General features: G+C 70.4%; 47 protein-coding genes, 2 tRNA genes and 2 pseudogenes (1 of these 51 running past the window's edge). 10 read left to right on the top strand and 41 right to left on the bottom strand.

The features are described 5' to 3' along the window. The 10 genes from J7E89_RS34755 to hrcA all read right to left on the bottom strand — a co-directional run. Nucleotides 1–1,964 carry the 5' portion of a PhoH family protein gene (locus J7E89_RS34755; RefSeq protein ID WP_214979508.1) on the bottom strand. The gene continues 118 nt to the left of window position 1, outside the view, so the window shows 1,964 of its 2,082 coding nt (coding positions 1–1,964); it begins with the start codon at nt 1,962–1,964; its stop codon lies beyond the left edge, outside the window. Between the two features lie 216 nt (nt 1,965–2,180). After that, on the bottom strand, nt 2,181–3,317 hold the full coding sequence (locus tag J7E89_RS34750; protein WP_308315703.1) for a PfkB family carbohydrate kinase: 1,137 nt from the start codon (nt 3,315–3,317) through the stop codon (nt 2,181–2,183). Between the two features lie 107 nt (nt 3,318–3,424). After that, entirely contained in the window at nt 3,425–4,726 is a 1,302-nt protein-coding gene (locus J7E89_RS34745; RefSeq protein ID WP_214979506.1) for a glucarate dehydratase family protein, read from the bottom strand. Between the two features lie 93 nt (nt 4,727–4,819). After that, nucleotides 4,820–5,809, bottom strand: a complete 990-nt coding sequence (locus tag J7E89_RS34740) for an adenosine deaminase (protein ID WP_214979504.1) — start codon at nt 5,807–5,809, stop codon at nt 4,820–4,822. A gap of 28 nt (nt 5,810–5,837) precedes the next feature. Continuing rightward, nucleotides 5,838–6,743, bottom strand: a complete 906-nt coding sequence (locus J7E89_RS34735; RefSeq protein ID WP_214979502.1) for a ribonuclease Z — start codon at nt 6,741–6,743, stop codon at nt 5,838–5,840. Nucleotides 6,744–6,753: 10 nt separating this feature from the next. Further along, nucleotides 6,754–7,113 (bottom strand): histidine triad nucleotide-binding protein, encoded by a 360-nt coding sequence (locus J7E89_RS34730; RefSeq protein ID WP_214979500.1) that lies wholly within the window; start codon nt 7,111–7,113, stop codon nt 6,754–6,756. Between the two features lie 234 nt (nt 7,114–7,347). Continuing rightward, complete coding sequence (locus tag J7E89_RS34725; protein ID WP_214979499.1) at nt 7,348–8,094, bottom strand: 16S rRNA (uracil(1498)-N(3))-methyltransferase; 747 nt, start codon at nt 8,092–8,094, stop codon at nt 7,348–7,350. Beyond that, nucleotides 8,091–9,173, bottom strand: coding sequence for a nitronate monooxygenase (locus J7E89_RS34720; protein ID WP_214979497.1), 1,083 nt, complete (start codon nt 9,171–9,173; stop codon nt 8,091–8,093). Before J7E89_RS34720 ends, J7E89_RS34725 begins: the two co-directional genes overlap by 4 nt. Before the next feature lie 174 nt (nt 9,174–9,347). Further along, the gene (gene dnaJ / locus J7E89_RS34715; protein ID WP_214979495.1) at nt 9,348–10,481 is read right to left on the bottom strand and encodes a molecular chaperone DnaJ; all 1,134 of its coding nucleotides are present in this window, start codon (nt 10,479–10,481) and stop codon (nt 9,348–9,350) included. Then, nucleotides 10,482–11,498, bottom strand: a complete 1,017-nt coding sequence (gene hrcA, locus J7E89_RS34710; protein ID WP_214979493.1) for a heat-inducible transcriptional repressor HrcA — start codon at nt 11,496–11,498, stop codon at nt 10,482–10,484. A gap of 215 nt (nt 11,499–11,713) precedes the next feature. On the opposite strand from hrcA, the gene J7E89_RS34705 reads away from it, so the two are divergent. Both J7E89_RS34705 and J7E89_RS34700 read left to right on the top strand, forming a co-directional pair. Beyond that, entirely contained in the window at nt 11,714–12,442 is a 729-nt protein-coding gene (locus tag J7E89_RS34705) for an MBL fold metallo-hydrolase (RefSeq protein WP_214979491.1), read from the top strand. 93 nt (nt 12,443–12,535) lie between these two features. Further along, nucleotides 12,536–13,363 (top strand): DUF3097 domain-containing protein, encoded by an 828-nt coding sequence (locus tag J7E89_RS34700; RefSeq protein WP_214979489.1) that lies wholly within the window; start codon nt 12,536–12,538, stop codon nt 13,361–13,363. 209 nt (nt 13,364–13,572) lie between these two features. On the opposite strand, the gene hemW is transcribed toward J7E89_RS34700, so the two are convergent. From hemW to lepA, 4 genes are all read right to left on the bottom strand, one after another. Beyond that, complete coding sequence (gene hemW / locus J7E89_RS34695; protein ID WP_214979487.1) at nt 13,573–14,805, bottom strand: radical SAM family heme chaperone HemW; 1,233 nt, start codon at nt 14,803–14,805, stop codon at nt 13,573–13,575. Between the two features lie 36 nt (nt 14,806–14,841). Next, nucleotides 14,842–16,842 carry a SpoIIE family protein phosphatase gene (locus tag J7E89_RS34690; RefSeq protein ID WP_374196956.1) on the bottom strand — a complete coding sequence of 667 codons (2,001 nt, stop codon included), beginning with the start codon at nt 16,840–16,842 and terminating at the stop codon, nt 14,842–14,844. Between the two features lie 189 nt (nt 16,843–17,031). Then, the gene (locus J7E89_RS34685; RefSeq protein ID WP_214979485.1) at nt 17,032–18,921 is read right to left on the bottom strand and encodes a long-chain fatty acid--CoA ligase; all 1,890 of its coding nucleotides are present in this window, start codon (nt 18,919–18,921) and stop codon (nt 17,032–17,034) included. A 223-nt stretch (nt 18,922–19,144) separates the two neighbouring features. Continuing rightward, nucleotides 19,145–21,010, bottom strand: coding sequence for a translation elongation factor 4 (lepA, locus tag J7E89_RS34680; protein WP_214979482.1), 1,866 nt, complete (start codon nt 21,008–21,010; stop codon nt 19,145–19,147). A gap of 182 nt (nt 21,011–21,192) precedes the next feature. Between lepA and rpsT the strand changes: the two genes are divergently transcribed. Then, entirely contained in the window at nt 21,193–21,459 is a 267-nt protein-coding gene (gene rpsT, locus J7E89_RS34675; RefSeq protein WP_214979475.1) for a 30S ribosomal protein S20, read from the top strand. Between the two features lie 233 nt (nt 21,460–21,692). On the opposite strand, the gene holA is transcribed toward rpsT, so the two are convergent. After that, entirely contained in the window at nt 21,693–22,676 is a 984-nt protein-coding gene (gene holA / locus J7E89_RS34670; RefSeq protein ID WP_214979473.1) for a DNA polymerase III subunit delta, read from the bottom strand. Nucleotides 22,677–22,733: 57 nt separating this feature from the next. On the opposite strand from holA, the gene J7E89_RS34665 reads away from it, so the two are divergent. Both J7E89_RS34665 and J7E89_RS34660 read left to right on the top strand, forming a co-directional pair. Next, nucleotides 22,734–22,979: a hypothetical protein gene (locus tag J7E89_RS34665; protein WP_214979471.1), complete on the top strand. Its 246-nt coding sequence runs from the start codon at nt 22,734–22,736 to the stop codon at nt 22,977–22,979. A 73-nt stretch (nt 22,980–23,052) separates the two neighbouring features. After that, the gene (locus tag J7E89_RS34660) at nt 23,053–23,511 is read left to right on the top strand and encodes a pyridoxamine 5'-phosphate oxidase family protein (RefSeq protein ID WP_214979469.1); all 459 of its coding nucleotides are present in this window, start codon (nt 23,053–23,055) and stop codon (nt 23,509–23,511) included. Here the strand turns inward: J7E89_RS34660 and J7E89_RS34655 are convergent. From J7E89_RS34655 to leuS, 5 genes are all read right to left on the bottom strand, one after another. Then, the gene (locus J7E89_RS34655) at nt 23,508–26,012 is read right to left on the bottom strand and encodes a ComEC/Rec2 family competence protein (protein ID WP_214979467.1); all 2,505 of its coding nucleotides are present in this window, start codon (nt 26,010–26,012) and stop codon (nt 23,508–23,510) included. The two genes, J7E89_RS34660 and J7E89_RS34655, sit on opposite strands and share 4 nt — an antisense overlap. Then, a complete protein-coding gene (locus J7E89_RS34650; RefSeq protein WP_374196955.1) occupies nt 26,009–26,779 on the bottom strand; it encodes a helix-hairpin-helix domain-containing protein in 771 nt (256 codons plus the stop codon). Before J7E89_RS34650 ends, J7E89_RS34655 begins: the two co-directional genes overlap by 4 nt. A 693-nt stretch (nt 26,780–27,472) precedes the next feature. Then, nucleotides 27,473–28,318 (bottom strand): DegV family protein, encoded by an 846-nt coding sequence (locus tag J7E89_RS34645; RefSeq protein ID WP_214979465.1) that lies wholly within the window; start codon nt 28,316–28,318, stop codon nt 27,473–27,475. A 78-nt stretch (nt 28,319–28,396) separates the two neighbouring features. Further along, nucleotides 28,397–29,122: a hypothetical protein gene (locus tag J7E89_RS34640; protein WP_214979463.1), complete on the bottom strand. Its 726-nt coding sequence runs from the start codon at nt 29,120–29,122 to the stop codon at nt 28,397–28,399. Between the two features lie 127 nt (nt 29,123–29,249). Then, nucleotides 29,250–32,114: a leucine--tRNA ligase gene (gene leuS, locus J7E89_RS34635; RefSeq protein ID WP_214979461.1), complete on the bottom strand. Its 2,865-nt coding sequence runs from the start codon at nt 32,112–32,114 to the stop codon at nt 29,250–29,252. A gap of 532 nt (nt 32,115–32,646) precedes the next feature. Here leuS and J7E89_RS34630 point away from each other — a divergent pair. Continuing rightward, nucleotides 32,647–33,990, top strand: coding sequence for a hypothetical protein (locus tag J7E89_RS34630; protein ID WP_308315701.1), 1,344 nt, complete (start codon nt 32,647–32,649; stop codon nt 33,988–33,990). Further along, nucleotides 33,987–35,564, top strand: a complete 1,578-nt coding sequence (locus J7E89_RS34625; RefSeq protein ID WP_214979457.1) for an NADH-quinone oxidoreductase subunit NuoF family protein — start codon at nt 33,987–33,989, stop codon at nt 35,562–35,564. The genes J7E89_RS34630 and J7E89_RS34625 overlap by 4 nt, the downstream gene beginning before the upstream one ends. A gap of 57 nt (nt 35,565–35,621) precedes the next feature. Here J7E89_RS34625 and J7E89_RS34620 read toward each other — a convergent pair. Beyond that, nucleotides 35,622–35,694 (bottom strand) — tRNA-Ala (locus J7E89_RS34620). Nucleotides 35,695–35,821: 127 nt separating this feature from the next. Between J7E89_RS34620 and J7E89_RS34615 the strand changes: the two genes are divergently transcribed. Beyond that, a complete protein-coding gene (locus tag J7E89_RS34615; RefSeq protein ID WP_308315700.1) occupies nt 35,822–37,030 on the top strand; it encodes a glycosyltransferase 87 family protein in 1,209 nt (402 codons plus the stop codon). On the opposite strand, the gene J7E89_RS34610 is transcribed toward J7E89_RS34615, so the two are convergent. Next, nucleotides 36,999–37,232 (bottom strand): hypothetical protein, encoded by a 234-nt coding sequence (locus J7E89_RS34610; protein ID WP_028813478.1) that lies wholly within the window; start codon nt 37,230–37,232, stop codon nt 36,999–37,001. The two genes, J7E89_RS34615 and J7E89_RS34610, sit on opposite strands and share 32 nt — an antisense overlap. A gap of 173 nt (nt 37,233–37,405) precedes the next feature. Next, nucleotides 37,406–38,481, bottom strand: a pseudogene (locus J7E89_RS34605) (MFS transporter); the annotation flags it as partial. On the opposite strand from J7E89_RS34605, the pseudogene J7E89_RS34600 reads away from it, so the two are divergent. Further along, a pseudogene (locus tag J7E89_RS34600) lies at nt 38,468–38,823 on the top strand (transcriptional regulator); the annotation flags it as partial. The pseudogenes J7E89_RS34605 and J7E89_RS34600 overlap by 14 nt on opposite strands. 80 nt (nt 38,824–38,903) lie before the next feature. Here the strand turns inward: J7E89_RS34600 and J7E89_RS34595 are convergent. The 6 genes from J7E89_RS34595 to J7E89_RS34570 all read right to left on the bottom strand — a co-directional run bounded on the left by J7E89_RS34595 (nt 38,904) and on the right by J7E89_RS34570 (nt 42,758). Continuing rightward, nucleotides 38,904–38,976 (bottom strand) — tRNA-Ala (locus tag J7E89_RS34595). Between the two features lie 69 nt (nt 38,977–39,045). Continuing rightward, nucleotides 39,046–39,720 (bottom strand): histidine phosphatase family protein, encoded by a 675-nt coding sequence (locus J7E89_RS34590; protein WP_214979637.1) that lies wholly within the window; start codon nt 39,718–39,720, stop codon nt 39,046–39,048. Next, nucleotides 39,717–40,154, bottom strand: a complete 438-nt coding sequence (gene rsfS, locus J7E89_RS34585; protein ID WP_308315699.1) for a ribosome silencing factor — start codon at nt 40,152–40,154, stop codon at nt 39,717–39,719. Before rsfS ends, J7E89_RS34590 begins: the two co-directional genes overlap by 4 nt. 68 nt (nt 40,155–40,222) lie before the next feature. Next, a complete protein-coding gene (locus tag J7E89_RS34580) occupies nt 40,223–41,884 on the bottom strand; it encodes an LCP family protein (protein ID WP_214979455.1) in 1,662 nt (553 codons plus the stop codon). Between the two features lie 53 nt (nt 41,885–41,937). Beyond that, entirely contained in the window at nt 41,938–42,552 is a 615-nt protein-coding gene (gene nadD / locus J7E89_RS34575) for a nicotinate-nucleotide adenylyltransferase (protein WP_214979453.1), read from the bottom strand. A gap of 38 nt (nt 42,553–42,590) precedes the next feature. Next, nucleotides 42,591–42,758: a hypothetical protein gene (locus tag J7E89_RS34570; protein WP_214979451.1), complete on the bottom strand. Its 168-nt coding sequence runs from the start codon at nt 42,756–42,758 to the stop codon at nt 42,591–42,593. Between the two features lie 219 nt (nt 42,759–42,977). Here J7E89_RS34570 and J7E89_RS34565 point away from each other — a divergent pair, with 219 nt between their 5' ends. Then, nucleotides 42,978–44,048 (top strand): M48 family metallopeptidase, encoded by a 1,071-nt coding sequence (locus J7E89_RS34565; protein WP_214979449.1) that lies wholly within the window; start codon nt 42,978–42,980, stop codon nt 44,046–44,048. Between the two features lie 54 nt (nt 44,049–44,102). On the opposite strand, the gene J7E89_RS34560 is transcribed toward J7E89_RS34565, so the two are convergent. The 12 genes from J7E89_RS34560 to J7E89_RS34505 all read right to left on the bottom strand — a co-directional run. Then, nucleotides 44,103–45,230 (bottom strand): hypothetical protein, encoded by a 1,128-nt coding sequence (locus J7E89_RS34560; protein ID WP_214979447.1) that lies wholly within the window; start codon nt 45,228–45,230, stop codon nt 44,103–44,105. 225 nt (nt 45,231–45,455) lie between these two features. Beyond that, the gene (locus J7E89_RS34555) at nt 45,456–46,082 is read right to left on the bottom strand and encodes a hypothetical protein (RefSeq protein WP_214979445.1); all 627 of its coding nucleotides are present in this window, start codon (nt 46,080–46,082) and stop codon (nt 45,456–45,458) included. 68 nt (nt 46,083–46,150) lie between these two features. After that, nucleotides 46,151–47,461 carry a glutamate-5-semialdehyde dehydrogenase gene (locus J7E89_RS34550; RefSeq protein WP_214979443.1) on the bottom strand — a complete coding sequence of 437 codons (1,311 nt, stop codon included), beginning with the start codon at nt 47,459–47,461 and terminating at the stop codon, nt 46,151–46,153. Between the two features lie 131 nt (nt 47,462–47,592). Continuing rightward, a complete protein-coding gene (locus J7E89_RS34545; protein ID WP_214979441.1) occupies nt 47,593–48,078 on the bottom strand; it encodes a hypothetical protein in 486 nt (161 codons plus the stop codon). A 136-nt stretch (nt 48,079–48,214) separates the two neighbouring features. After that, nucleotides 48,215–49,342 (bottom strand): glutamate 5-kinase, encoded by a 1,128-nt coding sequence (gene proB, locus J7E89_RS34540; protein ID WP_214979439.1) that lies wholly within the window; start codon nt 49,340–49,342, stop codon nt 48,215–48,217. A gap of 188 nt (nt 49,343–49,530) precedes the next feature. Beyond that, the gene (locus J7E89_RS34535) at nt 49,531–50,781 is read right to left on the bottom strand and encodes a glycosyltransferase family 2 protein (RefSeq protein ID WP_214979430.1); all 1,251 of its coding nucleotides are present in this window, start codon (nt 50,779–50,781) and stop codon (nt 49,531–49,533) included. Between the two features lie 163 nt (nt 50,782–50,944). Further along, nucleotides 50,945–53,068, bottom strand: coding sequence for a hypothetical protein (locus J7E89_RS34530; RefSeq protein ID WP_308315698.1), 2,124 nt, complete (start codon nt 53,066–53,068; stop codon nt 50,945–50,947). 141 nt (nt 53,069–53,209) lie between these two features. Beyond that, nucleotides 53,210–54,709: a bifunctional cytidylyltransferase/SDR family oxidoreductase gene (locus tag J7E89_RS34525; RefSeq protein ID WP_214979428.1), complete on the bottom strand. Its 1,500-nt coding sequence runs from the start codon at nt 54,707–54,709 to the stop codon at nt 53,210–53,212. 338 nt (nt 54,710–55,047) lie between these two features. Then, nucleotides 55,048–56,481 carry a GTPase ObgE gene (gene obgE / locus J7E89_RS34520; protein ID WP_214979427.1) on the bottom strand — a complete coding sequence of 478 codons (1,434 nt, stop codon included), beginning with the start codon at nt 56,479–56,481 and terminating at the stop codon, nt 55,048–55,050. Between the two features lie 132 nt (nt 56,482–56,613). Beyond that, nucleotides 56,614–56,871 (bottom strand): 50S ribosomal protein L27, encoded by a 258-nt coding sequence (gene rpmA / locus J7E89_RS34515; protein ID WP_069928781.1) that lies wholly within the window; start codon nt 56,869–56,871, stop codon nt 56,614–56,616. 12 nt (nt 56,872–56,883) lie between these two features. Next, nucleotides 56,884–57,204 carry a 50S ribosomal protein L21 gene (rplU, locus tag J7E89_RS34510; protein ID WP_028813461.1) on the bottom strand — a complete coding sequence of 107 codons (321 nt, stop codon included), beginning with the start codon at nt 57,202–57,204 and terminating at the stop codon, nt 56,884–56,886. A 246-nt stretch (nt 57,205–57,450) separates the two neighbouring features. Then, a partial coding sequence (locus J7E89_RS34505; protein ID WP_214979425.1) for a CDP-glycerol glycerophosphotransferase family protein occupies nt 57,451–57,671 on the bottom strand: 221 nt, incomplete at its 5' end.

Here is a 57,671-nt window from a genome sequence, read left to right as displayed (position 1 = left end):
TCCAGGATGTGCTGGACCTGCCGCAGACCGCTCTTGGTCCCGCCCGGCAGGTCGACCTGCGTGACGTCACCCGTGACGACGATCTTCGAGTCGAAGCCGAGCCTCGTCAGGAACATCTTCATCTGCTCGGCGCTGGTGTTCTGCGCCTCGTCCAGGATGATGAACGCGTCGTTCAGGGTGTTGTGGGTCAGCAGGTAGTCCTGGGTGACGTACAGCGAGTCCTCGGCCGCGACCTGGATGCATACCGCCTCCTCACGGCCTGCGGGTTCGATGCTGTCGATGAAGCGCATGGGGCGGCCTCCGCCGCCGGCGGCGTGGTACTTCTCGCGTTTGCGGGTGAGGCGGAAGGGCTCGATGCCCTCGGGAAGACGGATGTCCACGACGTGTGAGTCGTACTTGTGGCCGCCCAGGGCGCTGCCCTGCTTCCGGTCCTCGGCCCGGCGGCGCCTGGTGTAGGCGACACCGCCCAGGGACTGGACAAGCGCGATCACGTCGTCCCGCAGGACGATCGACACGGTCGAGTACTGGATGCGGCAAGTGCGGTCGTTCTGGGCGATCGGTCCGCCGTCGGAGTCGAGGAGCCCTTGGAGCACGGCGAGGCGGACCTCTGCCGTGTTGAACAGGTAGTCATCCGGCACGAACTTCGAGTAGGACTTACTGCCGAGCAGGTCCAAGACGCGCAGAGCCTGCTTCAGCGGATGCGTCAGGACGCTGCCCTTGACGTCGCTCGGTGTCGACACACGGTTGATGAGGTAGTCGTAACCTCCTCTCGACCGTACTTTGATGCCGGGAAGCGCTGTGTCTAGCGCGGAGATGAGCTCCGGGTCGGCTGTGGTGAACGAAGGCGTATTTTTTCGTGAAATGCAACCGTCACCGAGCAGAAGTCCCAAGGCATAGGGATCAATAGGGACCTCGCGCTCAGGAAAGGCCACGGGTGCCGTGAGCATCGGCAGCTCATAGCGACGGGCGTGCGCGGCCCGCAGGTTGCCGATCATGTCCTTCGTCTCCAGGACCCGCCACGGTTTGTCCCGGCGCTTGTCCGAGGCCGTCCGCACCGTCCACAGGTGCTCACCACAGCACAGTGTCCATGAGCCGTCCTGGGCCGAGACGCGGTAGATGTCCTTCTCGCCCTGCGGATACACACCCAGGACCGGAGTCGGCTCGCCGTTCGACCCGATGACCAGGTCGCCCACCTGAAGGTCACCGATGGGGCGCCAGCCATCCGGCGTCAGCACATTAGTGAAGATCGGTTGGCTCCTGCCCCTCATGTATGCCAGCGGGGCCACCTCGATCGTGCCCGCAGCCATCAGGCGCGGGATCGAGTCCGGGTCGAGCATGTCGTGCAGAGCGTCGTAGAGCGGCCGCAGGTACGGGTCGATCTTCTCGTAGAGCGTGCCCGGGAGGAAGCCGAGGCGCTCGCCCGCCTCCACCGCCGGCCTGGTCAGGATGATCCGGGTGACCTGCTTGGACTGCAGGGCCTGGACCGCCTTGGCCATGGCGAGGTAGGTCTTGCCCGTACCGGCGGGGCCGATGCCGAAAACGATGGTGTGCTTGTCGATGGCGTCGACGTACCGCTTCTGGTTGAGCGTCTTGGGACGAATGGTGCGACCGCGCGAGGAAAGGATGTTCTGGGTGAGAACTTCCGCCGGGGTCTCGTCCAGGACATCCCCGTTCTCACTTGCTCTGAGCATGGCGATCGAGCGTTCCACTGCGTCCTCCGTCATCGGCAGTCCGGTGCGGAGCACCAGCATCATCTCGGCCAGCAGGCGCTGGACCAGTGCGACCTCCGTCGGGTCGCCGACCGTGCTGACCTCATTCCCCCTGACGTGGATGTCCACATCGGGGAAGGCGTTCTCGATCACGCGCAACAGGGAATCGCTGGAACCCAGAACCATCACCATGGGGTGCGTGTCCGGCACGGTGAACTGGGCGCGGGCCTGCGGCTGTGTGGGTGTCTGAGTCATGGGCCGGCACTGTGGCCTGCACATACCTCCCGTTGCAGGGTTCTCGCTGCTCGACAACCTCTGGAACACCAAGCCTACGTCGGTGCACTGACAAGACCGAAGGCTTTTCGGGCGCAGTCCGGCAGTCGGTTACTGAGCGGTTACGCGCCGCCTGCGTGGGCCTTGCGCGGGCACTGCGCAGGCCTCAAGGGGGGCTCATGGGGGCCCCACACGGCCTCACGCCGGCCTGCGGAAGCCGATCGTCGGCACCGCCCGGCGCAGCGGCCACACGCGGGCGCCCGCCGTGGGCAGCAGTCCGTCGAGGAAGGCGTACCGGCGCAGTGCCTGCGGGTCCTGCCCGTCGACGGCCTGCACCTGCTGCCACCAGGCCGCGATCTCCGACCAGCCGGGCGCCGACAGCGATCCGCCGAACTCCTGCACCGACAGGGCGGCGGTCAGCCCGGCGAAGGCGAGGCGGTCGGCGAGGGGCCAGCCCGCGAGCGTACCGGTGACGAATCCGGCGACGAAGACATCGCCGGCACCGGTCGGGTCGAGTGCCTCGACGGCGATGGCGGGGACCTCAGCGGTCTCCCCGGTCGAGCCGTCCACGGCGTACGCCCCCTCCGCGCCCAGCGTGACGACCGCGACCGGCACCTTCTCGGCCAGGGCGTGGGCGGCGGCGCGCGGGCAGTCGGTGCGGGTGTAGCGCATCGCCTCTTCGGCGTTGGGCAGGAACGCCTCGCAGTGCTGCAGGTCGGTGAGGCCCGCGAGGTCCCAGCGGCCCGTCTCGTCCCAGCCCACGTCGGCGAAGATCTTGGCGCCGCGGCCTGCGGCGGACGCGATCCACTCCTCCGTCCGGCCGGGAGTGAGGGCGGCGATGGCGGCCCGCGCGCGGGGCGGGCAGTCGGGGAAGGGGCCGGGTTCGGCGGGCGGCGGGGCCTCGTGGCCGTGGGAGACCATGGTCCGCTCGCCCTCGTACGCCATGGAGACGGTGACCGGTGAGTGCCAGCCGGGGACCGTCCGTGACATGCGCAGGTCGATGCCTTCGCCGTCGGCCAGCGCGTCCCAGCAGTACTCGCCGTAGTGATCGTCGCCGAAGGCGGCGGCCAGCGACGTACGCAGTCCGAGGCGGGCCAGCGCGGTGGCCATGTTGGCCACGCCGCCGGGGCTGGAGCCCATGCCGCGTGCCCAGGACTCGGTGCCGCGGACGGGGGCGCTGTCGAGGCCGGTGAAGATGATGTCGAGGAAGACCGTTCCGGTGAGGAACACATCGCAGCAGGGGCCGTCGGGCGCGCGGAGCCCGTCCAGGGGGTCGAGGTGCGTGGCCTGGTCCTGCTGCCGACTGATGTCTGTGGCCGCTGCGTGCTTTCTCACCGTGCTCACCCTGCGCTCCTGTGATGTGGTGCGGATTCAGGCCAGTGTGCCCGATACGCGCCCATGGGAGCTCGCGGCAATACGACGGAGACTTGCCGGCCGGTGGTCTACCAGCGGGGCAGGGCGGGCGCCTGCCATGCCCCGTGCCCCTCCGCCCTGCGCATCGCGGCGGCGTCGTCGCGCTCACGCATCGCGCCGTACGACGCCTCGTCGAGCCAGCGTCGGTGCAGCCGGTCCAGGGCGTCGCGGTCGAGCTCGACACCGAGCCCGGGGGCGTCGGAGACGGGCAGCCGGCCGCCGGTGAAGATGTGGCGGCGGGTGATGACGTCCTCGGTCTGCCAGGGGTAGTGGCTGTCGCAGGAGTGGTCGAGGTTGGGGACGGTGGCGGCGACGTGGGTCATCGCGGCGAGGCTGATCCCCATGTGGGTGTTCGAGTGCATGGACAGGCCGACGCCGAAGGCCCGGCAGATCGCGGCCAGTTCGCGGGTGGCCCGCAGACCGCCCCAGTAATGGTGGTCGGAGAGAACCACCTGCACGGCGTCGGTGAGGAACGCCTCGCGGATCTCGGGAACGGTCGTTACGCACATATTGGTGGCGAGCGGAACGTCCGTCCCGGCGGACACCTCCGCCATGGCGGCTGTCCCGAGTGCCGGGTCCTCCAGGTATTCGAGGACCCCTGCCAGCTCGCCCGCGACCTTCAGGGAGGTTTCCGGCGTCCAGGCGCCGTTGGGGTCCAGCCGCAGTGGCTGTCCCGGGAACGCTTCGGCGAGCGCCCGTACGGCGGCGATCTCCTGCTCGGGCTCAAAGACACCGCCCTTGAGCTTGAACGAACGAAAGCCGTGCTCGCGAACGAACCGCCGCGCCTGCGCGACGATCCCCGCCGGGTCGAGCGCGGCGCCCCAGTCGTCGCTCTCGCCCGCCCCGCCGGGGTGCGCGGCCCAGCGATAGAAGAGATACGCGCTGTACTCGACCTGATCGCGCACCTTGCCGCCCAGGAGTGCGTGCACAGGCTGCCCGTACGCCTTCCCGAGCGCGTCCAGGCACGCCACCTCGAAGGCGGACACGACGGACAGCCGCAGCTTGTCCGCCGTCTGTACGCCGCGCAACCCGCCGACGTCGATGGCGTGCTCCACGCGCGCGTGGTCGACGCCGACCCGCTGCGCGAGCGTGAACAGTCCGTTCAGATCCGCGACCGAGTAGCCGGGCAGCAGATTGGCGTACGGGCGGGCCAGTTCGAGGTACTTGGTGTCGCCGTACGTCTCGCCGACGCCGGTGATCCCGTCCGCCGTGACCACCTCGACGACCAGGCGTGGCGTGTACGGCTGGTGTACGCCCTGGACGTTGAGGAGGGGTGGGTCGCAGATGAGGACGGGGGTCAGCCGGACGTCGGCAATGGTCAGGTCCGCCACAACAGCTCATCTCCACATGTAGACGACGTCCACGTATGAGAATGCAGCGTAGGGAGGCGCCCCAAGGGCGTCAACGTTCGTCACCAAGTCCGCTCAGAAGACGTACGCGTCGACCTCCGCGAGATACGCCTCCCTGCGCTTCTCGTCGTGGTCCAGGAAGGCCGCCAGGAAGGAGTTACGGGCAAGCTCGCGCAGCTGCTCCTGCCCGAGACCGAGCGCCTCGTGCACCGCGTGGAACGTGTCGCCGACGTAGCCCCCGAAATAGGCGGGGTCGTCGGAGTTCACAGTGACCAGCAGCCCGGCCTCCATCATCTCGCGCAAGGGGTGCTGCTCCAGGATGTCGATGGCCCGCAGCCGTACGTTCGACAGCGGACACAGCGTCAGCGGCACCCGGTCGCGCACCAGTCGCTCCACGAGCGCCGGGTCCTCCATGGAACGCAGCCCGTGGTCGACGCGCTCGACGCCGAGGATGTCCAGCGCCTCCCAGATGTACGCCGGCGGGCCCTCCTCCCCCGCGTGCGCGACCTTCCGCAGCCCCAGGGCCCCGGCAGCCTCGTACACCTCCCGGAACTTCGACGGCGGGTGCCCGACCTCCGCCGAGTCCAGGCCGACGGCCGAGATCCGGTGCAGGTACGGCCTGGCGGCCTCCAGCGTCTGAAGCGCGGACTCGGCGGACTGATCGCGCAGGAAGCACATGATCAGCTGCGTGGAGATCCCGTGCCGCTCCTCGCTGCGGTCCAGGGCGCGGGAGAGCCCCTCGATGACCGTACCGATGTCCACCCCTCGCGCGGTGTGCGCCTGCGGGTCGAAGAAGATCTCGGCGTGCCGTACGCCCTGTGCGGCGGCCCGCGCCAGGTAGGCGTCGGCGAGCCGGTCGAAGTCGTCCTCGGTGCACAGGACCGCCATCAGTGCGTAGTACAGGTCGAGGAAGGACTGGAGGTCGTCAAAGAGGTAGGCGCGGCGCAGCTCTTCGGTGGTGGAGTAGGGCAGCACCACGGCGTTGCGCGCGGCGAGCTCGAAGGCCAGCTCGGGTTCGAGAGTGCCTTCGATGTGGAGGTGGAGTTCAGCCTTGGGGAGGTGCATGGGGGGACGTCTTCTCGTTCAGTGGCGCTCAGTGACGCTTGGGGAGAGGGACCCGCAGCAGGTCGGCGGCGACGGTCAGTTCGCCGTCGAAACCGGCCGCGCGGGCCTGCCGTTCGAAGGCTTCGGGATCGTTGTAGCGCTGCGAGAAGTGGGTGAGGACGAGGTGGCGTACGCCGGCTTCATGCGCGATGCGGGCGGCTTGACCAGCCGTCAGGTGGCCGTGCTCAGCCGCCAGCAGCACCTCCTCGTCAAGGAACGTCGACTCGATGACGAGCATGTCGCAGCCCTCCGCGAGGGCGTACACGCCGTCGCAGAGCCTGGTGTCCATGACGAACGCGAAACGCTGCCCGCGCCGCTCCTCGCTGACCTGGTCGAGCGAGACACCCCCGAGCTGCCCGTCGCGCTGGATGCGGCCGACGTCGGGCCCCTTGATGCCGTGCTCGGCGAGCCGCGAGGGCAGCATGCGGCGCCCGTCGGGCTCGGTGAGCCGGTAGCCGTACGACTCGACGGGGTGCGACAGCTTGACCGCGTCGAGGACGTACGAGGGCCCGTTGGCCACCGGCCCGTCGGCGGCGACCGGCGATTCGTTCAGCAGGACCGTCTCGCGGTAGGCCGTGGCGTACCGCAGCCGGTCGAAGAAGCGCTGGCCGCTGGCCGGGTAGTGCGCGGTGACGGGGTGCGGGACGCGGTCGAGGTTTATCCGCTGGATCACTCCGGCGAGGCCGAGGGAGTGGTCACCGTGGAAGTGGGTGACGCAGATCCGGTTGATGTCGTGCGCGGCCACGCCGGCGCGCAGCATCTGGCGCTGGGTGCCCTCGCCGGGATCGAAGAGGATGCCCTCGCCGTCCCAGCGCAGGAGGTAGCCGTTGTGGTTGCGGTGGCGGGTGGGGACCTGACTGGCGGTGCCGAGGACGACCAGTTCTCGTGCGGACACAGGGGCTGCCTTATCCGGGGGGCCAGTTGAGGCCGCGTCCGCCGAGGACGTGGGCGTGCGCGTGGAAGACGGTCTGGCCCGCTCCGGAGCCCGTGTTGAAGATGACGCGGTAGCCGGTGCGGTCGACCTTCTCGTCGGCGGCGACGTTGCCCGCCTCGGTGAGCAGGTCAGCGAGGACCTGCGGCTCGGCGGCGGCCAGCGAGGCGGCGTCCGGGTGGTGCACCCTGGGGATGACCAGGACGTGCGTCGGCGCCTGGGGGTTGATGTCGCGGAACGCGACGGTGGTGGCGGTCTCACGGACGACGTCCGCGGGCACCTCGCCCGAAGCGATCTTGCAGAACAGGCAGTCTGCCTGCGGTTGTCCCGCCATGGTCCTGGCCTCCTCGAATGCGGCTGGATCAGGATGTACCGATACCGATCAAGTATGGCCGCATGCTATCCGCCCAATGGCACGGGCACTTGAGCAAACTGGGGCTCCGCCCCAGCCCCCGGACCACACAGACGCCTTGCGGGCGTGTCCTCACGCGGCGGAGCCGCAATGTGTCACAGCGGGAAGGGGCGGGTAGGGGAAAAGCCCCGCAGGGCGCCTGCCCCAGCCTCCGCCTCAGGACCAGCGCCCCGTGCGCCCCAGCAGCAGCGCCGCCGCCGCAGTACCCGCAGTCGACGTACGCAGCACACTGCTCCCCAGCCGGTACGGCTTCGCCCCCGCCTCGGCGAACAACGCCAACTCCTCCGGCGACACGCCCCCTTCCGGCCCCACCACCAGCACGATGGAACCCGCCTCGGGGAGCCCGGCGGTGGCCAGCGCCTCACTGCCTCCCGCCGACGCATCCTCGTGCAGGACGGCCGCGAAGTCCGCCGCAGCCAGCAGCGCACCGACCTGCTTCGTCGTCAGCGCCTCCCCGACCTCCGGGAAGCGCAGCCTGCGCGACTGCTTGCCGGCCTCCCGCGCCGTGGCCCGCCACTTCGCGAGGGACTTCGCGCCCCGGTCACCGCGCCACTGCGTGATGCACCGGGACGCCTGCCACGGCACGATCGCGTCGACGCCGGTCTCGGTCATCGTCTCGACGGCGACCTCACCCCGGTCGCCCTTGGGCAGCGCCTGTACGACGGTGATGCGCGGCTCCGGCTCCGGCTCCGCCGTCACGTCCGTCACCTCGACGACGAGCCGGTCCTTGCCTGCGGCCGCCAGCACCACGGCCGCCGCGCCCGTACCGAGCCCGTCCGTCAGTACGACGTGCTCCCCCGCGTGCAGCCGCCGCACCGAGACGGCATGCCGCCCCTCCGGACCGTCGAGTACGAACTGACCCTTCGCCGGTACTGCGTCCACGACGAACACCGGCGCCGTCATGCCGCACCGCCCGCGCCCCGCAGCGCCAGCGCCGCCCGCGCCGCGTCGGTCTCGGCGGCCAGGACCTCGACCAGCTGCCCGGCCGGCATCTCGCGCGCCATCCGGTGCCCCTGCCCCGCCCACAGCGCCATGCCCTGGGCGTCGCCCGCCTTGGCCGCGGCCTTGCGCAGGCCGGAGGTGATGTGGTGCACCTGCGGATAGGCGGCGGGGGCGTACGGCCCGTGCTCGCGCATGAAGCGGTTGACGAGGCCACGTGCGGGGCGTCCCGAGAACGCCCGGGTGAGTTCCGTGCGTACGAACAGCGGATTGGTCATGGCCTGCTTGTGCAGGACGTTCGCACCGGACTCCGGGCACACCAGGAACGCCGTGCCGAGCTGCGCCGCGTCTGCGCCCAGCGCGAGGACCGCGGCGATCTGCGCACCGCGCATCACGCCGCCCGCCGCGATGATCGGCAGCTGCACGGTCTCGCGTACCTGCGCGACCAGGGACAGCAGACCGATGCCGGTGCCGTCGTTCTTGGGATCGTCGCGGTGCGTTCCCTGGTGGCCACCGGCCTCTATGCCCTGTACGCACACGGCGTCGGCGCCGGTCCACTGCGCGATCTGGGCCTCTTCGGGCGTGGTGACGGTCACGACGGTGAGCGTGCCGGCCTTCGCGAAGGCGTCGAGGACGGGGCGGGTGGGGCAGCCGAAGGTGAAGGAGACGACGGGGACGGGGTCGTCGATGAGGATGGCCAGCTTGGCTTCGTAGCCGTCGTCGGCGCAGTTGTCGGGTTCCCCGAGGGGGGTGTCGTACCAGTCGGCCTCGCCGGCGAGCTGGTGACGATAGACCTCGACGGAGGCCGGGTCGGCATGGCTCGGCTGCGGCATGAAGAGATTGACGCCGAAGGGACGGCCGGTCAGCCCCCGCAGCTGCTTGATCTCCTCGTACATGCCGTCCGCGGTCTTGTACCCGGCGGCAAGAAACCCGAGACCGCCGGCCTCGCAGACGGCGGCGACGAGCTGAGGACTGGAGGCGCCGCCCGCCATGGGGGCCTGCACGATCGGATAACGGCAAAGATCGGTCAGTGCGGAGGACATGAACGCATAGTTTCATGCCCTCCGCACTGCACCGAATCGAGGCTTCGGCCGTCTCGGAAGCGAGCGTCTACCGCCCGTTGAACGCGTCCTTCAGCCGCGAGAACAACCCCTGCTGCCCCGGCTGACTGCATCCCCCGGGGACAACCCCCGGACCCCGGCCAGACCGCCAAGCGCCTACCGCCCGTTGAACGCGTCCTTCAAGCGCGAGAACAACCCCTGCTGCCCCGGCTGGAACTGACCCGTGGGACGCTCCTCGCCGCGCAGCTTCGCGAGCTGGCGCATCAGGTCCTCCTGCTGCGGGTCCAGCTTCGACGGAGTCAGCACCTCCACGTGCACGATCAGGTCGCCGCGGCCACCGCCCCGCAGGTGCGTGATGCCGCGCCCGTGCAGCGGGATCGACTGCCCCGACTGCGTGCCCGGACGTACGTCGATCTCCTCCACCCCGTCGAGCGTCTCCAGCGGGCACTTCGTGCCCAGCGCGGCCGCCGTCATCGGGATGGTGACCGTGCAGTGCAGGTCGTCGCCGCGCCGCTGGAACACCGCGTGCGGGAGCTCGTGGATCTCGACGTACAGGTCGCCGGCGGGGCCGCCACCGGGGCCGACCTCGCCTTCACCCGCGAGCTGGATCCGCGTGCCGTTGTCGACACCGGCCGGGATCTTGACCGTCAGCGTCCGGCGCGAGCGCACGCGCCCGTCACCGGCGCACTCCGGACACGGAGTCGGTACGACCGTGCCGAAGCCCTGACACTGCGGGCAGGGCCGCGAAGTCATGACCTGGCCCAGGAAGGACCGGGTGACCTGCGAGACCTCGCCGCGACCGCGGCACATGTCACAGGTCTGGGCGGAGGTGCCGGGCGCGGCGCCCTCGCCCGAACACGTCGTACACACCACAGCCGTGTCGACCTGGATGTCCTTCGTCGTACCGAAGGCCGCCTCGTTGAGGTCGATCTCCAGCCGGATCATCGCGTCCTGGCCGCGCCGCGTACGCGACCTCGGCCCACGCTGCGACGCCGTACCGAAGAACGCGTCCATGATGTCCGAGAAGTTCCCGAAGCCACCCTGGCCGAAGCCGCCGGCTCCGGCGCCCGCCTGCGAAAGCGGGTCGCCGCCGAGGTCGTAGACCTGCTTCTTCTGCGGGTCCGACAACACCTCGTACGCGGCGTTGATCTCCTTGAAGCGCTCTTGCGTCTTGGGATCGGGATTCACGTCCGGGTGGAGCTCGCGCGCCAGCCGCCGGAATGCCTTCTTGATCTCATCCTGGGAAGCGTCGCGGCGTACGCCTAGTACGGCGTAATAGTCGGTGGCCACTTACGACTCCGCCAGGATCTGTCCGACGTAACGTGCCACTGCGCGTACCGCTCCCATCGTTCCGGGGTAGTCCATGCGGGTCGGTCCGACCACGCCGAGTTTCGCGACTGCTTCGTCGCCCGAACCGTAGCCGACTGCGACGACGGACGTGGAGCTGAGCCCTTCATGGGCGTTCTCGTGACCGATTCGTACAGTCATGCCCGAGTCCGTTGCCTCACCAAGCAGCTTGAGGAGCACGACCTGCTCCTCCAGCGCCTCCAGCACCGGCCGGATGGTGAGGGGGAAATCATGTCCGAAGCGCGTGAGATTGGCGGTGCCGCCGATCATCAGACGCTCCTCGGTCTCCTCGACCAGAGTCTCCAGGAGGGTGGAAAGGACCGTCGAAACGGTGCCTCGGTCCTCCTTGTCGAAAGAGTCGGGAAGGTCCTGCACCAGCTGCGGTACGTCCGCGAAGCGGCGCCCGACGACCCGGCTGTTGAGCCGGGCGCGCAGGTCCGCCAGGGACGTCTCGCCGAAGGGTGCCGGACAGTCGATCATGCGCTGCTCGACCCGGCCGGTGTCCGTGATGAGCACGAGCATCAGGCGGGCGGGAGCCAGCGCGAGCAGTTCCACGTGCCGCACCGTCGAGCGGGTCAGCGACGGGTACTGCACGACGGCGACCTGCCGGGTCAGCTGCGCGAGCAGCCGGACCGTACGGGCCACGACGTCGTCGAGGTCGACCGCTCCGTCCATGAAGTTCTGGATGGCGCGGCGCTCGGGCGACGACAGGGGCTTGACGCCCGCGAGCTTGTCGACGAACAGGCGGTAGCCCTTGTCCGTCGGGATGCGCCCGGCGCTCGTATGAGGCTGGGCGATGAAACCCTCGTCCTCCAGGGCGGCCATGTCGTTGCGGACGGTGGCCGGTGAGACACCGAGCTTGTGCCGCTCGGTGAGCGCCTTGGAGCCGACGGGCTCCTCGGTGCCCACGTAGTCCTGGACGATGGCGCGCAGCACCTCAAGTCTGCGTTCGCTGAGCATCTCGCACCACCTCCAGCTGGTCGGTCGTTCGGTTCGTTCGGTGTCTTCGTCGTCTGCCTGGCACTCACCGCAGGGGAGTGCCAGCAGTCCCCGCCCAGTGTACGGCTGGCGGGTACGCCCCTAGCAAGGGCGGCCGGTCACGTTACCGCGCCAGTCACCGCGCGACGGCCCTGTTCAGCGGGCGCCGGCACCGGGGATGGGTCTAGCGTCGGGGTATGGACCTCAGTTGGGAAGAGGCAGGCTGGGAGCGGCTCGCACCGGGCGTGGGGCGGCGGCGTATGCCCGTCTGGGACGCGACGGTGGGCCTGGTAGCCGGGGGTGACGGCAGGGCGCTGCTCATCGACACCGGGGCGACGCTGCGCGAGGGCGCGCAGCTGCGCGCCGAGGCGCAGCGCCTTCTGGGCCCCGGCCGAAGAGTGACGCACATCGCGCTCACCCACCCGCACTTCGACCACGTCCTCGGCACGGCGGCGTTCTCGGGAACGGAGGTGTACGGGGCGGTCGGCATCGACGATCTGCTGCGGCGCGGCCGCGAGGCGCTGCGGGACGACGCGGTGCGGCACGGTGTCGACCGGGGCGCGGCGGCGGAGGCGGCGGACGTACTGGTCGCGCCGCACCACACCGTGTGCGGCGAGTGGACGCTGGACCTGGGCGGCGGCCGCCAGGTGCTGCTGGCGAACATCGGACCCGGGCACAGCGGTCACGACTTGGCGGTGCTGGTGCCGGGCAACCCCGAGGTCGTCTTCTGCGGCGACCTCGTGGAGGAGTCGGGCGCCCCCCAGGCGGGCCCGGACGCCCACCCCGCGCGCTGGCCGGCGGCCCTGGACCGGCTGCTCGCGCTGGGCGGCGAGAACGCGGCGTACGTGCCGGGGCACGGGGCGGTGGTGAACGCGGCGTACGTGCGAGAGCAGCGTGACGCGTTGGCGGCGCGATTCGAGGTGTGACGCCAGGGCGTGGTGTCGGGGTGTGACGTCGGGGGGTGATGTCGGGGGGTGATGTCGGGGTGTGACGTCCCGGTGTCACGTCAGAATGGCCCCATGCGCAGCCGACAGTACGGGCCGGATCTCACCCCGCCCTGGAAGAAGCCCGTCCCCGTTCCCGAAGTTCCCGCCGAGGTCGATCTTGTCGTGGAGGAGGTCGGCACGGGGTTCTGCGGGGCGGTGATCCGCTGCGAAAAGACGGCGCAGGGGCCGACCGTCACCCTGGAGGACCGCTTCGGGAAGCACCGGGTGTTCCCGATGGAGCCGCGCGGCTTCCTCCTGGAGGGCCGCGTGGTCACCCTGGTACGCCCGCCTTCCACCGCGGCGCCCCGGCCGGCCCGTACGGCGTCGGGCTCGGTGGCCGTACCGGGGGCACGGGCGCGGGTGGCGCGTGCCGGGCGGATCTACGTCGAGGGGCGCCACGACGCGGAGCTGGTCGAGCGGGTCTGGGGCGACGACCTGCGCATCGAGGGCGTGGTCGTGGAGTACCTGGAGGGCATCGACGACCTGCCCGCGATCGTCGCGGACTTCGCCCCGGCGCCGGACGCGCGCCTGGGCGTCCTGGTCGACCACCTGGTCCCGGGCTCGAAGGAGTCCCGCATCGCGGCGCAGGTCTCGGACGCGAACGTCCTGGTCGTCGGCCACCCGTACATCGACGTATGGGAGGCGGTGAAGCCGTCCGCGGTGGGCATCCGGGCGTGGCCGAAGGTGCCGCGTGGGCAGGACTGGAAGACGGGCGTGTGCGCGGCGCTGGGCTGGGCGGAGAACACGGGGGCGGCGTGGCAGCGGATTCTGGCCTCTGTCCACTCGTACAGGGATCTGGAGCCGGCGCTGCTGGGGCGGGTGGAGGAGCTGATCGATTTCGTGACGGCGCCGGGACCCTGACGGGGGTGCGCTGCGGGTTGCCTGCGGCGCTGCCCCCTACCCGCCCCTTCCCGAAACTGGGGGGCAAGCCCCCCGCCCCGGACGCCCTCCGGGCGTGTCCTCAAACGCCGGACGGGCTGAAAGTTGCCGCAACGCGGCACTATCCGGCGGGAAGGGGCGGGTAGGCGAACAGCGCCGCAGGCAACCCGCACACCCCACCCGCGCCAGGGTCAGTCCACCAGGTCCCGAACCACCGCATCCGCCAGCAACCGCCCCCGCAACGTCAACACCGCCCGCCCCGCACCGAACGGCTCCGCAGCCAGCAGCCCCTCCCCCAACGCCCGCTCCGCCGCAGCCAACCCCGCCGGCGCCAGCAGCGAGAGCGGGCAGCCGTCCGCGAGCCGGAGCTCCAGCAGAATCCGCTCCACGCGCCGGTCCTCCGCCGGGAGCACCTCACGCCCGGCCCCTGGAGACCGCCCCTCCCCCAGCGCCTGCGCGTACGCCCCCGGGTGCTTCACGTTCCACCACCGCACCCCACCCACATGGCTGTGCGCACCAGGACCCGCGCCCCACCAGTCCGCCCCGCGCCAGTACAGCTCGTTGTGCAGGCACCGCGCCGCATCCGAAGTGGCCCAGTTCGACACCTCGTACCACTCAAAACCCGCCGCCGACAGCGCGGACTCCGTCATCAGGTACCGGTCGGCGTGTACGTCGTCGTCCGTCATCGGCACCTCGCCCCGCCGGATCCGCCGCGCCAGCTGCGTCCCCTCCTCCACGATGAGGGCGTACGCACTCACGTGGTCAGGACCCGCCCCGATCGCCGCGTCCAGCGACGCCTGCCAGTCCGCGTCGCTCTCCCCCGGCGTGCCGTAGATCAAGTCAAGGTTTACGTGTTCGAAGCCCGCCCCCCGCGCCTCCGCGACGCACGCCTCCGGCCGCCCCGGCGTATGCGTACGGTCCAGAATCTTCAGCACGTGCTGCTTCGCGCTCTGCATCCCGAACGAGACACGGTTGAAGCCACCGGCCCGCAGCTCCTCCAGATACGCCGGATTCACCGACTCCGGATTCGCCTCGGTGGTGATCTCCGCGTCGTCCGCGATCCCGAACTCGTCCCGGATCGCCCCCAGCATCCGTACGAGATCACCCGCCGCCAGCAGCGTCGGTGTACCCCCGCCCACGAAGACCGTCCGTACCTCACGCGGGTCGTCGCCGAGCACCTTCCTCGCCAGGCGCACCTCCTCCACCAGCGTGTCCGCGTAGTTGTCGCGCGAGGCCAGCGCACCGCCCGAGCCGCGCAGCTCGGTCGCCGTGTAGGTGTTGAAGTCGCAGTAGCCGCAGCGCGTCGCGCAGTACGGAACGTGCAGGTAGAAGCCGAGCGGCCGCTCGGCCGCGCCGGCCAGGGCGTGCGGTGGCAGCGCCCCGTCTTCGGGCATGGGCTCACCGTCGGGCAGTACAGAAGGCATGCCCCCATTGTCACAGCTCCGGTCACATTGCCTGGGTCACATCGCCTGGAGGACCAGCAGAGCCACATCGTCGTCGGGCGGCGTCGGCGAGAAGTCGTGCACCTCGCGCATGATCCGTTCGGCGACCCCCTGCGCGCTCAGCCCCACGCACCGCCCGAGCGCCGCCGCCAGCCCGTCCGCGTCGTCGAACATGCGCCGCCCGGAGCGCCGCTCGGTCACGCCGTCCGTGACGCACAGCAGAGTGTCGCCCGCGTGGAGGACGAAGGTCTCGCTCTCGTACGTCACGTCGTCGAGGACGCCGAGCAGCATCTGGGAGACGGCGGCCGGCCGTACGCTCCCGTCGGGCCGGAGCACGAGCGGCAGCGGATGCCCGGCGCAGGCGAGCGTGCAGCGCACCCCACCGCCGTCCTCGGCCGGGAGCGGCACCAGCTCGCCGTACAGGAGCGAGAGGAAGCGGGGCTGCGGCGGCGCATCGCGCAGGCCGACGGGTCCAGCAAGGCCGGCGGGTCCTCCAGCAGCGCCGGGAACTGCTGAAGCCCCGGCCACCGCCATCCTGGCCGTCGCCTCCGCCGCCTCCACCGCGTCGTCCAGCAGCAGCCCGTTGAGCCGCCCCAGCACCTCCCCCACTGCCCGGCCCTCGCGCGCCAGCAGCCGCAGCCACGGCCTGACGAGGCCGGTCACGACCGCCGCCTCAGGCCCGTTACCCTGGACGTCGCCGAGGGAGAAGGACCAGCTGCCGCTCGCGCCGGGGAAGACGTCGTAGAAGTCGCCGCCCGCGACGCCCTGCCCGCGCGGCTCGTAGACGAGGGCCTTCTCGATGCCCGGGATGTCGGCCATCTGACCCGGCAGCAGGGCCCGCTGGAGAACACGGCTGATGGTGGCCTGCCGGGTGTACTGGCGGGCGGCTGCGACCGCCAGCGCGACCCGGCGTACGAAGTCCTCGATCAGGCCGGTCACTTCGTCGGGCATCCGCGTCAGTCCCGCTCGCCCCAGCATCAGCGTCCCCAGCCCGCGCCCGCCCGCGATCAGCCGGTACGCGACCGCGGCGCCATCGGTGTCGGCGGTACTCGCGGTGTCCGCAGTACCTTCAGCGCTCCCCGGATCCTCCACGCCCGGCCACGGCACCGGCACCGGCCCGCCGCGAGCAGAGTCCGGCACGGCGGGCGGCTCCTTCTCGACGCGCCCGCGCAGTTCCTCGATGCTGCACTCGCGCTGGTGCCAGACGCGGGCGAGGCGGGGCGCCGCGCCCTCCTCCTCCAGCCACACCGCGCACCAGTCCGCGAGCCGCGGTACCAGGAGCTGCGCGGCGAGCGCCGCGATCATGTCCTCGTCGAACTGGCCCGTCAGCAGGTCGGACGCCTCGGCGAGGAACGAGAGCGCACCCCGGTTGATCCAGTCGCTGTCGTACTCGCGCGCGGTCCGCCGCGGTACGGGCGCGAGAATCTCGGCGGCGCGCAGCCCGCGCTGGAGCGCCTGGTCGGCCATGTCGGCCGGTCCAGGAGGCATGGCCGGGAGCAGGCCCGGGAGAACGCCGTCGATGGCGATCCGGGCCCAGATGGTCTTGAGGCCGGTGCGGTAGGTGACGCCCCAGCACGTGGAGAGGGCGGCGACGAGGTGCAGGCCGCGCCCGAACTCGTGGCCGCCGGTCGTCGGCGATCCGCCGGGTTCGTTCCGTACGACGCGGGCGGGGTGGTGGTCGGAGACCTCGACGACAAGAGCGGCGGGATCGTCCTCCGTCGCTTCCTCCAGGTGGCACACCAGCTCCACGTTGGTACCCGCGTGGACGACCGCGTTGGTCACCAGCTCGTTGACGAGGATCACGGCGTCGTCCGCGAGCTGGTCGGTGAAACCGTCGGCGGCTGGCAGCCCGAGCCCGGTCCATTCGGCGAGCGCCGCCCGGACGAAACGCCGGGCGGCGGCGGGCGCGAGCGGGTTCCCCGGCAGGCTGGTCCAGGCGGCCGAGTGCGGGTCGGACAGGCCGCCCGGCAGGTGCGTCGAGCGGTACGTACTCTCCCGCTGCCTCGGAATGGACCCCACTGGCCGGCTCCCCGTCGGTTCTCTGTTTACGCCGCCGCTGGCGACATGGAACAGAGTGACAGACTGAGGCCGCACATAAGCGCCGAGTCACCGAAGTGGTCGCAATGTGCCGAAGTTGTGGAGGTACTGCGCGGGCGAAGCCGTTGTCGGCCCCGCCCGCGCCACCGGTTTGTCAGCTGTTGCCCTCTTCTACGCCTCGCGCGAGCCCGCGTACATCTCCTCGATGAGGTGCTTGTACTCGCGCTCGACGACCGGCCGCTTGAGCTTGAGGCTCGGCGTCAGCTCGCCGTGCTCGATGTCCAGGTCGCGCGGCAGCAGCCGGAACTTCTTGATCGTCTGCCAGCGCTGCAGGCCCTCGTTGAGGCGCTTCACATAGCCCTCGATGAGTTCCTCGGTCTTCTTCGCGGCGACGACCTCGGCGTACGACTTGCCCTCCAGGCCGTTGTCCTTGGCCCAGCCGAGGATCGTCGGCTCGTCGAGTGCGATCAGCGCGGTGCAGTAGTTGCGGTCCGCGCCGTGCACCAGGATGTTGGAGACGAACGGGCACACCGCCTTGAACTGGCCCTCGACCTCGGCCGGCGCGATGTACTTGCCGCCCGACGTCTTGATCAGGTCCTTCTTGCGGTCCGTGATGCGCAGGTATCCGTCGACCGACAGCTCGCCGATGTCCCCGGTGTGCAGCCAGCCGTCCGGCTCCAGCACTTCGGCGGTCTTCTCGGGCAGCTGGTGGTAGCCCTGCATGATGCCCGGGCCGCGCAGCAGGATCTCGCCGTCGTCCGCGATGCGCACCTCGGTGCCGGGGAGCGGCTTGCCGACCGTGCCGGTGCGGTACGCCTCGCCCGGGTTCACGAAGGAGGCGGCGCTGGACTCGGTGAGCCCGTAACCCTCCAGGATGTGGATGCCGGCGCCGGAGAAGAAGAAGCCGATGTCGGGCGCGAGCGCCGCCGAGCCGGAGACGCAGGCGCGCAGCCGCCCGCCGAAGGCGTCGCGGATCTTCGCGTAGACGAGGGCGTCGGCGACCTTGTGCTTGGCGGTCAGGCCGAAGGGCGCGGAGGCCGTGCCCGTGCGGCGGAAGTTGTCCTGCGTGACCTTGGCGTACTCACGGGCGACCTCGGCCGCCCACTGGAAGATCTTGTACTTCGCGCCGCCGCCGGCCCGCGCCTTGGCCGCCACGCCGTTGTAGACCTTCTCGAAGATGCGCGGCACGGCGGCCATGTACGTCGGCTGGACCACCGGCAGGTTCTCGATGATCTTGTCGACCCGGCCGTCCACGGCGGTGACGTGCCCGGCTTCGATCTGCCCGGAGGTCAGAACCTTGCCGAAGACGTGCGCGAGGGGCAGCCACAGGTACTGCACGTCCGTCGCGCTGATGAGCCCGGTCGCCACCGTGGCCTTCGCCATGTACGACCAGCAGTCGTGCGGCAGCCGTACGCCCTTGGGGCGGCCCGTGGTGCCGGAGGTGTAGATGAGCGTCGCGAGCTGGTCCGAGGTGATGGCCTCCACCCGCTCGGTGACGGCCTGCGGGTGCTTCTCCAGGTACGCCGCCCCGCGCACCTCCAGCTCGGCGAGGGTGAGCACCCAGCCTTCGGGGTCGTCCTCGGCCGGCTCGACGCCGGTGGCGTCGATGACGACGACGTGGGCGAGGTTCGGCAGGTCGGCGCGCCGCTCGCGCGCCTTGGCGAGCTGCGACGCGTCCTCGGCGATCAGCACCCGGCTCTCGGAGTCGGCCAGGATGTACGCCGACTCCTCGGCGTTGGTCGAGGGATAGACCGTCGTCGTCGCGGCGCCGGCGCACATCACGCCGAGGTCGGCGAGGATCCACTCGACGCGGGTGTTGGAGGCGAGCGCGACGCGCTCTTCGGGCTGTACGCCGAGGTCGATGAGGCCGGCGGCGATGGCGTACACGCGCTCGGCCGCCTGTCCCCAGCTCAGTGACTTCCAGGCGTCGGCTCCCTGCCCGGCGGGGGCCGGTACGGGGTAGCGGTAGGCCTCGGCATCGGGCGTGGCAGCCACGCGCTCAATGAAGAGGGTCGCCACCGACGGCGGCCGGTTCTCGATCAAGGTCTGTGTGTCGCTCACGACGTCCTCCGGGCCTGCGCATACTGCACGGCTGGCTGGTATTTAACTGGCGAGTAACCTTCGAGTGGTGATCAGAGTAAAGCGCGAGTGCCCGGGGCGTAAGGGCCTGCGGCACGCGGCTTCATAACGGAACGGCACCGCCGTCACCAGCGTCTCCTCACATACGAAAGCGCCCGTCCGTGAGTACGGAGGGCGCTTTCGCACATGCTGTCGTATGTCGTGACTACTTCTTCTTGCCGCCGGAGTCGTCGCTGGACAGCACCGCGATGAAGGCCTCCTGCGGGACCTCCACGCTGCCGACCATCTTCATCCGCTTCTTGCCTTCCTTCTGCTTCTCCAGCAGCTTCCGCTTACGGGAGATGTCACCGCCGTAACACTTGGCGAGGACGTCCTTGCGGATGGCGCGGATGGTCTCGCGGGCGATGACCCGGGAGCCGATGGCCGCCTGGATGGGGATCTCGAAGGCCTGGCGCGGGATGAGCTCGCGCAGCTTGGCGACGAGCCGCACGCCGTACGCGTACGCCGCGTCCTTGTGCGTGACGGCGGAGAACGCGTCGACCCGGTCGCCGTGCAGCAGGATGTCGACCTTGACGAGCGAGGCCGCCTGCTCGCCGGTGGGCTCGTAGTCCAGGGAGGCGTAACCGCGCGTCTTGGACTTCAGCTGGTCGAAGAAGTCGAAGACGATCTCCGCGAGCGGGAGGGTGTAGCGGATCTCGACGCGGTCCTCAGACAGGTAGTCCATGCCGAGCAGCGTGCCGCGGCGGGTCTGGCAGAGCTCCATGATCGCGCCGATGAACTCGCTGGGAGCGAGGATCGTGGCCCGTACGACCGGCTCGTACACGTCCGAGATCTTGCCCTCGGGGAACTCGCTCGGGTTGGTGACCGTGTGCTCGCTGCGGTCTTCCATGACGACGCGGTAGACCACGTTGGGCGCGGTGGCGATCAGGTCGAGCCCGAACTCGCGCTCCAGGCGCTCGCGGATCACGTCGAGGTGCAGGAGGCCGAGGAAGCCGACGCGGAAGCCGAAGCCGAGCGCCGCGGAGGTCTCGGGCTCGTACACCAGGGCGGCGTCGTTGAGCTGGAGCTTGTCGAGCGCCTCGCGCAGGTCGGGGTACTCGGAGCCGTCCAGCGGATACAGACCCGAGAAGACCATCGGCTTCGGGTCCTTGTAGCCGCCGAGGGCCTCGGTGGCGCCCTTGTGCAGGGAGGTGATCGTGTCACCGACCTTGGACTGACGGACGTCCTTCACGCCGGTGATGATGTAGCCGACCTCGCCGACGCCGATGCCGTCGGACGGCGTCATCTCCGGGGAGGAGACGCCGATCTCGAGCAGCTCGTGGGTCGCGTTGGTGGACATCATGCGGATGCGCTCGCGCTTGTTGAGCCCACCGTCGATGACACGTACATAGGTGACGACACCGCGGTACGAGTCGTAGACCGAGTCGAAGATCATCGCGCGGGCGGGGGCGTCGGCGTTCCCGACCGGAGCCGGTACGTCCTTGACGACCCGGTCGAGCAGCGCGTCCACGCCGAGACCGGTCTTCGCCGAGACCTTGAGCACGTCCTCGGGCTGGCAGCCGATGAGGTTCGCCAGCTCCTCGGAGAACTTCTCCGGCTGGGCGGCCGGCAGGTCGATCTTGTTGAGGACGGGGACGATCGTGAGGTTGTTCTCCATCGCCAGGTAGAGGTTGGCGAGGGTCTGCGCCTCGATGCCCTGGGCGGCGTCGACGAGGAGCACCGTGCCCTCGCAGGCGGCGAGCGACCGCGAGACCTCGTACGTGAAGTCCACGTGTCCCGGGGTGTCGATCATGTTCAGGATGTGGGTCGTCCCCACGTCCGGGCCCTCGTTGGGCGCCCAGGGAAGGCGGACGGCCTGGGACTTGATCGTGATGCCGCGCTCGCGCTCGATGTCCATCCGGTCGAGATACTGGGCACGCATCTGCCGCTGGTCGACCACACCGGTCAGCTGGAGCATCCGGTCGGCAAGGGTCGACTTGCCGTGGTCGATGTGCGCGATGATGCAGAAATTGCGGATCAGCGCCGGGTCGGTACGGCTCGGCTCGGGCACGTTGGTAGGAGTCGCGGGCACGCAGGGTCTCGTCTCGGGGCGATGTTGGATCGATACGTAGCTTCCATGGTCCCACGGACGGGCGGCGGGCCTCGGTTTGGGCCGTCAGGCGGGCCGCTGGTACGCTGAGCAGCTGTGTCTCGCATGCCCTCTAAGCGGCGCGGCACTCATCGAAGATCCAACGAACCTGTAGAGGCTCTTTCGTGGCGAACATCAAGTCCCAGATCAAGCGGAACAAGACGAACGAGAAGGCGCGCCTGCGTAACAAGGCCGTCAAGTCTTCGCTCAAGACCGCGATCCGCAAGGCCCGCGAGGCTGTCACTGCGGGCGACCTCGAGAAGGCCACTGTGGCCGTCCGCGAGGCTTCGCAGAAGCTCGACAAGGCAGTCTCCAAGGGTGTCATCCACAAGAACGCCGCCGCCAACAAGAAGTCGGCGCTGGCGCACAAGGTTGCCTCCCTGCAGGGCTGAGCACTCACTTGAATGACCTGCACCACCTGCACGACCGCCGGTAGGGACTCAGCGGGCCCTCTCTTCCGCTCCTGATCCGGCACCTCCGCGCCGCACGCGGCCTGCGTTCGCCACGCGGGTGCGGCGCACCAAAGCTTTCACAGGCTTCATGGCTTCATGGCTTGACGCGAAGGCCCCGTTCGCCCGTCCTCCCCAGGACGGCGGCCGGGGCCTTTGTGCTGCTGCTACTTGTGCTACTTGTGACGGGCGGCGCGGGCGACGGTAACGACCGCCTTCTCCAGCGCGTACTCCGGGTCGTCCCCGCCGCCCTTGACGCCGGCGTCGGCCTCGGCGACGGCCCGCAGCGCGAGCGCCACGCCGTCCGGTGTCCAGCCGCGCATCTGCTGCCGCACGCGGTCGATCTTCCACGGAGGCATGCCGAGCTCGCGGGCGAGGTCGGCGGGGCGGCCGCCGCGGGCGGAGGACAGTTTGCCGATGGCCCGTACGCCCTGGGCCAGCGCGCTGGTGATCAGGACCGGCGCGACGCCGGTGGAAAGCGACCAGCGCAGGGCCTCCAGGGCCTCGGCGGCCCGGCCCTCCACGGCGCGGTCGGCGACCGTGAAGCTGGAGGCCTCGGCGCGGCCCGTGTAGTACCGCCCGACGACAGCCTCGTCGATGGTCCCCTCCACGTCCGCGCAGAGCTGGGAGACGGCGCTGGCCAGCTCGCGCAGGTCGCTGCCGATGGAGTCGACCAGGGCCTGGCCCGCCTCGGGGGTCGCGGAGCGGCCCAGCGCGCGGAATTCGGACCGTACGAACGACAGGCGCTCGGCGGGCTTGGTGGTCTTGGGGCAGGCGACCTCGCGGGCCCCCGCTTTACGCGCCGCGTCGAGCAGCCCCTTCCCCTTCGCCCCACCCGCATGGAGCAGTACGAGCGTGATTTCCTCGACGGGGGCTTCGAGGTAGGACTTCACGTCCTTGATCGTGTCGGCGGAGAGGTCCTGCGCGTTCCGCACGACGACCACCTTGCGCTCGGCGAAGAGCGACGGGCTTGTCAGCTCGGCCAGCGTGCCGGGCTGAAGCTGGTCGGGCGTGAGGTCACGTACGTCGGTGTCGGCGTCGGCCGCGCGGGCGGCCGCCACCACCTGCTGCACGGCACGGTCGAGCAGCAGGTCCTCCTGCCCCACGGCGAGGGTGAGGGCGGCGAGCGGATCGTCGGTCGAATTCTTCCTGGTGGCCATCGTGGTCCAGCATCCCATGGCTCACTGACAGTCCCGTTCGTGTTGGAGAATGGGCAGGTGAGCGAAGTGAGACACGTACTGGTACTGCCGGATCGGGACGCCGCCGAGGAGGTGGCCCTGGAGCTTGGCGAGCGCTTCGGAGCTGTCGAGGAGCCGCAGCTCATACGGGACGCGCTGGCCGGCGAGGACGATGCCGAGGACGCGCAGTGGCTGGTCGTGGTGGACGACCCGGGCCGGCGTCTCGACCCCGGGGCGCTGCACGCACTGGCCGGCGAGTACGAGGGATGGCTCGAACGGGCCTGACGTCCGCCTGACCTCCGGTCCTAGGTCGGTTGGCCGAGGCACGCGGGCATACCCCGTCGATAGCGTGCCGGGCATGACGACCACTGAACCGGCGCGCAGCCGGGAGCAGCGCAAGCAGGACGTACTGGACCGGCTGGCGAAGGACGACGACCTGTGGGTCGCCACGGCGTCGGCGGACGGCGAGCCGTGTCTCGTCCCGCTGTCCTTCGTCTGGGACCGGGACACGCTCCTGATGTGCACCAGTCGTACGAACCCGACGGCACGGAACCTGACACCCGCCGGGGAGGTACGGGTCACCCTCGGCCACACCAGGGACGTGGTGCTGATCGAGGGCACCGCCGAGCCTGTGGAGGGAACGGACCTCGCACCGGAGTCCGCCGACGCCTTCGCCGCGAAGCTCAACGGCTGGGACCCGCGGAACCGGACGACCTGGGTGTACCTCCGCATCACCCCGCGAGCTGTGAAGGCGTGGCGCGAGGAGAACGAGCTGGCCGAGCGCGAACTGATGAGGGACGGCGACTGGCTCGTCTAGCCCGCGGACCCCGGACCCGCGGGCACCGCCCGCAGGCCGGGACCCGAGCCGGTCACGGCGATCGCCCCGTCCGTGTCCGTGCGGAGCACCGTGGCCCCACCCGTGCGCAGCGCCGTGAGCGTGCGCGGCGAGGGGTGGCCGTACGGGTTGTCCCGGCCGCAGGAGACCAGAGCGAGCCGGGGGCGGGCGCGGGCGAACAGGGCGGGGTCCTGGTAGGCCGAGCCGTGGTGCGCGACCTTCAGGACGTCCACGGACGGGAGTGTCGGATGGGCTCTCAGCAGCCTTTGCTGTGCCGGGGGTTCGAGGTCGCCGAGGAGCAGCAGGGTGAGCGCGCCGGAGCGGACGAGGAGCGTGACGCTGGCGTCGTTCGGCTCTTCGGGCGTCGGTACCGGGAGGGGCGGCGGCCACAGCGTCTGCCAGGACAGCTGCCCGATGCGGCGCCGCTCCCCCGGGGCCGTCGCGAGTAGCGGCACTGCTGCGGCTGCCGCGGTCCTGCGCACGAACGCACTCTGCTCCAGGGGCTCCTGAAGCGTCGTCGTACGGATCTCGCCCACCGAACGGCCTCGCAGCACACCCGGCAGCCCCGCCACGTGGTCCGCGTGGAAGTGGGTGAGCACAACGAGCGGGACCCGGGTGACGCCGAGCTCGCGCAGGCAGCGGTCGACCTGCTGCGGGTCCGGACCCGCGTCGACGACAACGGCCGTTCCCTCGCCCGCCGCGAGGACGGAGGCGTCTCCCTGGCCGATGTCGCACATCGCGAACTTCCAGCCCGGCGGCGGCCATCCGGTGATGATCCGGGTGAGCGGCGCCGGCCGCAGGATCGCGAGCACCAGGAGCAGCGCGCAGGCCGCGCTCAGCCAGGGGTGGCGCAGCAGTCTGCGGGCCACGAACACGGCCACCGCCGTCACGGCGGCCAGCAGCAGCCCGCCGTGCCAGCCGCCCGGCCAGTCGATCTCCGCGCCGGGCAGCGCGGCCCCGGTACGGGCGACAGAGGCGATCCACCCGGCCGGCCACCCCGCGCACCGGGCCAGCAGTTCGGCGAGGGGCATCGCCACCGGAGCTGCCGCCAGGGCCGCGAACCCGAGCACCGTCGCGGGAGCCACCGCGAACTCCGCGAGCAGGTTGCAGGGGATCGCCACCAGGCTCACCCTGGCCGCCATCATGGCGACGACGGGCGCGCATACCGCCTGAGCGGCGGCTGCCGCGGCCAGCACCTCCGCAAGCCTCGGCGGCACGCCGCGCCGTCGCAGCGCGGCGCTCCAGCGCGGGCCGATGGTGAGGAGGGCGCCGGTGGCCAGTACGGAGAGCAGGAACCCGTAACTGCGGGCCAGCCACGGGTCGTACAGGACGAGCAGCAGGACGGCGGCCGCCAGGGCGGGGATCAGCTGCCTGCGGCGGCCCGTACCGATGGCGAGCAGCGTGATGAGCCCGCACGCCGCGGCCCGCAGCACGCTCGGTTCCGGCCTGCACACGACGACGAAGGCGAGCGTGAGCGCCCCGCCGAGCAGCGCGGTCGCCCGCAGGGGGATGCCGAGGCGCGGGGCGATCCCTCCCCGTTCGGCGCGCAGGGCCGTGCCGGGCGGTCCGATCAGCAGGATCAGAATGATCGTGAGGTTGCTTCCTGATACGGCGAGAAGGTGCGTGAGGTCGGTGGCCTCGAAGGCCTCGTGCAGTTCGGGCGGCACCCTGGAGGTGTCACCGACGACCAGCCCCGGCAGCAGTGCCCGCGCGTCCGGAGCGAGCCCGTCGGTGGCCTCGCGCAGCCCGGCCCTGAGACCACCGGCCGTGCGCTGCACGTCGGTTGGCGGGCGGACCGTCTTCGGCGGTTCGCCGTCCGGCACGCGCAGCACTGCGGCGACGGGGTCGCCGCCGCTGCCGCCCGTCGGGGGTGTGAGCCGCGCCGTGAGCCGCAGCCCGGTGGACGGCAGCAGCCGCTGCCACTGGGCCGCCGCCGGCCCTCGGGCCGGTGCGATCAGCAGGACCGGTGTACGTACGGCGGAGCTGACAGTCCCGCACGTCACGCGGGTGATGTCGGCGTTGAGCACGACCGACGTCGGCAGTGTGTGGTCGCCGCGCACGCGCGGGCGGGTCGTGCGGGCGTCCGAGGTGACCGTCAGTTCCGCCGTGACCTGCGCGTACTGGTGCGCCAGGCCCGGTACGGGGCCACGGTGGAGATCGGCCGCGTGCAACCCGGCCGAGGTGGCCCCTGCCGCCGCACACAGCAGCGCGGCGGCGACAGCGGTGACGCTCAGCCCGCGCCGGACCGCGGCCCCGTGCCTTGCCCGCCACGCCCGGACCACCAGCAGCCCGGCCGCTACGCCCACGCACGCCAACACGAACCCGGCCGCCCAGCGGCCCGAGGCCCCCACCGCCACGGAAGCCGCAGCCCACGCGGCCAGCGCGGGCGGCACCAGACGCAGATCGGCCGGCCCTTCCTGCCAGGGGTCGGACGCCCCCAGCCGATGTCCGGACGCGACGTGAACTGCCGGGCGGCGCGTCATGGCCGTACGAGAGGCTGTAGATCCGCGAACCGGCGGTCGCCGATTCCCTTGACTTCGCTGAGCTCGTCGACGGAACGGAACCCGCCGTGTTCGGTCCGGTAGTCGATGATGTGCTGCGCCAGTACGGGACCGACCCCGGGCAGCGTCTCCAACTGCTCGGCGGTAGCGGCGTTCAGACCGATCGGCCCTGGGGTCCCACCGACAGCCGCCGCACCCCCGCCCCCGCCCCCGGCAGCCCCTACCGGTGCGGGCACCCCCACCACCACCTGCTCGCCGTCCATGAGGAGGCGCGCGCGGTTGAGCCCGGCGGTGTCCGCGTCCGCCTTGATGCCGCCGGCGGCCCGCAACGCGTCGGCGACCCGCGACCCGGCAGGCAGCCGGTGAATACCCGGCTGCCGTACCTTGCCGCTCACATCGACGACGATGCGCCCCTCACCGGGCCCGCCCGGCCCATAGGGGGCCATCGTCGGAGGCGGCCCCGGCGACGGTTCCGGCCGCTCGGCGACCTGCCCAGCACCGACAACCTGCGGCGGCTGTACGGACTGTGGCCGCCCCGCCCAGAAATGCTGCGCGGCGAAGACCGCACCGACGACGAGAACAACGGCCAGCGCGGCCAGCGTCCTGGGCTCAAGCCCGCACCGTGACTGCACCCAGACAGGCAGCCGCTCCCGCACAGCGGCCCGCACCCGCCCCAGGCGGCCCTCACCATCGCCCGCACCCAACACCGGCGCCGGAACATCTGCCTGGCGTACCGGCCGACCCGCCACCGCCCAGGAGGGCGCAGCCCGGGCAGCCGCCCCGGGAGCCACAGCCCGTACATCATCGGCCACCCGACGCGGCCGATGCGGCCCAACCCGGGGCCGCCCACGGGAGACCTCCTGCACCGAGGCGGCCCGCGATGCCCCCCGCTCAGCCGCCGGAGCCGAAGCCGGAGGAGCCACAGCGGGCTCCGAACCCGGCGCGGAAGCCGGTGCGCGAACCGAAGCCAACGCAGGAGCCGGGTCGGGAGCGAGCGCGGGAGCGGGCGCCGAACCCCGAGAGGAAGCGGGAGCCGAGGCAGGAGCCGGAGCCGGAGCCGGAAGAGCCGATGCCGGAGTCGATCTCGGCGGCGACGGTGGCGGTGGCGGTGGAGTGTTCGTGGTCAGCGGTGTCCGGCGCGGCACCGTCTCGAACAGTGCCTCCGCGCGGCGGCGCAATGCCGCGGACGCGGCGGATTCGTGAACGCGGCGGCGGCCCCTTCGGCCGTGCCCGTGGCGGGAGCGTGCGTCGGACGACCGGACGTCGGAGGCCGGGGCGCGGCCCGGTCCACTGGTCGCGGAGCGGGCGGCGCTTGAACGTGAGCGTGATCGGAGAGCCATGTCACGAGACGGTAGGCACATCCGCCCGTCCCCGCTGATCACGGTCGATTCCCGTGGAAAACCAGTGAGTTGTGGATATCCGGGTCACCCTCAAGAGGGGTGTTACTGAGGCGCGACCACAACTCCCAGCAGCCCGGGCCCCGTATGCGCGCCGATCACCGCCCCCACCTCGCTGACATGCAGCTCCGCCAGCCCGGGAACCCGGACACGCAGCCGCTCCGCCAGCCGTTCGGCCCGATCGGGCGCCGCCAGGTGGTGCACCGCGATGTCGACGCGGCGCGTCCCCGCCCGCTCGGCGGCGATCTCCTCCAGCCGCGCGATGGCCTTGGAGGCCGTACGTACTTTCTCCAGCATCCCGATGCGGCCACCGTCCAGCTCCAGCAGCGGCTTCACCGCCAGCGCCGACCCCAACAACGCCTGTGCTGCGCCGATGCGGCCGCCGCGGCGCAGGTAGTCGAGCGTGTCCACATAGAAGTACGCCGACATGCCCGCCGCACGCTTCTCCGCGGCGGCCACCGCCTCGTCGACCGTGCCTCCCGCGTCGGCAACCTCCGCCGCCGACAGCGCGCAGAAGCCGAGAGCCATCGCGACCATCCCCGTGTCCACCACCCGCACCGGCACCGGAGCGCCCTGCGCGGCGAGGACGGCGGCGTCGTACGTTCCGGAGAACTCGGAGGACAGGTGCAGCGACACGATGCCGGTGGCACCGGCCTCCGCCGCCGCGCGGTAGGCCGCGGCGAAGACTTCGGGGCTCGGCCTCGACGTCGTCACGGACCGGCGTTTCTGCAGTGCCAGGGCCAGTGAGCGGGCCGAAATCTCGGTGCCCTCCTCCAGGGCCTGATCGCCGATGACGACGGTCAGCGGCACCGCTGTGATGCCGTGCCGCTCCATCGTCTGCTGCGGCAGGTAGGCCGTTGAATCGGTGACGATAGCGACATGGCGGGACATGAGCGGGAGGTTACCCGGCGACGGCGCCCAACGGCAGTCCGGCCCCGTTCAATGATCCGTTCCGGGTCGGTAACCGTCTCAGACGGTGCCCTCCGGGCGGGCCGCCTTCTGCCACGGATACGTGGTCTGCCGGCGAGGGTCACGCGCCGTGATCGCCTCAGGCCCGGCAGCGGACCGGCGCGCCGCATCGGCGGTATCGGCCGCGTCGGCTCGGTCCGCCGCCGCCCCATCAGCCCCAGCAGCCGCGTCCGCTTCCGGCGCAGTGGCCCAATGCCGCAACGCCCCCGACTCCACCTCGATCTGCGCGCTCAGCGACGCGAGGTCGTCGTCCGCGAAGCGCTGCGCCCGGTCCCGTGCCGCCCACCGCAGCGAGTCCGTCGCATGTGTCACCCGTTCCGTACGCTCACGCAGTTCCGGCAGCAGCTCCGCGACCCGCGCCTTGTCCGGCTCGCGCTCCAGCCGCTTCAGGTCGTCGTCCAGTTCGTGTCCGTGCGCGCTCAGCCGTTCGAAGAGGCCGATCGACTCCGACAGCGAGGCGTCCTCCGCGACGCCCGCGTGGAGCGCCTCCTGGGTGGCCTTCATCGACGTACGCAACGAAAGCCTCAGCTGCGCGAGCTCCCCGGCGACGCCCACCTGCCCGAAGCTCTTCGCCCGCAGAGTCGTGTCCTCGACGGTGCGCCGCGCCTGCGTGATCGTACGGTCCACGCTGCGCTTGGCCGCACCGACCGCCTTCACGCTCACATACACCCCCGCCGCCACGAACGCCACGAAGAGCAGCGCAAGGATCAGGATGACGGCTTCCATGAGCGCCCCTCCGTTGTCGGTCCAGCCGGCCACTCGGCTTTCGTGGTCTCTCCACCGTAAACGGAACAGGCAGGCCGAGGGTTCCATGGGAACCCCCAACCTGCCCGTAGGGGAAAGTACCTATGCGTTACGCGGGAACGATGTTCACCAGCTTCGGCGCCCGCACGATCACCTTGCGGATCCCCGCCCCGCCCAGCGCCGCGACCACCGCGGGGTCGGCCAGCGCCAGCTTCTCCAGCTCCTCGTCACCGATCGAGGGGGAGATCTCCAGCCGCGCCTTGACCTTGCCCTTGACCTGCACCACGCACGTCACGGTCTCGTCCACGACGTACGCCGGATCAGCGACCGGGAAGTCCTGGTAGACCACGGAATCCGTGTGCCCCAGCTTCCGCCACAGCTCCTCGGCGATGTGCGGCGCCAGCGGCGCGACCAGCAGCACCAGGCGCTCCGCCACCGACCGCGAAAGCGGGCCGCCGGCCTTCGTCAGGTGGTTGTTCAGCTCGGTGACCTTGGCGATCGCCGTGTTGAAGCGCATCCCCGCCATGTCCTGGCCGGCGCCGTCGATCGCCTTGTGCAGCGCACGCAGCGTGTCCTCGTCGGGCTCGGTGCCGACCACCGTGGCCTCGCCCGTCGCCTCGTCGACGATGTTGCGCCACAGCCGCTGCAGCAGCCGGTACTGCCCGACCACCGCGCGCGTGTCCCACGGCCGCGACACGTCCAGCGGGCCCATCGCCATCTCGTACAGCCGCAGCGTGTCCGCGCCGTACTCGGCGGAGATCTCGTCCGGAGTGACGGCGTTCTTCAGGGACTTGCCCATCTTGCCCAGAACGCGGCTGACCTTCTCGCCCTGGTACCAGAACCCGCCGTCGCGCTCCTCGACCTCGGCTGCCGGCACCGCGATACCGCGCGAGTCCCGGTAGACGAAGGCCTGGATCATGCCCTGGTTGTACAGCTTGTGGAACGGCTCGGACGACGACACATGCCCCAGGTCGAACAGCACCTTGGACCAGAAACGCGCGTACAGCAGGTGCAGTACGGCGTGCTCGGCGCCGCCGACATACAGGTCCACGCCGCCGTGCGGCATGCCCTCGCGGGGCCCCATCCAGTACTGCTCGATCTCCGGATCGACCAGCTTCTCGCTGTTGTGCGGGTCCAGGTAGCGCAGCTCGTACCAGCAGGAACCGGCCCAGTTCGGCATGGTGTTGGTCTCGCGCCGGTACTTCTTCGGTCCGTCACCCAGGTCCAGCGTCACATTGACCCAGTCCTCGTTGCGCGACAGCGGCGTCTCGGGCCGGGAGTCGGCGTCGTCCGGGTCGAAGGTGCGCGGCGAGTAGTCCTCGACCTCCGGCAGCTCCAGCGGCAGCATCGACTCGGGCAGCGAGTGGGCGATGCCGTCCTCGTCGTAGACGATCGGGAAGGGCTCGCCCCAGTAGCGCTGCCGGCTGAACAGCCAGTCGCGCAGCCGGTAGTTGACGGTGCCCTCGCCGATGCCGCGCGCGGCCAGCCACTCGGTGATCTTCGCCTTGGCGTCGACGACGCCCAGCCCGTCCAGCGAGATGTCCTTGCCCGACGAGTTCACGATCTTCGCGTCGTACGAGGCGAACGCGTCGTCCCACTCCGCCGGGTCCGTGCCCCGCCCGTCCGACGGCTCGACGACGCAGCGCATCGGCAGCTCGAAGGCGCGCGCGAACGCGAAGTCACGCGTGTCGTGCGCCGGTACGGCCATGATCGCGCCGGTGCCGTAGCCCATCAGCACGTAGTCCGCGATGAAGACGGGCACCTGCTCGCCGCTGACCGGGTTGACGGCGTATGCGCCGGTGAAGACGCCGGTCTTGTCCTTGGCCTCGGCCTGCCGCTCGACGTCGGACTTCGAGGCGGCCTGGGCGCGGTACGCCGAGACGGCGTCGACCGGGGTGGCGTGACCGCCCGTCCACACGTCGTGCGTGCCCTCGGGCCAGGCGGCCGGGACGATCTTCTCGACCAGCTCGTGCTCGGGCGCCAGCACCATGTACGTCGCGCCGAACAGCGTGTCCTGACGGGTGGTGAAGACGGTGATCGCGTGGCCGTCGACGGGGAAGTCGACGCGCGCGCCCTCGCTGCGCCCGATCCAGTTGCGCTGCTGCAGCTTGATCGCTTCGGGCCAGTCCACGCCGTCCAGGTCGTTCAGCAGGCGGTCCGAGTAGGCGGTGATGCGCATGTTCCACTGGCGCAGCTTGGCCTTGAAGACCGGGAAGTTCCCGCGCTCGGAACGGCCGTCGGCGGTGACTTCCTCGTTGGCCAGTACGGTGCCCAGGCCCGGCGCCCAGTTCACGGGCGCGTCGGAGGCGTACGCCAGGCGGTAATCGCCCAGGACGTCGGCGCGCTCGGCGGCGCTCAGCTCACTCCAGGGGCGCGCGTCCGGCGTCGTACGCTCCCCGCTCTCGAACTGCGCCACCAGCTCGGCGATCGGCCGGGCGCGGTCAGCCTCCTTGTCGTACCAGGAGTTGAAGATCTGCAGGAAGATCCACTGGGTCCACTTGTAGTAGTCCGGGTCGATCGTCGCGATGGAGCGGCGCTTGTCGTGGCCCAGGCCCAGCCGGCGCAGCTGCTGCTTCATGTTGTCCATCGCCGCCTCGGTCGACACCCGGGGGTGCGTGCCGGTGGCGACCGCGTGCTGCTCGGCGGGCAGGCCGAAGGCGTCGAAGCCCAGTGTGTGCAGGACATTGTGGCCGGTCATGCGCTGGTAGCGGGCGAAGACGTCGGTCGCGATGTAGCCCAGCGGGTGGCCGACGTGCAGACCGGCGCCCGAGGGGTACGGGAACATGTCCATGATGAACTTCTTGGGCTTGGCGGCCAGCTCCGCGTCGCCCGCCAGGTCACCGCTGGGATTCGGCGCCTCGTACGTACCCTCGGCGTCCCAGAAGTCCTGCCAGCGTGCCTCGATGTCAGCGGCCATCGCGGCCGTGTAGCGGTGCGGTGCTGCCACCTCGGCAGCAGAATTCGTCTCGCTCATGATCCTCAAAGCTCCATCGATCGTCTCTGCCAGCGGCTGCGACATTCAGACTGTGACGTTCAGCGAATGAACTGTGACGTTCAGCCAATGAAAAATCCCCTCGCACAGGAGGGGACGCCGCGCCGATTCCGACCGGATCTTTCATCCGTCGGGACTGATCAGCGCGGCTCGCTAAGCAGAAGGCGTACGGCACGCATGGCGTCAGGGTACCGCAGCGCCCGAGAGGGCCGCATCGCGTATCCGGACGGCGGACTCAGCCACGGCTCGACGCCACTCGGCGCCCCTTGACCTCAGGGTTACTCCGCGTATCGGCCCTATCCGGGGCAACGCCCGAGCAAGTTTTCCCACAATCACCGCGCTAAACCCTCAAACGGCGTACTGCCTGGTATGGGGCGACCTAGCATGCGGCAACGGGACCACTTTGCCGAACCATTCGGAGTCGCCCCCCATGAACCCTCGTCGAAAAATAAGTTCCTCCCCTGCTTTCCCCGCATTGAGCCGCCCCGTCCAAGGAGGCCTCACAGCCGCCGCGTTGATCCTCATACCGCTGTTCGCCGTCGTCGGCAGCGACAGTCTGCGCGCCGCGCTCGACTTCACGACCGGCGTCCTCTCACTGGTTTCCCTCACCGCAGCCGTCGCCTGGGGCCTCCTGGCAAGGGACAGGCTGCTGCTCCGGCCGCGCCAACGCCTCCTGGCCCAGGGCATCCACCGCGCCACCGCGGTCGCCTCCCTCGGCTTCCTGCTGCTGCACGTAACGGTCAAGGTCTCGCTGGGACATGTCGCGCTCCTGGGAGCCCTGGTCCCCTTCGGCCTCGGAGTCAGCGGTACGTCGGGCCTCATCGGATTCGGCTCGCTGGCTGGATTCCTCATGGTCGTCGCGGCCTCGACCGGCGCCCTGCGCAGCGCGTTCGCCACCCCGGGCCGCACAGCGGGCCGCTGGCGCTCGCTGCACATGGTCGCCTACCCGGCGTGGGGGTCGGCGCTGGTGCACGGCCTGTTCGCGGGCCGGCCCGCCGCGGGCTGGGTCGTCACGATGTACGCCCTGTCCCTCACGGCGGTCGTCGCCGCCCTCTCGCTGCGCCTGCTGCCTCCGCCCCTCAAGCGGACCATCGCGGACCGGGTGGTGGCTCTGGCCACGTCCGGCTCCCTGGCCCCGGCGCCCGAACCCGTGCCCCGCGACGCCGCCACCTCCCCACTGCCCGGCGGCGGGTTCGCCCCGCCGCAGGAGCCGCCGCGGCCGCAGCGCCAGCCCGAGCAGCTGTTCCGCGAGGAAACGCAGCCCCAGCCCCAGCGCCTCACGGCTCCGGCGCCGCCCCTGTACGAGGCCGGGCGCTCCGCCGAGGGCCTTCGCGGGGCGCCGGACACCGGCATATCGGCGGCGTACCGCGCCGTGTCGGCTTCGGCCGCGACGGCCGCCTCCGCTCCCACCGAACGGATCCCCCTGGCGGAGCAGATCCCCATGACGGAAGAGATCCCCGTGCAGGCGGCGCCTCCGTCGCCCCGCTGGCCCACCCCGTCACCCCCACCACCGGCCCAGGCCCTCCGCCCGCCCTACGACCCGGACCGCGCGGCGTACGGCCCGGGAGCCGTTCCCGCCCCGGACCTTCCCGGGTACGGCGCCAACCCGGAAACCGACGTGCCCTGGAACAGCCCGAACCCCGAAACCGACGTTCCCTGGAACAGCCCGAACGCCGAAACCAACGTTCCCTGGAACGGCCAGAACGCCGTCCCCGACGTTCCCGCGTACGCCCCGGACACGCCCACCGGACCGCTCCCCCACCCCCACCCCCTCGACAACACCGAGCCCGCGCCGGGTCCGCTCTACCGGCCCGCCGCCGGAGAGCCCTGGCACGCACCCGCAGGAGACCGACGTTGAACGTCCCCCTTCCCGACGTCCCCGAAGTACGCGTAGTCGGCCTTCCCCAGCTGACGACCGGCTTCGACCTGGTTGAGCGCCTCGACCTCGGCATGCACCTGAAGGTGCACGGCCCGCTGGAGCCGATGGGCGGGGAGCGCCTGGCCGAACTCGCCGACTACATCTCGCTCCGCGGCCGCGGCGGCGCCGGCTTCCCCTTCGGCAAGAAACTGCGGGCGGTCGCACAGGCCTCCATCCGGCGCGGGGTGCGCCCCGTAGTCGTCATCAACGGCAGCGAAGGGGAGCCCGCCTGCCGCAAGGACACCGTCCTGCTCAACCGTGCCCCGCACCTCGCGCTCGACGGCGCCCTGCTCGCGGCCGAGGCGCTCGGCGCCCGCACCCTGATCGTCGGCGTCACCCGCAATTCGACCGAGGCCTCCATACGGGCCGCTTTCGCCGAGCGCGGCCTGTCCGACCGGCGCGGACAGCAACTGCGCGCCCGGATCGTGCGTACCCCTGAGCGCATGGTTTCCGGCGAAGCGTCCTCGCTGATCCGCGCCGCGAACGGCGGCCCGGCGCTCCCGCCGGGACGCCGTGAGCGCGCAGCGGAGACAGGAGTGGGAGGCGCGCCGACGCTGCTGTCCAACACCGAGACCTTCGCGCAGCTCGCCGTGGCCGCCCGCATAGGCGCCCGCCGCTACGGCCACACCGGACTGGAGAAAGAGCCCGGCACGGTCATGCTCACCATCTCCGGCGCCGTCTCACGCCCCATGGTGGTCGAGGTACCGACCGGTGTCCCGCTGCGTTACGTCCTCCAGATGGCCGGCGCCCCGCCGCTGCCCCAGGGCGTGCTGACCGGCGGCTACCACGGCAACTGGATCGACGCGGTAGCCGCGCACGACGCCGTGATCTCCCGCGAGTCCCTCGCCTCGTTCGGCGGCGCGCTGGGCGCGGGTGCGATTCTCCCGATCGGCCCCGAGACCTGCCCGCTGGGCGAGTCGCTGCGCGTAGCGAACTGGCTGGCCGCGGAGACGGCGGGCCAGTGCGGCCCGTGCCGCCTGGGTCTGCCCGCCGCCGCCGGCGGCCTCTCCGACGTACTCAACGGAGGAGGTCAGGCCGCCCTGGAGGCACTGCGCGAGGTGACCCAGGCCGTGAAGGGCCGGGGCGCGTGCAAGCACCCCGACGGCTCGGTGCGCTTCTTCGTCTCCACGCTCAACGCCTTCACCGACGACCTGGCGGCACACGTCCTGGGCGGCGGCTGCGGCCGCGAGACGATGGGCGTGCTGCCGCTGCCCGGCCCCGGGTACGAGGAAGAGGGCATCCCGAGCGGCGAGAAGTTCGCGGTCGACTGGACGCTGTGCAAGGGCCACGGGCTGTGCGCGGACATCGTTCCCGAGCTGATCCGGCTCGGCCCCGACGGTTACCCGGCGCTCGCGGACGCATCGATTCCGGTGCACCTGCGGGGACGCGCGCAGCGTGCCGTACGCCGCTGCCCCGAGCTGGCGCTGCGCATCGAGCAGGAGGCCCCCGAGCGCCCGGCGCGGCCCGCGCTGCCGCCGGGCGGCCGAAAGGCCCTGGGGAGCGGCAGGGGCTGAGCCGCCCCTGAAACGAAAGGATCCCCCGGTCGAATCGACCGGGGGATCCTCATTCTGTGGAGCTAAGGAGAATTGAACTCCTGACCTCCTGCATGCCATGCAGGCGCTCTACCAACTGAGCTATAGCCCCGTGTGTTCCGCCGCTCTCCGGGTTTCCGCCGCGGCTCCGCCAACATTACACGGTCCCCCCGGCCCTCCACCAAATCGTTTGCCCGCACACCCGTTCCGTCCCCATACGCCCGGTACTGTCAGCCGGCGTGACCGTGACCGCGCAGACCGCCGCCGCCCGCCACACCCCCGCCCGGCGGCCGATAATCGTCGCCGCCTCGGTCTGCCTGATCTCCTTCGCGGCCTTCTGGGCCGCCCAGCGCGCCGCCGGCGTCTCGATGATCGACCTCATGGTCTACCGGGCCGAGGGCGAGACCGTACGAGCCGGCCAGGACCTCTACGCGATGCGCGCCACCCAGGCGAACCTGCCGACCACCTACCCGCCTTTCGCCGCCCTGCTGTTCACCCCGCTGACGCTTCTCGACGTACCCGAGATGCGCGCTCTCGCCACCGCCGGGAACCTCGTCCTCCTCGTCGCGTTCGTCCGCCTCTCGCTGCGTCTGGTGGGTCTCGAGAGCGCCACCGCCGTCCTGTTGACCGCCGCGCTCGCCGTCTGGTGCGAGCCGGTCTGGACGACGCTGCGGTACGGGCAGGTCAATCTGCTGCTCGCGGCAGCCGTGCTCTGGGACCTCACCCGCCGCGACGGCCACCGGTGGGCGGGCGCGGGCATCGGCCTCGCCGCTGCGGTGAAGCTCACACCGGCGCTCTTCGCGGTCTTCCTCCTGATCACCGGTCTGGTACGGGCACGGGGCGCCGTACGCCGGGTTCCGAACCCCTGGCTCCGGCAGGCCGGGACAGCGGCAGCGGTCTTCCTCGCGGCCACCGTGACGGCCGCGGCCGTCCTGCCGCACGACTCGCGCCGCTACTGGACGGGGATGGTCTTCCAGGCGGGCCGGGTGGGCCACGCCGAAGGCACCGCCAACCAGTCCCTGCGCGGCGTACTGGCCCGGCTGCTGCACACCGGCGATCCGGGCCCTTGGTGGGCCGTGGCCGCCGCCCTGGTGGCCGTGGCGGGCCTCGCCGCCGCGGTGGCGGCCGAGCTGCGCGGCGAGCGCGCCGGGGCAGTGGTCGCGTGCGCGCTGACCGCACTCCTCGTCAGCCCGGTGTCGTGGTCCCACCACTGGGTGTGGTGCGTGCCCGTGGTGCTGTTCCTGGGAACACGCGGCAGCACAGCGGCGGCGGCGGTGACGGCGGCGGTCTTCTGTTCGTACGCGCTGTGGTGGGTGCCACACGGCGCGGGACGGCTCGAACTCACCCAGAACGCCGCGCAGATGGCGCTGTCGGCGCTCTACCCGCTCACGGCCCTGGCCGCGCTGTTCACACTGCTCACGCTGTGGCGAACGAATAGAAGCGCTTGAGGGTGCAGTGTTCGTCGAGCAGCCGACCGTAGATCGGCTCCCCTTCGAGCTCGCGGTACGTCTCGATGGGGTCGCCTTTTATGATCAGCGCCCGGGCGCATTCCTCGCACCAGTACTGGTAGTCGGCGTTGACCGGTTCCATGTCCCTGACGATGGGCGTGCCACTGCCGCACCAGTCGCATTTCCGCCTGTGTGCGCCCATCACTCACTTCCAGCTGTGGCGGCAGGCCGTGCACACGTACGCGATACCTCCGTTGTCGCTGCCGGGCAGACCACGGACCGCGTCGAGGCTGCTCGCGGGCATCGCGCTCTCCCTCCCCATCAGGCCGTCGTCCCCCTCCGGCGGTCCGATTCTGCCATGGCTCCGCAAGAGGGTCAGTGGCGTGAGCGCAGGAGGCCCGCCACAGCGCCGAAGAGCGACGCGGCAGCCAGCGCAAGAGCGCATACCCACAGCACATCCCCGTACGCATACACCCCCGCCGCATTCAGCCGGTTCAGGAAGAGAGTGCCGAATGTCGAGACGCCGAGCAACTGTCCCAGCTGTGTGAGCGTGACGAGCAGCCCGCCGGCATCCGCCGCGTCCTCGGGCCGTACGGTCGCGAGCGCTCCCGTGAGCGTCGGGCTGAAGCCGAGCGCCATGCCCGCCCCCGCGCCCGCGAAGGCGGCGTACATCCATGGCCCTCCACTTCCACCGTTCCGCATCACCAGACCGACGGCGACACAGGACAGTGCGGCCAGTCCGAACCCGCGCGGAGGGCCGAATACCCGAGGCCGCCCTGGACGTACAGGGTCAGCACGAAGAGGAAGTCCGCGTTCACCGCCATCACCACGACGATCCGCAGGGCCGCGAGCCCCATGCCCGGGATCCGCAGCACCCCGGGCGCGATCAGCGGCGCACCGCCGCGCGCGGCCAGCCGTGACTCGTACGCCAGGGGCCCGCCAACAGCCCCCAGAGGCCGCCAAGGACAGCCAGGCCACCAGCGGCCAGCCCTCCTCCTGCCCGAGCACCAGTGGCACGGTGAACAGCGTCACAGCGGCGGCGAGCAGCACCAGCCCCGGCACGGCGAGGCCGCGCGCGCGTTCCGGCGCGCTGCGGCGGTCGCGCGGCAGCAGGCGCGCACCGAGGAACAACAGCACGACGCCCATCGGAACGTTCACCAGGAACACCGGGCGCCAGCTCGTGCCGAACAGGTCGGCGCTGACCAGCACCCCGCCCACCACCTGGCCGGCGGCGGCCCGGTGGCGAGCACGGCCGAGTACGCGCCGAGCGCCTTGACCCGCGCCGCGCCCGCGCCCTGGACCAGCCGGAAGGCGATCAACTGACCCGTGCCGGCGGCCAGTCCGCAGGCGAGCGAGGCCACGGTGAACAACGCGAGGCCGCCCAGGTAGGCGCGCCGGTGCCCGAGCAGGTCGCCGAGCCTGGCGCCGGTGACCGGCAACGCTCTGTGGGAGCTCTCACCGTGCCCGAGCCGGCCTGCCCGCTGGTCTTCCGGGAGGACGAACTGCCCAGGACGGTCGCGCAGTTGCGCAGCGCGTACGGACGGTTTGTGGCCGAGCCGGTCTGGGAGACGTTCATCCGCCGTCTCTCCACGGCCAGTCCGTACTTCGCCGGGCTGTGGGAAAGCGGTGATGTCGTCCTGCCAGGCCCGCATGTGAAGACCTTCCGGCACGAAGCGGTGGGTGAGATACGGATGACGTCTGTATCGCTGTCCATCAACGGAATGCCGGAATGCCGGATCGTCGCCTACACACCCGTCGACGAGGAGAGCCGGCAGCGGATCGAGTCCCTTTGACCGGTAGACCGGCACAGACGCGTACAACGAGAAATCCCGGCCCCTCCTGTGAGGAGGAACCGGGATCCTGATTGCGGTTGTGGAGCTAAGGAGAATTGAACTCCTGACCTCCTGCATGCCATGCAGGCGCTCTACCAACTGAGCTATAGCCCCGCTGTTCTCTGCGCTGTGCGCTGCGAACAAGAAGAACTTTAGCCTGCGACCTGGGATAAGTGAAATCCGTCAGTCGTCGTCGCCGAGCACCGGTTCCGGGAGCGTCCCGGCGTTGTGCTCCAGCAGCCGCCAGCCGCGGGCGCCTTCGCCCAGCACCGACCAGCAGCAGTTGGAGAGCCCGCCAAGGCCCTCCCAGTGGTACGACTCCAGACCCAGGAGCCGGCCGATGGTGGTGCGGATGGTGCCGCCGTGGCTGACGACGACGAGCGTGCCGTTGTCCGCCAGCTTGTCGGCGTGCGCGAGCACGACAGGGGCCGCCCGGTCGGCGACCTCGGTCTCCAGCTCGCCACCGCCGCGCCGCACCGGCTCGCCGCGCTTCCACGCCGCGTACTGCTCGCCGAACCGCCCGATGATCTCGTCGTGCGTCAGGCCCTGCCAGGCGCCCGCGTACGTCTCGCGCAGCGCGGCGTCGTGTGTCACGTCGAGGCCGGTCAGGGCCGACAGCTCGCCGGCCGTGGCCGACGCCCGCTTGAGGTCGGACGCGATCATCGCGTCCGGCTTCAGGGAGGCGAGCAGCCTGGCGGCCCGGCGCGCCTGGGCGACGCCGGTCTCGGTCAGCTCGATGTCGGTGCTGCCCTGGAAGCGGCGCTCCAGGTTCCACGCCGTCTGGCCGTGCCGCCACAGGACGATCTGGCGGCCCCGGTTCTTCTTGACGGTGCCGGCGGCGGTGTCGCTGCCGTTCAGCTCAGGTCTCCGTCCACATCACCGGCCGCACGCGACTTCGCGTGCTCCTCGGCCAGGCCGCGGGTCTTGACGGCGTCCTCGGGCAGGGAGATCTCGGGGCAGTCCTTCCACAGGCGCTCCAGAGCGTAGAAGACACGCTCCTCGCTGTGCTGGACGTGGACGACGATGTCGACGTAGTCGAGAAGCACCCAGCGGGCCTCGCGGTCGCCCTCGCGACGCACGGGCTTGACGCCGAGGTCCTTGTTCAGCCGCTCCTCGATCTCGTCGACGATCGACTTGACCTGGCGGTCGTTGGGCGCCGAAGCGACCAGGAAGGCGTCGGTGATGGACAGCACATCGCTGACGTCGTACGCGATGATGTCGTGCGCGAGCCGGTCTGCGGCCGCCTGAGCGGCGGCGTTGATGAGCTCGATGGAACGGTCAGTGGCGGTCACAAGCAGGCTTTCGTCGGCGGTCAGAGATACCCCCAGGGTCTCACGGACCGCCGACAGCCCCGACGGGATCACTTCACCTCGAAATCCTGGCCCAGTACGACCGTCACATCGGCGTTCGCGGCCGCCTTGCCCTTGCGCACCGCTTCCGCCGGCAGACCCAGCGTCTTGGCGACCTCCTGGGCCTCCGCCTTCTGCGCCGCGTCGCCGTAGCTGACCTGCGACGATGTGACCACAGCAGTGGCTTTGCCGGTGTCCACGAACGCGTATCCACCGGTAATCAGGGCAATCCTGGCGGTCTCGGTGGCGTCCGTGTTCCCGTGCGCGTTCTTGACGCCGACCCGCACGGCCGCACCCTGCTCCGGGCTGCTGGCCGAGCCGCCGAGGATGTCCTTCACCACACTGTCGGCGGCGGAATCGCTCAGCTTGCCGTCGGGCTGGACCGGCAGCTGCGCCGTCGTGTACTTGCCGCGCTTGGCGTGCTCGGCGAGCTTGGCGAGGGAGGCACCGAGGTCCTTCTCGCGCAGCGACGGGTCGAGGATCTGCGCCAGCGTGCGGACGGTGGTGGTCGCCGCCTGCGGGTCGTCCGAGATCTTCTTCAGTACGCCCTGCATGACCTGCCCGAACCGCTGGAGCTGCTTGGCCTCGGCCTCGCCCGGCGCCCGGTAGGTGGCGTACGCGACGGCCATCCGGCCACTCAGCGTCTGCTCCTTGCCCTGCCGCACCACGGGCGTCGCGCCCTTCTTGGTGTCGGGCACATCGGTGTCGGTGTCGATGTCGATGTTGCCGACCAGCTCGACGAGGTTTTCCAGGTACGGGGTGTCGAGCCGCCAGGTGCCGCTGATCTTCGTCCCGAGTACGGAACCGATCGCCTCGCGCGTGCCCGTCGAACCGTCGTCGTCGACGGACTTGGCGAGCGTGGTCGTGGTGCCGTCGTCGTTCGCGACGGAGAGCGAGTTGGGGAGCAGGACGGTGGTGCCCTGCCCCGTGGTGGTGTTGTCCACGAGCAGCGCGGTGGAGGTGGCCCCCTGCCGGGTGTGCAGGTGCACCGCGATCACATCGCGCTTCTCCGGGCCCGACGCGGCGGCCGGAGCGTCCTCCTTGCCCGCGATGCCGGGCAGCAGTCCCGCGTACCAGAGGTAGCCGACGCCGCCCGCGACGACGAGGGTCAGGACGACGACCAGGGAGACGACGCGGTTACGGCCGCGACGTCTGGCTTCCTCACGGCGCTCGGTGCGGCTCTCGGTGAACTTCAGCCAGTCGATGACGTCTTCGGAGTTCTCGTCCGGCTCCTCGACGAAGGAGAACTGCTCGGTCGCGTACCCGGGCTCGGGCCGGCGCTGCTCGGGAACGGGCACACGAGCGGACACGGGAGCGGGCTCGGGGTCCGGCTCCGGTTCGGGTTCCCGCTGAGGCGCGGGAGCGGCCTGCTGCGGGATCCACTGCTGCTGCTGAGCGGTGTCGACGTACCCGTACTGCTGCTGCTGTTGCTGTTGCTGCTGCTGCTGCTGGGCGTACGGGTCGTACAACGGCTGCTGCTGGGCGTACGGGTCGTAGCCGTACCCCTGCTGCTGTTGCGCGTCGTACTGCTGCTGCGGCGGCTGTTCCTGTGACTGATGCTGCGGCGCCTGCTGGTACACCGGCTGCCCGTACGCGTCGTAGCCGATGATCTCCGGCTGCTGGGCGTACGGATCCTGCGCGTACGGGTCGTACGGGTACTGTCGGTCGTTCACCGGTGCCCCTCTCCCTGCTTGTCTGTGCTCCCCGTACGGCCAGGCCGGCCCGCTCAGTCGCGGTACAGCGCGCGCTTGTCGATGTAGCGGACCACACCGTCCGGAACCAGGTACCAGACAGGCTCACCCGCCGCGACCCTCGCCCGGCAGTCGGTCGACGAGATCGCCAGGGCCGGCACCTCCACCAGGGAGACGCCTCCCTTGGGCAGCCCGTCGTCCGTCAGGTCGTGGCCGGGCCTGGTCACACCGATGAAGTGGGAGAGCGAGAACAGCTCCTCCGCGTCCCGCCACGTGAGGATCTGGGCGAGCGCGTCGGCGCCGGTGATGAAGAAGAGATCCGAGTCGCTGTTCAGCTCGCGAAGATCTCGCAATGTGTCGATGGTGTACGTCGGACCGCCACGGTCGATGTCGATCCGGCTCACCGAGAACTGCGGGTTGGACGCCGTCGCGATGACCGTCATCAGATAGCGGTCCTCGGCCGGGGACACGTGCTTGTGGCTCTTCTGCCACGGCTGCCCGGTCGGTACGAACACCACCTCGTCGAGGTGGAACTGGGCGGCCACCTCACTGGCGGCCACCAGGTGTCCGTGATGGATCGGATCGAACGTCCCGCCCATCACGCCGAGTCGGCGTTTGCCCGGTCCGCTCGGCCTTTGCTGCTCTCCCATGCGTGCAGAGCCTACTGGCCCTCTCTCGCGGCCCCGCCTCAGCGGTCGCGGTTGAAGCGCGTGGTGATCCACAGCAGCAGGAGGAGCGCGAAGAGCGCGCCGCCACCGGTGAGGTAGGGGTTGAGGGATTCGTGGTTCCCGCCGTGCTCGCCGCCGTCACCGGAGGCAAGGGTCACGAGGGAGACAGCGGTGCTGTGGAGGCTCATGTTCGGCAGGACCTATCGGGAGTCGGAGCGGGGCGGAGAAACTTCGGAGACTTCCCCGACATCGTATGCGGGCGGCACGGGCACGCTCACGCCGACTCAGACGTTTACGCATTGTCCGGCTCCAGGAACCGGCCGAGCGCGCCGCACGTGAGGACACACGAGCACATACGCTGAGGCAAGTCCGGGGGACGGGAAACACTCGTAGACAGGGGGCCACCCATGACCGACGGCAATCACGAGAACGTACCGAGCCGCAATCGCCGGCGCTTCCCGGACATCTCCTCCCGGGCATACGAACATCCGGCGGACCGCTCGGCCCTGGTGGCCCTGCGCAAGCTCACCGGCTTCGACACGGTGTTCAAGGCACTGAGCGGGCTGCTCCCCGAGCGCAGCCTGCGGCTGCTGTTCCTCTCCGACTCGGTCCGCGTGAGCGAGGCCCAGTTCGCGCATCTGCACGCGATGCTGCTGGACGCCTGTTACATCCTGGACCTGAAGAAGGTCCCTCCGATGTACGTCACGCAGGATCCGAAGCCCAATGCCATGTGCATCGGTCTGGACGAGCCGATCATCGTGGTCACCACGGGCCTCGTCGAGCTGCTCGACGAGGAGGAGATGCGGGCGGTCGTCGGCCACGAGGTGGGCCACGCGCTGTCCGGGCACTCCGTCTACCGGACGATCCTGCTCTTCCTCACCAACCTGGCGCTCAAGGTCGCCTGGATCCCGCTCGGCAACATCGCGATCATGGCGATCGTGACGGCGCTGCGCGAGTGGTTCCGCAAGTCGGAGCTCTCCGCCGACCGCGCCGGTCTGCTGGTCGGCCAGGACCTCCAGTCGTCGATGCGCGGCCTGATGAAGATCGCCGGAGGCAACCATCTGCACGAGATGAACGTGGACGCGTTCCTGGCGCAGGCCGACGAGTACGAAGCGGGCGGCGACCTGCGCGACTCCGTGCTGAAGATCCTCAACGTCCTGCCGCGCTCGCACCCGTTCACGACGGTACGGGCCGCCGAGCTGAAGAAGTGGGCGGAGAGCCGCGACTACCAGCGGATCATGGACGGCCACTACCCGAAGCGCGACGAGGACGGCGACACCTCCGTCACGGACTCCTTCCGCGAGTCCGCGTCGCACTACGCCGACACGGTACGCACGAGCAAGGACCCCCTGATGAAGCTCGTGGGCGACCTCGCGGGCGGCGCGGGCGACCTGGGCGGCAAGCTGCGGGACAAGTTCACCGGCGGCGGCAGCAACGGCAGCGACACGGCCAAGGGCCCGGGCCCCGACGCCCCGTAGCGCCTACCCCCGGACGCCCTACGGGCGTGTCCGCCTGAGCCACCGGCCCACGGGCTAGCCACCGGCCCCCGGGCTCGGCATCGCGCTCGGGGCGAGCGCGCCGCACAGCGCCGCCGTGGCCCGGCCTGTCGCGTACGGGTCGGTCCCGGCGGGTCCCTCGGCCGTGGCCCGCTGCCCGGCCAGAACCGGCCGCAGATGGCCCGCCGCGTCGGCGGAGCACGCCTGGGGTCCGGCCTGGACGTACGACACGAGCAGCTCCGCCCGGTGCATCCGCAGGTCGTCGCGGTCGAAGCCGAAGTGCAGCTCGCGGCGGACGGTGAACAGCGACGCGCCGCCGTCCGCCCGAGGGGCCCCGGCAGAGTCCCCGGTCGGGCGCAGCGCGTACACAAAGGTGTGGTCCGAGGTCACTTCGAGGCGGTGGGACTGCGTCTCCTCGACGCGCAGTACGCCCTGTACGCGCGCCTGCGGGCTCGCGAGCGTCACCTTCGCCGGGTCGAAGCGGACCAGCCATCCCGTGGCCGCGTGCCTGCCGTCGTCGGCCGGGGCGTCGAAGCTGCGGTCGAACTGGGTCAGCTGGTCGGGGTCGAGCAGGGTGCGCACCGGGCGGACCGTGGAGCCTTTCAGTACGTCCGGGTCGAGGGACGACTCGACGAGGTAGTCCTTCGCGATGGTCAGAGCGGCCATCACCTGCCCCTCCGAGAAGTGCGCGGTGCGCCGCGCGGACGGCAGCGTGATGCCCTCGGCGCCCGACCGGAACTGCGCGGCCGGACTGCGCTCGAAGAGCTCGGCGGGCTCTCCGCCCGGCACGGTGCCCTCCGGAGCCAGCGGTATGACCGTCGTCCGCAGCAGCCCCGCGCGCGTGGCTGCTGGTGGCTGATACGGGTGGCGTACGCCCATGTAGATCGCCGTGCCGAAGGCGATCGCCACGAGCAGGACGAGCACCAGGGCCTGCATGGGCCCCGCACTCCTGCGGCCCCCGCCGCCCCCGCTGCCCCGGCCCGTCCAGGCGGGCCGGCTGCGTACGGCCTTCTCGTGATCGTCCAGCCGCTCCTGTGCGGAGTACTCCTGGAGGCGGGCAGCCCGCACGAACGATTCGTCGAAGACGACGGACCGGTACTCGTCGTCGCTGCCACCCGGGAGGTCCTCGGGTGGACCTTCTGGCGGCTCTCCGCGGCCTACCATGACTTCTCCCGATCTCCGCCGCCCACGGAAGTCGATGCGCTACGCTCCGCTACAGCCGCGAGGCGTCGGGCAGGGCCTGTCCGTCATGAGTTCGCATGCGCGGACAAGTGAGAAGCCCCCCTGGGGGAGGGGTCACATCTTCAGGGTAGGTCGATGGCCACGAAGGTAAACGCCCTGGTGCGTGAGAACTTCCGCGGAGTTCTCACGCACCAGGGTGACTGCGTGTCAGGGCGTACTGCGCGGGACCGCGGAGGCGGCGGGCGCGGAGTACTCGGCGGAGGCCGAGGGGCCGCCCGGCCGCGAGTTGTCGCTCGTCGCGGGCACCGGAACCTGGTCCTCCCGGCCCCCGGAGGCCGCCCCCCGGTAGACCGCGGTGAAGGCGAGCGCCACCATCCCGATGCCCATCAGCAGGGCCAGGATCCAGGCCACGGGCCGGTGCCAGCGCGCATGCCCGCGGTACGGGCGCAGGGCGCCGCCGTGCCGCCCGTACGGGCCCGCACCGCCGTCGTACTCGCCGTCGTACTCGCCGTACTCGCCGTCGCCGTCCAGCGGCCCGTACGCGCCGTCGTGGCGGGGATCGCGGCCGCCGTACTCGGAGCCGTACCCCTCGTCGAAGAGATCGTCGTCCGGGGAGACCTTGCCGGCCCTCGCTCTGGTCGCCTCGGCATCGGCGCGCGCCTGGGCGGCCGACACCAGCCGCTCCACAGCGGTCGGTTCATGGACCTCGGCGGCCCGTACGAAGTCCTCGTCGAACACCACGGAGGCGAAGTCCTCGTCCGCGCCTCCGCGGTCGACAGGGTCCTCAGGGTCCCAGCCGTCCTGGAACGGCTTGCCCCCCACGTCGTCCGGCACTCGTTCAGCGTAGACCTGGACGCTCGTTTTGGGCAGAGAACGTGCGAACGATGCGTACGCCGAGTTCGCTAACGCGTGTGACCGTCGCCCGTCACGATGTACTTCGTCGAGGTCAGCTCGGGCAGACCCATCGGACCGCGCGCGTGCAGCTTCTGCGTCGAAATCCCGATCTCGGCGCCGAAACCGAACTGACCGCCGTCCGTGAAGCGTGTGGACGCGTTCACCGCGACCGTCGTCGAGTCCACCAGCTGCGTGAAGCGCCGGGCCGCGGCCTGCGACGTCGTGACGATCGCCTCGGTGTGCCCGGAGGTCCAGCGGCGGATGTGGGTGACGGCGCCGTCCAGCGAGTCGACGACGGCGGCGGCGATGTCGTACGACAGGTACTCGGTCTCCCAGTCCTCCTCCGTGGCCGCCACGGCCGACACCTTGGACCCCTCGGCGTACGGCAGCACCCGCTCGTCGCCGTGGACCGTGACGCCCGCCTCGGCGAGCGCGTCCAGGGCGCGCGGCAGGAAGGCTTCCGCGATGTCCTGGTGGACGAGGAGCGTCTCAGCGGCGTTGCAGACACTGGGCCGCTGCGCCTTGGAGTTGACGAGGATCTCGACGGCCATGTCGATGTCGGCCTCGGCGTCCACGTAGACGTGGCAGTTTCCGGTGCCCGTCTCGATGACGGGAACGGTGGACTCCTCGACGACCGTACGGATCAGGGACGCGCCGCCGCGCGGAATCAGGACGTCGACCAGACCCCGGGCGCGCATCAGCTCCCGTACCGAATCGCGGGACTCCCCCGGCACGAGCTGCACGGCGTCGGCGGGCAGGCCGGCCCCGGCGATCGCGTCGCGCACGACGCCGACAAGCGCGGTGTTGGAGGCGTACGCCGACGACGAGCCGCGCAGCAGCACCGCGTTGCCGGACTTGAGGCACAGCGCGGCGGCGTCGACGGTCACGTTGGGCCGGGCCTCGTAGATGATCCCGACGACGCCGAGCGGCACGCGGATCTGCCGCAGGTCGATGCCGTTGGGCAGGGTGGAGCCGCGTACGACCTCGCCGACCGGGTCGGGCAGCGCGGCCACGTCCCGCACATCGGATGCGATGGCGGCGACCCGCTCGGGGGTCAGCGTCAGCCGGTCGATGACCGTCTCGCTCGTGCCGGCGGCACGCGCCTTGGCGACGTCCTGGGCGTTGGCCTCGACGATCTCATCCGTACGGGCCACCAGCGCGTCGGCGACGGCCAGCAGCGCGGCGTCCTTGGCGGAGCGCGGAAGTGGCGCGATCGCGTCGGCGGCGGTGCGGGCCCGCCGGGCAGTCAGCGTGACCGGGGACCCGGCCGCGGTCGTGTCGGCGGGAGTCGCGGCGGCGAGAGGAGAGTGCGAGGTCATACCCGCAGGGTAATGCGCTCCCTGGGGGCATCCACCGGGTATCCCGCTCCGCGAGACAGCCCGTCCACGGCGCCCGCCACGTCAGCCCCCGCCCGCCCCGTCAGCCCCGTCCGCCCCAGTGATCACAGCAGTCAGTACGGATGTACGCCCACCGGGGCCGCGGGCGGCGGACCGTACCCCTCGGCGATCCGCTGGTGGTAGGTGTCCCGGTCGATGACCTCCAGGCCCACGATCTCCCACGGCGGCAGCTTCGACGTCGACCGGTGCTCCCCCCACAGCCGCAGCGCGACCGCCGCCGCGTCGTGCAGGTCACGCGCCTCTTCCCAGTAGCGGATCTCCGCGTGATCGTTGGCGTATCTGCTGGTCAGCAGGAAGGGATGGTCGTGGGCGAGCTGTTCGAGGCCGCGCCTGACCTCCTGCAGCGGAGCCTCGGCGCCCGAGACGCTGAGGGTGATGTGCCAGAGCCTCGACGCCTCCCGCGTGCCGTGGACCTCCCGGCCGGGAGCCGGCCCCTGGCCGGGCTCCGTGGCGTCGCCGAAGTCTGCTCCCGCCCCGACACTGGTCAGGGCTCGCTCGGCCGTCCCTCGGGGCAGCGCCCCCGGACGCGCTCGTCTCACCGGCGGCCTCCTGTAATGCGTTGCTGTGCTGTACCCCGCGCTGCCGTGTCCCCCGCAACAAAGTTGACCAGTCCCGGGCCCGGCGCGTGACGGTTTTCACGAAGGTCTCTGTCACGAGACCGGTCTTTCAGCCGTTTCAGGGGTTGAGAACAACCAGATCGTCCCTGTGTACGACCTCACGCTCGTACGCGGGCCCCAGCTCCTTCGCGAGGTCACGGGTGGAGCGGCCGAGCAGCTGCGGGATTTCCTTGGCGTCGTAGTTGACGAGCCCGCGGGCGACGGCCACACCCGCCATGTCCCGCAGCTCCACCGGGTCGCCGGCGCTGAACTCGCCCTCGACCCCGGCGATCCCGGCCGGCAGCAGCGACGTACGCCGCTCCACCACGGCCCGTACCGCCCCGTCGTCGAGCGTGAGGGAGCCCTGCGGCGTGGAGGCGTGCGCCAGCCACAGCAGCCGGTCGGCGCTGCGGCGGCCGGTGCTGTGGAAGTGGGTGCCCGTTTCGCGCCCCGCGAAGGCGTCGGCGGCGTGGCTGGCGGAGGTGAGGACGACGGGGATGCCGGCGGCCGCGGCGATACGGGCGGCCTCGACCTTGGTCACCATGCCGCCGGTGCCGACACCGGCCTTGCCCGCGCTGCCGATGGAGACGTGCGCGATGTCCTCGGGGGCGCGCACCTCGGCGATGCGTGTGGTGCCGGGGAGGCTGGGGTCGCCGTCGTACAGCCCGTCCACGTCCGACAGGAGCACCAGCAGGTCGGCCCGTACGAGATGGGCTACGAGGGCGGCGAGCCGGTCGTTGTCGCCGAAGCGGATCTCGTCCGTGGCGACGGTGTCGTTCTCGTTGACGACCGGGACCGCGCCCATGGCGAGGAGCTGGTCCAGGGTCCGGTAGGCGTTGCGGTAGTGGGCGCGGCGGCTGGTGTCGTCGGTGGTCAGCAGCACCTGGCCGACGCGCACGCCGTAGCGCGCGAAGGAGGCGGTGTAGCGGGCGACGAGCAGGCCCTGGCCGACGCTGGCGGCCGCCTGCTGCCTGGCGAGGTCCTTGGGCCGGCGGGCGAGGCCAAGGGGCGCGAGCCCGGCGGCGATGGCGCCGCTCGACACGAGCACGATCTCCTTCTCACCGCCGCTGCGCGTCTTGGCCAGTACGTCGACGAGGGCGTCCACCCGGTCGGCGTCGAGGCCCCCCGACGCCGTGGTCAGTGAGGAGGAGCCGACCTTGACGACGATCCTGCGAGCCTCTGCGACGCTCTGCCTTGCCCCTGACACGTACAGTCCCCACTCTTGCTCGCCCGGTTCTCCCCGCAATTCTCCTCGCAATGTACGTGAGCTGTTGCGGACGCCGCCTCCGCATTCCGCCCGCTGGACGGCTGACGCCCCCTCAGCGGCGAGCCGTACACCTCGTCGGTGGAGATGTGCAGAGCGGCACCCGGCCTTCCGGCCGGGTGCCGCCTCTGTCAGGAACGGACCGCGCCGCCCGCCACCGCGCCGCGCGCCATCCTGCGCAACTTGCGCACGACGCGCCGCGCGAAGGAGGGCTTGGGTCTCGAACCCCTGGGTGCGGTCACCCGCACCCCTGCGACCCACTCCGCGACCGTGACCGCGAACATCTCGTCGGGTACGCCCGCCTTCTTGTCCCCGAAGTGCGGGTACGCGAGGTACGGCCGGCCCGACGAGCCCTTGCGGATCACCTCGGGCACTTCCTTCGCGTCGAGGAACTTCAGGTGGTCCTCCAGGAGATCCGCCCGCCCCTCGGCGACGTAATGCATCCGCAGCCGCTCGGGCACCTTCAGCCTGCGGGCCACACCCGGCGTCCAGTACTTGTCCGTCAGCGGCTGCGCCAGCTCGATCTTGTTCTGGCGCGTGCCGGGCTTCGCCTTCAGCCAGCGGTGGTCGAACTGCGGCAGCAGCGTGATCACGAAGGGACGGATCATCAGCTCGTCGCGCTTCTCGCCGGGCGGGAAGAACTGGGCGATCAGGTCCATCAGGGCCGTCGCCGATTCGAAGCGCATCGCGTAACTGCCGCTCTGCGTGATGTGCTTGCCGTCGTCGCGGCGCACGATGTACAGGCAGACGTAGTCGGCGATGATGGAAACCCCGGCACTCCGCACATATGCCTCAAGGGTGAAACGCGCGTCCTCGCCTGTATACAGCTGCTGATCGAAGCGCATCCTGTGCTTCTCCAACAGCTCACGCCTGAAGAGCTTCTCCGCGCTGAGCGTGAACTTGATGTTGGACGAGAAGAGGTCCGTACGCTCGAGGGTGCGGCCGAACATGGACTTGGGCGCACCGCGTCCAATGCCCTCGATCTTGCCCAGCACGACGTCCGTGCCGTTGCGGTCGGCCATCGAGACCATCCGCTCCAGCGCCTCGTCACCGAGGTAGTCGTCGGCGTCGAGAAAGAAGACATAGCGGCCGCGCGCCATGTCGAGCCCTACGTTGCGGGGCTTGCTGGGACCACCGGAATTCTCCTGGTGGACCACGCGCGTAGGTACCTTGGTCCTGGCTGCGAACTCGTCGAGATACTCTCCGGTCCCGTCGGTCGAGCCGTCGTTGACGGCCACGATCTCAATGCGGTCTGCGCCCAGCGTCTGAGCTTCGACCGACTCCAAGCAGGGGATCAAGTACGGCATCGCCTCATAAGCCCCGATGATCACTGTCACATCGGGAATACCGGCTACGTCCACACCCGTCTCATTCTCGTTCATCGACATCCAAGACACTCGGCACATCGGTGGGGTTGTTCACCATCGTTACTTTTCCACGTGACGCTCACCACACCGCGCACCAACGGCCCGGCAGAACGTCTCGAAAGACGCCCTACCGAGCCGGTTTTGGACCTTTGTCCGGGAATCGACCAGGTGTCGGAGGTCAGCCCGCCACGGTCGAGTCGAGCCCGGTCGACTCCGGAGCCGAGTCACTCGGGTCCGCCGCGGTGACGGCGACCTCGACGCCGCTGCGCTGCGCCACCCCGTGGTTGCGGGCCTCGGACTTGGCCGCCAGGGCCCGTACGGCGTCGTTGAACTGCACGATGGACGCGGGCTCGTCGGGACCCAGAAGGTATGCCTTCAGCTCGCGCCGCGCCTGGGCCAGCGCGTCGGCGCTCTCGCCGCCCGTGATGGCGGCGAGCAGCTCGTCGAGCTGCTCCGCGCCGTTGTTGAGGATCACGGCGGCGCGTACGGCGGTGTTCTGCTGCTTGAACTCCTCGACGCCCAGCTCGGCGGAGTCCGTCACAGCGTACGGCTTGCCGCTCGCGATGAAGTCCGACACCACGCTGGAGATGTCGGAGACCATGCCGTCCGACTCGTTGAAGCAGTCGTACAGGCGCGGCTCCGCGCCGGTGATGACCCGGTGCTCCCACCAACCGAACGAGCGCCAGTACGCGGCGTTCCACTCGTCCCTGAGCTTCGCCAGCTCGGCCTCGCGCGCCGGATCGGGCAGCGCGTCACGCGAGATCTCAGCCTCGTCCTTGCCGTTCTTGGCGCCACCCTTGCCCTTGGCGCCCAACTCGCCGAGGCGCGCCTCGATGCGGGCCAGCTCGGCCTTCGCCGCGGCCTGCTCCGCCTGGAGCGCGGTGGCGTCCTGCGCCCAACGGGGGTCGATGGCGCGCTCGGCGGCCGCCGACTCCACCATGGCGGTGATACGGGCGTGCACGGCCTTTGCCTTGGGGCTGCGCGTCCCGGTGAAGGGGTGGGGCTTGTAGAGCACCCGGACCGGCTTCTCGGCCTCCAGCAGGCGCCTGACGATGTTCTCGCCGGCCAACAGGATCGAGGTGTTGCCCGGGTTGTCGTCCCAGCCCTCCCACGTGGGGGCGTAGAGGACGGTGGGGACCGGATTCTTCGGCGTACCGCTCCAGGTCTGGATCGGGGCCAACTGCGGGCGTCCCACCTCGACGATGTCCTCGTCGCGGACGCCGACGTCGGCGAGGGCGTAGCGGTCGCGGCCGGCCCGGCCGGCGCTCCACACCTCGTCGTACACCTTGCTGAACGGGTTGATGCTCGCGACCTTGTCGCTGTCGCCGTGGCCGATGAAGACGTGCTTCATGGTGGGAATGCGCAACATGTGGATGTTCTTGCCGACGTTGGCGGCGTAGAGCGCGACCCGCACCGTGGACAGGTCCATGTTCATCAGGTGCGTGGCGCTCGGAACGCAGATCACCGGCACCGAGGTCGGGCCGAGCTGCGGCACGATGTGGCGCTCGCGCAGGACGATCAGCGGCCTGCCGTCGAGCTGCTTCATCGTTTCCAGCCACATGTTGACCTGGTACGCCGACTCACGGGAGCCGGAGAAGTACAGGACCGTGGTCGGGCGGTAGTCGCGCAGCCACTCGTCGATGCCCTCCAGGACCGTCTCCGTCGTCGGGACGCGGCGGCCGCGCCGCACGTACGGCATCAGCACCACGACGTAGGTGACGGCCAGTGCCACGGTGAGCGCGAGGCCCACGTAACCGAAGGCGTTCTCACCGGACTTGACGGCGATCAGCACGCCCGCGACCGCGAAGACGTCGAGGTGCAGCATCTTCTCGGCGGACCGGTTCAGCAGCCGCCTGGGCGGGGCCGCCGGGATGCGCAGCTTGCCGAGGTCGATGTTGCGGGTCACCACCGGCATCTTGCGGCGCAGGCGGATCAGCGTGACGAGCGCGCCGTGCGGCGCCTGGAGCGCGTAGAACAGCAGCAGAGAGGCGATCGTCACGTAGAAGATCGTCTGCTCGGCCAGCTGCATACGGGCCAGCAGCAGGATCAGCAGCAGCTGGCGCACCAGGAAGCGGATCGAGAGACCGGCCCGGACCTTGCCGAGGCGATTGATCAAGTAGCTGCCGCGCTGGTGCAGATGCTGATCCGCGAGGTACGTCGCGGCGACTGCGGCCGCGAAGAACCAGAGGCTGGGGATCAGTGCGGCCAGCATCATGCACGGATACCCCAGTGCGATGACGGCGGCGGCGGCCAGTTCGGACCCGCTGCCCACGCGGGCCAGGCGGATGGCGGTCGAAATCACGAAGAACCTGCTCCAGAGGGGTGCCGGTTATTTACGGTGCAAAGGGAAACCAATATGTGAAGCCCAGCTCCACGAAGTCGGGCCTCTGTATATCGCTGTTTGGCGACTACAGAGGCCCGAATCTTGGATTGTCAAGCAGTATTACACATCTTCCTGACGGTCCAGAACGGCGGCAAGAGCCTGCTCGAAGCCCGACGCCTCGGACGCGCCACGGGTCGGGTCCACCTGCCGTACGTCGATGACGTGACCGGTGAGCTCCGAGAGCAGCACGTCCAGCGACGTACGCGCCACGGCCTCGGAGGACAGCAGCGAGCCCGCGGGCTCGTCACCGAACGCCTTGGTGCGCATCGGCGTCGCCGTGCGCTCCGGGTTCACGCAGTTCACGCGCACGCCGTCGCCCGCCCACTCGTCCGCGAGGGCCTGGGTGAGGTTCACCATGGCGGCCTTCGTGGAGGAGTAGAGGCTGTACTCGGCGCGGCCGCGGGTGTAGCTGCTGGAGGTGTAGAGCAGCAACTGGCCCTTGGTCTCGGCGAGGTACTTGTGCGAGGCGCGGGCGATCTGCACGGGAGCCAGGTAGTTGACGTTCAGCGCTTCCTGGATGGTCGTGTTGTCCGTCTCGGCCAGCTTGCCGATGCGCAGGACGCCCGCCGTGTTGATCACGTAGTCGATACGGCCGGTCTCCGCGTACGCCTTCGACAGGGCGTCGTCGACGTGCTCGGGGTTCTCGACATGCGTACCGGTGGTGGAGCGGCCCAGCGCGTACACCTTGGCGCCGTAACTCTCGGCGAGGGTCGCGATGTCCGCGCCGATGCCGTACGAACCACCGAAGACGACCAGGGTCTTGCCGGCCAGCAGCTCGCGGTACGCGGCCTCGTCGGCCTGCTGCGGGGCGGCGGTGGAGGCGAGCTGGAACAGCTTGTCGGCGATGAAGACGTCGACCGGCTGCGTCACCTTCATGTTGTACTCGTCACCCGCGACGACGTAGATCGGCACGTCGGGCAGGTACTTGAGCACGACCGAGCAGTCGTCGGTGGCCTGGAAGTTGGGGTCACCGGCGGCGACTTCGTACGCCTTGCGGATGGTGCTCAGCTTGAAGGCCTGCGGGGTCTGGCCGCGGCGCAGCCGGGACCGGTCCGGGACCTCGGTGATGAACTCGCCGTCGCCGCCGTGCGTACGCGTCACGATGATCGTGTCCGCGGACGGGATGGCCACGTCGACCGCCTCGTAGCGGTCGAGCGCGTCGACGCAGTCCTGGATCACGCGCTGTGACAGGAGGGGCCGCACGGCGTCGTGGAAGAGGACATTGCGGTCCTCGCCCTCGGCGAGACCTTCACCGAGCGCGGAGATGGCGCGCTCGGTGGTCTCGTTGCGCGTCGTACCGCCCTCGATGACCTTGGTGATCTTGGTGAGGCCGGCCTTGGCGACGATCTTCTCGACGTCGGGCACGTAGCCCGGCGCCATCAGAACGATGATGTCGTCGATGCCTTCCGCCTGCTCGAAGATCGACAGCGTGTGCTCGATGACCGCCTTGCCTGCGATCTTCAGCAGCTGCTTGGGGATCGACAGACCCACACGCTGACCGGTACCACCGGCGAGCACGACTGCTGTGGTTCGGGGCTTGGCTATGGGCTGCACAGACACAGACGACCTACCTTGCGGGGGCTGGGAGACAACGCGATGGTCGCACTCTCCGTGACCGTCTCGCAAGGCGGACGTCCTTCTGCCGACACCTGTACGAAACCCGGAGTACGCCGGCGACGCGTGCGCGGCGCTTTCCCCTACCCCGTCCCTTGCCGCTGAGCGCGCGCGTATCCAGCCCGTCCGGCGTTTGAGGACCGGGGTCCGGAGCGGAGCCCCTCACGCGGCGGAGCCGCAAAGTGTCACAGCGGGAAGGGGCGGGTGGGGGAACAGCGCCGCAGGCACCCGGGGTGAGTGATGCCACAGGTGACATCACTCGCCCGCCGGGCCCCGCGCAAGCCCTAGAAAGGCTTGAACTCGTCGTACTCGCGCTGCGAGTCGTCGCGCTCCGCCTCGCGGTCCCGCCGCCGCGTAGCCGCCGGCCGCGGGACGTCCAGGCGGTGGTCCTCACCACGGCGGCCAAGCATCTCGGCCCCCGCCATCACCGTCGGCTCCCAGTCGAAGACAACCGCGTTGTCCTCCGCACCGATCGCCACCGCGTCACCCGCACGCGCACCCGCCTTCATCAGCTTGTCCTCGACGCCGAGGCGCGCGAGACGGTCCGCGAGGTAGCCAACGGCCTCGTCGTTGCTGAAGTCGGTCTGGCGCACCCAGCGCTCCGGCTTCTCGCCGCGCACGTGGTAGACGCCGTCTTCCTCGGTGATCGTGAAGCCTGCGTCGTCGACGGCCTTCGGACGGATGACGACCCGGGTCGACTCCTCCTTCGGCTTCGCCGCGCGCGCCTTGGAGACGACCTCGGCCAGCGCGAAGGAAAGCTCCTTGAGGCCGATGTGCGCGACCGCCGACACCTCGTAGACGCTGTAACCACGCGCCTCCAGGTCCGGGCGGATCATCTCCGCGAGTTCCTTGCCGTCCGGGATGTCGATCTTGTTGAGGAGCACCACACGCGGCCGGTCGCCCAGACCGCCGTACTGCGCCAGCTCCTCCTCGATGACGTCGAGGTCGGTCAGCGGGTCACGGTCGGACTCAAGAGTCGCCGTGTCCAGTACGTGCACGAGCACCGAGCAGCGCTCGACGTGCCGCAGGAACTCCAGGCCCAGGCCACGACCCTGGCTCGCCCCCGGGATCAGCCCGGGAACGTCCGCGATCGTGTAGACGGTCGAACCCGCCGTGACGACACCGAGGTTCGGTACGAGCGTCGTGAACGGGTAGTCCGCGATCTTCGGCTTGGCCGCGCTCAGCACCGAGATCAGCGAGGACTTGCCGGCGCTCGGGTAGCCGACCAGCGCCACGTCGGCGACGGTCTTGAGCTCCAGGACGATGTCGCCGCCCTTGCCCGGCTCACCGAGCAGCGCGAAACCGGGCGCCTTGCGGCGGGCCGAGGCCAGCGCCGCGTTGCCGAGGCCGCCGCGGCCGCCCTCACCGGCGACGTACGTGGTGCCGTGGCCGACCATGTCGGCCAGGACGTTGCCGTCCTTGTCCAGTACGACCGTGCCGTCGGGAACGGGCAGGATCAGGTCCTGGCCGTCCTTGCCGGAGCGGTTGTCACCCGCGCCGGGCTGGCCGTTGGTGGCCTTGCGGTGGGGGCTGTGGTGATAGTCCAGCAGGGTGGTCACGGACTGGTCGACGACGAGGGTGACGTCGCCGCCTCGCCCGCCGTTGCCGCCGTCCGGGCCGCCGAGCGGCTTGAACTTCTCACGGTGTACGGAGGCGCAGCCGTGGCCTCCGTTACCCGCGGCGACATGCAGTTCGACGCGGTCCACGAAGGTGGTCATGGGTGGGTCCTCCAGTACATACGGAAATGTCTACATACGTAACACGCCAAGGGCGGCCGCGCTTCCCCGTTACCCGGGAAAGTGCGTCCGCCCTCGGAAAGTGCTGTGCGTACCGCTCGACGATGGCCGAAATTACTCGGCGATCGGAACGATGTTCACAACCTTGCGGCCACGGTGCGTGCCGAACTCCACCGCACCGGCGGCGAGTGCGAACAGCGTGTCGTCGCCGCCACGGCCGACGCCCGAGCCCGGGTGGAAGTGGGTGCCGCGCTGGCGGACCAGGATCTCACCGGCGTTGACGGCCTGACCGCCGAAGCGCTTCACGCCGAGCCGCTGGGCATTGGAATCGCGACCGTTCCGAGTGGACGATGCGCCCTTCTTGTGTGCCATGTCTCAGTCCCTTTACTTCGCAGCCGTGGGGATACCGGTGACCTTGATCGCCGTGTACTGCTGGCGGTGACCCTGGCGACGGCGGTAGCCGGTCTTGTTCTTGTACCGAAGGATGTCGATCTTGGCACCCTTGTGGTGGTCCACGACCTCGGCGGTGACCTTGATGCCGGCCAGGACCCACGGGTCGCTGGTGACGGAGTCGCCGTCGACCACGAGCAGGGTCGAGAGCTCGACCGTGTCGCCAACCTTGGCCGTGGGAATCTTGTCAACCTCAACGATGTCGTCGACAGCAACCTTGTGCTGGCGACCACCGCTGCGCACGATGGCGTACACGCTGATCTCTCTTTCGCTCGGGACGGGGACCCCTGATGCCAGCCGCTCGCACGGGCCGGGGCCCGCGACGAATCCGAATGGACGAGCGGCCTCTAACAGCACACCGAAGGAGTGCCGGAAGGGAGGTGCTCAGGAGATGGCGTGCACAAAAACACGCCGACGGTCAAGAGTACGGGCCCCCGCAGGGAGGGTCAAACCGGGGTCCGCGCGTCACTCTCACGGTCACTCCCGCGGTCGCTCCCCCACTCACTCCCCCGCCGCGATCTCCAGCATCCGGTCCACGACACGCTCGGCGGCGCGCCCGTCCGAAGGCTCGCAGAAGTCCTCCACGAACCGCTCGTACTTCTCCTTGTACTCAGCCGACACCGAGTCGATGTTCCTGATCGCGTCGATCAGGTCCGGCGACGTCTTGATCAGCGGCCCCGGCGCCCGCTCGGTGAAGTCGAATTGAAGTGCTCTCCCGGCTG

The organism is Streptomyces sp. ISL-100, assembly GCF_018614615.1.
Lineage (GTDB): Bacteria > Actinomycetota > Actinomycetes > Streptomycetales > Streptomycetaceae > Streptomyces.
Note: the sequence above shows the minus strand (reverse complement) of the source record. Positions and strands in the feature narration are given on the sequence as shown.

Bases quoted from the DNA above. Each gene is read 5' to 3' on its own strand.
- leuS (WP_214979461.1), bottom strand. From the start codon at position 32,114: ATGAGCGAGACGAATTCTGCTGCCGAGGTGGCAGCACCGCACCGCTAC.
- holA (WP_214979473.1), bottom strand. From the start codon at position 22,676: ATGGCCACCAGGAAGAATTCGACCGACGATCCGCTCGCCGCCCTCACC.
- rpmA (WP_069928781.1), bottom strand. From the start codon at position 56,871: ATGGCACACAAGAAGGGCGCATCGTCCACTCGGAACGGTCGCGATTCC.
- J7E89_RS34655 (WP_214979467.1), bottom strand. From the start codon at position 26,012: ATGACGCGCCGCCCGGCAGTTCACGTCGCGTCCGGACATCGGCTGGGG.
- J7E89_RS34550 (WP_214979443.1), bottom strand. From the start codon at position 47,461: ATGACCTCGCACTCTCCTCTCGCCGCCGCGACTCCCGCCGACACGACC.
- hemW (WP_214979487.1), bottom strand. From the start codon at position 14,805: ATGCCTTCTGTACTGCCCGACGGTGAGCCCATGCCCGAAGACGGGGCG.
- J7E89_RS34740 (WP_214979504.1), bottom strand. From the start codon at position 5,809: ATGCACCTCCCCAAGGCTGAACTCCACCTCCACATCGAAGGCACTCTC.
- J7E89_RS34705 (WP_214979491.1), top strand. From the start codon at position 11,714: ATGGACCTCAGTTGGGAAGAGGCAGGCTGGGAGCGGCTCGCACCGGGC.
- J7E89_RS34660 (WP_214979469.1), top strand. From the start codon at position 23,053: ATGACGACCACTGAACCGGCGCGCAGCCGGGAGCAGCGCAAGCAGGAC.
- J7E89_RS34535 (WP_214979430.1), bottom strand. From the start codon at position 50,781: ATGAACGAGAATGAGACGGGTGTGGACGTAGCCGGTATTCCCGATGTG.
- J7E89_RS34565 (WP_214979449.1), top strand. From the start codon at position 42,978: ATGACCGACGGCAATCACGAGAACGTACCGAGCCGCAATCGCCGGCGC.
- J7E89_RS34725 (WP_214979499.1), bottom strand. From the start codon at position 8,094: ATGACGGCGCCGGTGTTCGTCGTGGACGCAGTACCGGCGAAGGGTCAG.
- J7E89_RS34645 (WP_214979465.1), bottom strand. From the start codon at position 28,318: ATGTCCCGCCATGTCGCTATCGTCACCGATTCAACGGCCTACCTGCCG.
- nadD (WP_214979453.1), bottom strand. From the start codon at position 42,552: ATGGGAGAGCAGCAAAGGCCGAGCGGACCGGGCAAACGCCGACTCGGC.
- J7E89_RS34700 (WP_214979489.1), top strand. From the start codon at position 12,536: ATGCGCAGCCGACAGTACGGGCCGGATCTCACCCCGCCCTGGAAGAAG.
- J7E89_RS34570 (WP_214979451.1), bottom strand. From the start codon at position 42,758: ATGAGCCTCCACAGCACCGCTGTCTCCCTCGTGACCCTTGCCTCCGGT.
- hrcA (WP_214979493.1), bottom strand. From the start codon at position 11,498: ATGCTCAGCGAACGCAGACTTGAGGTGCTGCGCGCCATCGTCCAGGAC.
- J7E89_RS34610 (WP_028813478.1), bottom strand. From the start codon at position 37,232: ATGGGCGCACACAGGCGGAAATGCGACTGGTGCGGCAGTGGCACGCCC.
- J7E89_RS34720 (WP_214979497.1), bottom strand. From the start codon at position 9,173: ATGTCCTCCGCACTGACCGATCTTTGCCGTTATCCGATCGTGCAGGCC.
- J7E89_RS34560 (WP_214979447.1), bottom strand. From the start codon at position 45,230: ATGGTAGGCCGCGGAGAGCCGCCAGAAGGTCCACCCGAGGACCTCCCG.
- J7E89_RS34640 (WP_214979463.1), bottom strand. From the start codon at position 29,122: ATGGAAGCCGTCATCCTGATCCTTGCGCTGCTCTTCGTGGCGTTCGTG.
- obgE (WP_214979427.1), bottom strand. From the start codon at position 56,481: ATGACCACCTTCGTGGACCGCGTCGAACTGCATGTCGCCGCGGGTAAC.
- J7E89_RS34730 (WP_214979500.1), bottom strand. From the start codon at position 7,113: ATGGCGGGACAACCGCAGGCAGACTGCCTGTTCTGCAAGATCGCTTCG.